The sequence below is a fragment of the Photobacterium nomapromontoriensis genome (genome assembly GCF_050336815.1).
GTDB lineage: Bacteria > Pseudomonadota > Gammaproteobacteria > Enterobacterales > Vibrionaceae > Photobacterium > Photobacterium nomapromontoriensis.
In genome coordinates, this window is sequence record NZ_JAKJSL010000017.1 from 57,672 (window position 1) to 115,342 (window position 57,671).

A 57,671-nucleotide genomic window follows, 5' to 3' on the forward strand; every position below is an offset into this window, starting at 1 on the left:
CAATGAAAAATTTGATTTTTCACAAACTGTTTGTGAAAAGCAGAGCCTCAAGCTCAGACGTAAAGTGGGGATGGTATTTCAACAATATAACCTCTGGCCTCATCTAACCGTGATGGAAAACTTAATTGAAGCCCCTGTAAAAGTCGCGGGCATTAATAAAGAAGAAGCGAAAAGCGAAGCATTAAAAATACTAACCACATTACAGCTTGCAGATAAAGTCGATGCTTGGCCGCTACAACTTTCAGGTGGTCAACAACAACGGGTAGCTATCGCCAGAGCATTAATGATGAAACCAGAAATCTTGCTCTTTGACGAACCCACTGCAGCACTTGACCCTGAAATCACCAATCAGGTCGTCAACATTATTAAAGATTTGAGCGAAACCGGAATCACTCAAGTGGTTGTAACTCATGAAGTGGAATTCGCGAAGAAAATTGCCAGTCATGTCCTTTATCTCGAAAAAGGCCACATGGTTGAACATGGAACCAAAGAGGCATTTAGTCACCCAGCAACCGCTGAGTTTGCCAAATACCTTAAGCACTAAACGGGTACTAAACATACCCCTAATTTTTCTTTTAGCATCTGATCGAGTCTAAAGGTGCTGTAATAACGACGCATGGAGTATCGTGATGAAAAAAATTTTACTGGCTTCTCTTATCAGTTTGGCATCAATACAAGCGGCTGCACAGGAAGAGATTAAATTCGCAATGGAAGCAACATACGCACCTTTTGAATATGTTGATGAAAACAACCAAATTCAAGGTTTTGATGTCGATCTGGCTAATGCCCTTTGTGATGTGATTGAAGCGAAATGTACCTTTCACAATCAACCTTTTGATAGCTTGATCCCTGCATTAAAATTCCGTCGCTATGATGCTGCTATTTCAGGCATTGACATCACTGAGCAGCGTCAGAAAGTGGTTAATTTTACGGATGCTTATTACGATAACTCTGCCGCTTTTGTTTCAATTAAAGGCACCTTGGCAGATCAAGCAGCCCTTAAAGGTAAACGTGTAGGTGTACAAAATGGTTCTACACACCAAAGCTATCTGACTGAGCAACTTGAAGGTGTAACAGCTGTCCCTTATGCCAGCTATCAAGACGCTTTCATCGACATGCAAAATGGCCGTATCGATTCTGTTTTTGGTGACACCGCTGTCGTGGCTGAATGGTTTAAGAAGAATGACAACCTAACGTATGTGGGTGATCAAGTCACGAATGCAAAATACTTTGGTAACGGCTTTGGTATTGCTCTTAACAAAGACAATCAAGCGCTACTGGAGAAACTAAACGCTGCACTGAAAACGGTAAAACAAAACGGTCAGTACCAGCAAATTTTTGACAAGTACTTCGGAAAGTAAGTTATGGCGTTATCAGGTTATGCACTGACGCTACTTGAGGCGAGCTGGGTAACTATCCAGCTCAGTCTAGCAAGCGTTGCGGTCGGTTTGGTGTTAGCAGTTATTTTCACCGGTGGTGAAATGTCACGTTACCGTGTCATTTCATGGCCAACGACAGCCCTTGTGACCGTGCTTCGTGGTTTACCTGAGCTGCTCGTTGTCTTATTCATTTTTTTCGGTTCTACTCAAATATTGTTCCTCATCACCGGTGAGTTCATTGAAATCAGCCCGTTTTTTTCCGGTGTTATTGCCCTTTCGTTGATCTTTGCCGCTTATGCTGCGCAAACATTACGGGGGGCATTAAAAGCGGTGCCGAATGGCCAACGTGAAGCGGCCAACGCGCTGGGGATCAGTAAAAGCCGAGCGTTTTTGCGTATTGTTCTGCCACAAGCGATCCGCCATGCATTACCTGGCCTCACCAACCAATGGCTGGTGCTGCTAAAAGATACCGCACTCGTTTCATTGATTGGGGTAACAGATTTACTCAAGCAGGCTCAGCTTACCGCCGCCGCCACACATGAAAGTTTCACCTGGTATGCCTGCGCTGCTGCCGTGTATCTCATTATTACATTGATCACTCAGCGCTTTGTTAAAGTACTGGATAATAAATACAACACCCAAGATGGTGGGCAAACGAAAGGAGCGGCTGCATGAGTGAACAAGATATATGGCTGTTAATGAAGGGGTTACATACCAGCCTTGAACTCACAATTGCCTCGTTACTGGTTGGCTGTTTACTCGCACTAGCAATGACACTGACCTTAATCGTAAGAACACCAGGTCTACACTGGCTTAGTCGTGGCGTTGTGACTCTGTTCACGGGGACACCGCTCTTAGTCCAGATATTTTTGATCTATTATGGGCCAGGGCAATTCGACATCGTGCGCAACAGTATTGCCTGGGATTGGTTGAGTCAACCGTGGTTCTGCGCCATGCTCGCACTAGCTCTTAATACTGCAGCCTATAGTACACAACTTTTTAAAGGGGCATTCAACGCCATACCGTCAGGGCAATGGCAAGCATGCCGGGCTTTGGGGATGGACACTAAAGCGACATTAGGCGTACTTTTACCCTATGCGATTCGTCGTGCGATCCCGGCTTATTCCAATGAGGTGATCCTTGTTTTCAAGGGAACGTCACTGGCCAGCACAATCACCATCATGGATATCATGGGCTATGCCCAACGTATAAATGCTCAAACATACGATACGCTGGTTGTCTTCAGTGTGGCTGGTGCCTTTTATCTCGCGGTAAATGGTTGCCTGACTCTACTCTTCCGTCAGGTAGAGAAAAAAGCCTTGGCTTTTGAGACTATTCACTGATTCATGTAATGATGCCCGTTTTCACGGGCATCATTTTACTATTCCCTCCCCTTACATCTCGTAATGAATTAACTATCGGCAAAACTCACATTCACAGGGAAAACAATGCAAAAAGCAGACATAAAAACATCCCTATTTCAGCTGATTTCAAATGGGTTATCTAACTTGTTAGCGGCTGTGCTTTATCCTTGCACTATTTCCATCTCCATAGTCTAATGCCATTCTCACTTATCGTGAGACTGCCTGACTGCAATGAGGACGCAATGAACAATCTCAACCAACAGCTTTCTTTCATCTTAGAACTTGACCGCCTAAAAGCGATTTATCGCCAGACAACAGTAAAAGCCGATAACAACCGACAAGAAAATAGTGCCGAACACAGCTGGCACATTGCGTTAATGGCGCAAGTCCTAAAAGACTATATTGAGGAAAGTGTCGATATTAACCGTGCGGTTATGATGCTACTCATTCATGACATTGTGGAAATTGATGCGGGTGATACATTTGCTTTCGCCGCCCAACACGAACTCGATGGACAAGAAGGAAAAGAAATCGAAGCCGCCAATCGCCTTTTCGGATTATTACCTGCTGATCAATTCCAGCAAATGAAAGCGCTATGGATGGAATTCGAACTAGCGGAAACCGCTGATGCACGTTTTGCGAAAGGCATGGATCGCATCCTACCCTTGTTACAAAACATGGCTAACGAAGGTGGCAGTTGGGTTCGCCATAAAGTCACAAAACAGCAAGTACTTAAACGGAATGAATACCTTGCAACCGTGACCCCTGCTCTTTGGAACTATGCATGCCAACAAATTGACTTAGCCGTTGAGAATGGCTGGTTAATTAACGCGTAAGCGTCCTCACCATCCCTTTGGCCCGTTTATCAGTCCGGGCCTATTGCTACCCTCAGCAACACCGCATCAATACGCACTATTTAGTATATTTTTCACTTCCTGATGTGACTAAATAGACTAAACCAGAAAAAACATATGCATCAGCACACAGATCATCGCTATACTCATACTGTACAAGGGGCCTCATGGAAGATACATGAAAGATGAAAGTTGCAATATTTCGATTTTTGATGCTGCTCATTCCACTGCTTTCTATCACAGCAGCAGCAACTTACTACATATACAAAGACGATATGGATCAGCTTAGACAGCGAGTCCAAGAACGGGAGCTTAGTCGTCACCAATCATCTCTTCATATTACTCGCCTCCATTTTGCCCCTATTATCGAAGATCTCCGCTATCTAACAGAAAAAGCCAAAGAAGTTGCGCACCAGAACTACTCACGAGAAGAAAAAAATCAAATTTTGAGCGCAACATTCAAGCGTCTCTCTTCAACCAGAAGCTACTATGATCAGATCCGCCTTCTCGATCAGAATGGTATGGAGATCATCAGAGTCAACAAAGACGGTAATGATGCAGCCGTTGTCAGTCAAGATCGACTCCAAAACAAAAATCACAGATCATATATACAAAAAGCCCTCCAAACACCTTCTGGTGGATTTTATACCTCTCAGTTCGATCTCAATATGGAAAATGGTCAACTTGAAGTGCCATCAAAACCGATGTTGCGTTTTATTAGCCACTACAAAGTTAACGGTGAAAGCTGGCTACTCAGTCTAAATTACCTCGGAAAAGACTATTTAGATGAACTAACCCTTCAGTATGGATGGAACGACGTTCAAAATTGGCTTATCAATAATGAGGGTCAGTGGCTACTGGGGCCAGACAACAACAGCTCTTGGTTATTCATGCCCTCAGTCTTAAATCCAGAACAGCTCGATTTTCACCAAGCTCATAGCACACTATGGGAGCAAATTCTCAAGCATGATAATGGCCAAACGCTTATTGATGATCAGCTTTATACCTACACTCGATTTTTTTCTGGTGTTTCTTTTTCAGGTGAAGAGCAATTTACTCTCCCTTTTATGGGCACAGATCTACCCTGGACCATCATATCCAGAGTCAACATGCAAGATGCCGTTAAAGAACTTGCCTACTCCCAACAACGTATTCTTAAGTTCATTATCTTCAGTATTCTCGTCCTGTCCCTTGCCTCCGGGTGTATTGTTTTGGCCTGGCATTTATCACAAATGCTCAACGCTCAGCGAAAACTTAACCTTGAAGTGAAAGACACTGCACTCAAATATGCAACGGTGCTTAAACATGCCCCTGATGGCCTGCTGACTATTGATGAGTATATGAACATCATTACAATTAACACCGCGGCGAGTGAGATCTTGATGTTACAAGATGATACGCAGCAAGGGGAAAATTTGCTTGATCAGTTGACAGGAGATAACGCTCGGAAACAAATTAAAGAGCTGGTTGAACAAATCCATAGCCATCAAGCACAACATAAGCGTGTCATTAAGACACAAATACAAATCAATAATGTAAAAAACAAGCACATTGAAGTGATTGCCACCGAGACATCTTATAGCTCAAGTCGTGAAATACTATTGAATTTACGCGACATCACAGAGTGGATCGAACGGGAAGAAAAGCTAAAAAGCATGTCGCGAGCGTTAGAACAAAGTAACGACTCAATTATCATTACTGATAGTAAAGGTATTGTTGAATACGTTAATCCGTCATTTGAGAAAAATAATGACGTTGAAGCTAAGGATATTATTGGTACGCAATCAACGAAATTACTCAGACGCAACCTTCCTAACAAACATGAAATACAGCATCTTCAGGAGCAGCTTAAACAGGGACAAACCATTCAACGTGTCATTGCCCAGCGACAATCCAATGATGGCATCATCTACGAAGAGAAAACCATTTCCCCAATCCGTAATCATCATGGCAACATCAGTCACTATATATCTACCGGTAAAGATATCACCGAACGGATGTTGTTTGAGGACCGATTACACAAACTGGCTCACTATGATCAACTGACAGGACTGGCAAATCGAACCTTACTACAACAAAATATCGATGCTGCCGTTACTTATAACCGTGAAACAGGAAACAGCATTGCTCTACTCTCGCTCGATCTTGATAATTTCAAACGCGTTAATGATTCATTTGGCCATGAGCTTGGCAATAAAGTCATTCAAGCAATATCTGAACGAATTAAACATTCGCTACGTGACACCGACTTTCCGGCCCGACTAGGTGGTGATGAGTTCGCCATTCTAGTCACTTATCATGCCACTCCCGAGAATATTTCACATTTGGCAAACCGGATCATCAACCAAATTTCAGCACCATTGACCATTGATAGTAAAGAGTTATGCCTAACAGCCAGCGTAGGGATCAGTCTGTTACCTAATGATGCAATTAGCACAGAAGATCTCAATAAGCATGCAGATATCGCCTTATACCGCGCTAAGGACCAAGGACGTAATACATTCTGCTTTTATACCCGCGAGATGGGAATTGAAACGGTCAAACGACTTCACCTTGAATCTGATCTCAGAAAAAGCCTCGGTACTGATCGTTACGAACTCTACTATCAACCTAAAGTTGATGCCATCTCGCATAATATTTGCGGTATTGAAGCATTACTTCGATGGCGCGATAATATGGGTGAAATCCAACCTCCATTTGAGATTATACCTATCCTCGAACGCTCTGGGCTCATCATTGATGTCGGTGAAACGATGATCCAGCAGGCATGTCATCAACTGACTGAATGGCAAAGCAGAGGCATTTATCTTAACTATGCATTGAATATCTCTGCTCGTCAGTTGCTAAACTCAAACTTGGTTGAATCTGTACAAAAAGCCATTCTCGAATCAGGCTGTAACCCGACATATCTCGAATTAGAGATTACTGAAAGTGTCATAATGTCCGATGTAAAAACAGCTCTCGACAAATTAATGAGACTCGAATCACTGGGTGTCAAAATTGCCGTTGACGACTTTGGAACCGGTTACTCATCATTGGCTTACTTGAGCCGCTTCCCAATCCACATCCTAAAAGTTGACCGTGAATTTGTGAAAGACCTGCCTTGGAACAAAGATAATATTACGATTACCCGATCAATTGTTGAACTTGCCCATAACCTGAAAATGCGTGTTGTTGCAGAAGGTGTGGAAACCGATTCACAGGAAGCATTCTTGTCCAGCATCGGTGTCGAAGAATTTCAGGGCTTCTTCTTTGGTCGTCCAATGCCAATTAAGACATTTGAACAACAATATTTAAATGTCAGTCCAGAGATAGTGATATAGCTGTCCAGTCTACTAACTCGACGTCTTTTACATACTGCCCTTCGCTATATCCAAAGATCGAGTTATCTTTAATAGCTTGGCGGGTTACACTAGGGAATATATTCGTTGATTTTCTCTTACTGTGACTATAACGTTAAGAGAGTACGTAAGCGCTAGCAGGTAAACCATGAGCTTTAGTGAACATCTAGACAATTTCATTAAACAACGCGATCAACAGTCGTCAGGTAAAGGACAAGGGCAAACATTTCAGCGTAAGCACGTTGTACTAGACCCAACCAACCAAAGCTTGGCCAGAGAAGCAATGGCGAAAGCCCAAGAAGATGCATCCCAGCAGGCAACGCTTGACACCAAGCAGCCTCATTACCGCATCAATGGACGCTGTGTAACAGAAAATGAAGCACAGACATTGCATCAACTTGAATACGATAGTGAGCCAGCCAACCCTGATCGTGTTGAATATATCAATGAATTACGAAAAAAGTTAAAACTAAAAAAACGTAGTTAGATAACATTGATATGATTTATTCCCAAGTTACCTCAAGGCTACTGTCATTTTGACGGTATTTTGAGGTCATTTGGGTATGTTTTATGGCGTTTTCGTTTAACCTAACAATTACCAAAGCAAAACAAATCGCATATTGTTGCATATAATAATATGCCAATTTCTCAAAAAAAAACTTTTTTCAACGGTGTTTTATTCAACAAAACAAGCAATATTGATAAAACCCTTGGTACATTCATGCCTTTCTGTATTATTTTTCAAAAAAAATAGCGGTCAATATACATTCAATACGGTTGCAATATGACCACTTTTATCGTGATGATTGTTTTTTGTACTCCTATCCTTTTATATTAACATTCTTATCACATGGAATATTCTGATTAATATGCACTAATAGTACGACTCCTATTCAGTTATATGCTACTAGCATGCTGATTTTTATACGTTGAGCGTGATTTATTTACGATTCTGTTAGTCATTCATGACTTTATCAAACTAAATTCTCGCGCACTTTTACTACAACATCCTTTCAACATTTGTCCTAACTAAATTTTCAAACTATAAAAATAGACGCTAATCATCTAACAGAGACAACAAACAACAGTACGAAGCACTACACTACTACCGAATAAATGGCAATATAGRCAGGTGTCTTTTTAGAGAGTAAGATTACCTTCTGAAAAAACAATGAAAAGACATAATCATGAACACTATTATACAAATTAACGAACTTGATTCGTTTCTCATTGCGATTATTGTGCTTTTTCTTGGCTACTTCATTAATAGCAAAGTTAAGGTATTGCGAAAGTACAATATTCCTGAGCCTATCGTCGGTGGGTTAATCGTCGCTGCAGTTATTGCCATCACGCACACACAAGGTTATGACATTACGTTCAAGCTCGGCTTGAAAGACACCTTAATGCAGATGTTTTTTGCCACCGTTGGCCTAGCCGCGAGCTTTAAATTACTACTCAAAGGTGGATCGCGCGTCTTCCTATTTTTGGGCGTTGCGACACTCTTTATTATCATTCAGAACATCGTTGGTGTAAGTCTGAGTAAGCTGCTTGGCCTCGATCCTTTACTTGGCTTAATGGTTGGCTCTATTACATTATCAGGTGGCCACGGTACGGGTGCTGCTTGGTCGCAAACCTTTGCAGAAAACTACGGGCTGCACACACTAGAGCTTTCAATGGCAGCAGCCACGTTTGGCTTGGTCATGGGGGGGATTATCGGCGGTCCCGTTGCTCAGCGTTTGATCAACAAGTTCAACCTTAAATCTGAATTTGGTCCAGGTGAAAACCACCATATCAACCACCCGGATCTTGTAACTTACAGTGATTCAGAAGAAGATCGCATCACAGCCAAAAACACCATTGAAGTCCTCTTTATTCTCTTGGTTTGTGTTGCAGGCGCTGCTCATGTTAAAGAAATTGTAGACAGTTTTGGCATTAGTTGGTTACGGATCCCTGATTTTGTCTATGCTTTATTTATTGGCGTTTTCATCACTAACCTGTGTGAAAGCACAAAGATCTATACCATCAATAATGAAACCGTGGATGCACTTGGCACAATCTCGTTATCGTTGTTCCTTGCGATGGCGCTAATGAGCCTGCAGCTTTGGGAGCTACTTGGTCTTGCGCTACCCATGCTACTTATTCTTGCAGTTCAAACGCTCATACTCGCACTATTTGCCTACTTTGTAACATTCCGCATGATGGGTAAGACATACGACGCTGCCATTATCGCAGGTGGCCACTGTGGATTTGGGATGGGAGCTACCCCTACGGCTGTCATGAATATGGGTTCTCTGGTTTCACGCAATGGACCATCGCCACAGGCATTTATGGTCGTACCTATCGTTGGTGCTTTCTTCATTGATATTGCCAACTTGGTTGTGCTACAAACATTTATTAGCTTCATGCAATAATTAAACAGACCTAACCGACTCAAAACCTGCGTTTCAGCCAAGATAAACTTAGCGCTGAAATAACGAGGGATAAAGGCCAGATCAGTGATCTGGCCTTTTCTGTTTCTGCTATCTCCAGCTATGATTAGTATGCACAACATATCAAACATACGGGGTATACACGATGTTAGATGAAAATCACGCGCTCGTTATTGAGTTTCCAGATTTACACGAAAAAATTAACAAACTGAAAAGTACCGATGAACACTTTAAGCACATGTCAGACAGGTACCATCAACTCGATCACAAAATTCGTGGCTTAGAAAACAGTAAAATCCCTACCGACGATACACATTTCACTCAACTCAAACTTGAACGTGTCCAGCTTAAAGACAAAATATTCAGCATAATCTCAAACTAACCCGCCCTGCCCCCATCAATAAACACTCTCACCCTACAGTTTCAATATGACTGCAGGGTGAGTATTCAATCGTGATAAAGATGCCAGTTATGAACAGCTCAAGAACCAACTAAAACAATTGTAACTGAAGATGTATAACGGTTTTATATTAAAGAAATGTTGATAGAATCCGCGCTCCTTTGGCAACAATACAATTTTTGTTGATAAAGACTAAAAAAATTTAGAATTTATGCAGCGGTTTACCATCTAGCTGCTTCTATCGTGTAACTGAGAACAAGATGAAAAAAATTGATAAAGCTATGCAGATCCTACTAGCCGGATTCTGTATCAATCTGTGTATGGGAATTTTGTACGCGTGGAGTGTATTCAAACAAGCTCTAGTGGTTGATCTAGGCTGGTCAAACGCTGACGCATCAATGCCATATACTGTTGCCGTGATCACGTTCGCAGTTTCACTATTGATTGCAGGTGTACTTCAAGACCGTATGGGCCCTCGCCGTATTCTAATCTTAGGTACCGTGATGGTTGGCCTAGGCATGATTATCTCAAGCTTTGCTACAACCCCACTTATGCTTATCATTACTTTTGGTCTGCTTACAGGTTGTGGTATCGGCTTTGGTTACGCTTGTCTTGCTCCATCTGCAATGAAGTGGTTCCACCCGTCTAAAAAAGGTATGGTTAACGGTCTAATCGCAGCTGGATTCGGTCTTGCAGCGGTATACCTTGCGCCGTTAACATCAACGCTAATTAGCACGTATGGCATCAACACCAGTTTCTTGATCCTAGGCTGTGCGGTACTGGTTATTGCTGTGCCTCTCGCTTGCACCATTAATAACCCACCCGCTGATTACACCCCGGTTGCTCCAGCAGGTGCAGCATATAAAGGTTCCACCAAACCTGTTGATATCAACTGGCGTGCAATGATTAAAACACCACAGTTCTACTCGCTATGGCTAATGTTTGCACTGGCATCGTCTGCCGGCCTAATGGTAATTGGTAATATTACTTCGATGGCGGCCCAACAAGCGAATATTACCCAAGCGGCTTACCTTGTCGTTATCCTGTCAATCTTTAACTCTGGTGGCCGTATTGCTGCTGGCATGCTGTCTGATAAGATTGGTGGTGTGAAAACACTCATGATTGCCTTCATTATGCAAGGCATCAACATGGCGCTATTCGCAAGTTTCAATACTGACTTCACCCTCATGATCGGTGCAGCTCTGGCCGGTGTAGGTTACGGCACTCTGCTTGCGGTATTCCCGTCAATCATTGCTGATTACTATGGTCTAAAAAACTACGGTGCTAACTACGGTGTACTTTATACTGCTTGGGGTATCAGTGGTTTTATCGGCCCAGTTGTTGCTGCTGTTGCGGTTGATACAACGGGTACTTACACACTGGCGTACACTATCTGTGCCGTGATGATGGCTGTCGCGATATTCTTGTCGTTTATCACCAAGCCTGTAGATGCCGAAGCGCTGGAAAAGAAACTGGCTAACGCTTAATTCTTCGCTTCGATATTAATATTTATCAAGCACAGCTAACGCTGTGCTTTTTATTATCTAATGTCTTCTTTCTAACACTACTGACAAAATATTATAAAAGAATTGATGTCTTATTTTAAATAAGTCGCTATTACAATTATCAGAAAAAAAACACCAGAGTTTGGCTTGTTTTTTATCAAAAAAATACGCTTAAATATCACTCAGTTAGCATATGAAGATTGAATAAATCATGATTTAAATGGGAATAACATCAACATTATCGATATGGTAAAACAACCAAATCATAAACAATATTCTCACTTTCTTTCTCAGTATTATATCTGTAACAAATTATCATTCATTATATTTACGTGATAACTGGTTGATAGCCATCTTTTCACAAAAATGATAATCGAGAATACTGATTTCGCCCATCTTTAATGTCACGAGATAAAACTCGTTATCGATAAGCAAACATTTATATCAGTAAATGGAAGTCAGGGGTGAGCAATGAATTACGAAAAATTCCACAAACGCCGTCGGCTATATGCCTTAATTGCGGCAGGTATACTAGGCGTCTCAACAACCGTTCTTGCCGTTGAGGCTGTTGAAGAATCAGAGCCCGTTGATCTATCAGGCATTGGATCCTTAAAGGGTATCCAACCGGCAGCTGTATCTGGTCTCTACGACTATGTTAAAGACAAAGATGCAGCCATTAAACTCGGTAAAGCTTTCTTTTGGGATATGCAGGCAGGCAGTCGAGGACAGAGCTGTGCAAGCTGTCACTTCAGCGCAGGTGCGGATAACCGGTCAAAAAACCAAATCAGTCCAGGGTTAAGGCATACTGATCCGGCGAAAAGAGAAATATTCGACCCAACACTTTCAGGTGGCAAAGGCGGTCCAAACTATTCTCTTGTCCCTTCTGACTTCCCTTTCCGTCTCTATGCCAATCCAGACGATCGCCACTCAGCGGTTCTATTTGATAGCGATGATGTTGTCTCTTCTCAAGGGATTCATTCCGCAGTATTCAATGATCTTTTCACAACAAGCTACGATCCACAGTTTGGTGACCGACGGGAAGATTGTACCAACGTGAAAGATATCTTCCATGTCAATGACATTGGTGTTCGCCGGGTTGAACCTAGAAATACCCCAACCGTTATAAATGCCATTTTTAACTTCCGCAACTTCTGGGATGGCCGAGCAAACAATAATTTTAACGGTGTTGACCCCTTTGGCCCACGTAATAAAGATGCACGCATCATGCACTTTGACCGAGGCACAGGAAAAATTAGCTTAAAAGAAGTTAATCTTAAAAATTCGAGTGCTGCATCTCAAGCTGTTGGACCTCCGGGCAGTGATTTTGAGATGACATGTTCGACAAAAGCATTCCAGACTATGGGGAAAAAACTTCTCAGATTAGTACCACTTGGATTACAACAAGTTGATCATACCGACAGTGAACTTGGCGCATTAACGGCTAGCCCATCAAAAGGCTTAAGAACCAGCTATCGCAAAATGATCCAGGAGGCATTCCATGATGATCTCTGGTCTTATGGCCGTAAAGTCGATGGTTACGAGCAGATAGAACATAATTTTAGCCTCTTCTGGGGCTTAGCTATCCAGCTCTATGAGGCAACCTTGATCTCTGACGACTCCCGCTTTGACCGCTATATGGATGGTGATCATGAAGCTCTTACCGAGCAAGAAATCTACGGTATGGAGCTATTTGTGACCAAAGGCAAATGTGTAAACTGCCATAATGGTCCTGAATTTTCAGCAGCAGCAACGCACTTAATCGCTGAAGATGAAGAGGAAGGTCTGGTAGAACGTATGCTAATGGGTGACAACAAAGTCGCTTTATATGATAACGGTTTTTATAACATTGGTGTACGCCCAACCAAAGAGGACATACTTGTTGGTGGCGTCGACCCATGGGGAAATCCACTATCCCATACTCGTCAAGAGCAACAGCGCGCGGCAGGACAGGATGTACATGATCACTTCGAAGTTGATCCTAACACCTTTGAAGAAGATCCCGGCGTGCCAGTTAGCCCAACTGAACGTAACGCAGTTGATGGTGCAGCGAAAACATCCATTCTTCGTAATGTTGAGTTAACAGCACCTTATATGCATAACGGTAGTATGAAGAGCCTAGAAGAAGTCATTAACTTCTATAACCGCGGCGGGAACCGAACGGGTGATCATAGCCTAGATTCAACAGGCTTTGGTGATAATACATCCAACCTTGATCCTGATATTCGTTCTCTTGGACTTGATGAAGAAGAAAAAGCCGCATTGGTGGCCTTCTTGAAATCACTAACAGATGAGCGAGTACGCTGGGAACAAGCACCGTTCGATCATCCTCAACTGTTTGTGCCCAATGGCGCAACAGGTGATGAATACGCGGTTATTGATAGCGGCACAGGAATTGCCGAAGAAGAATGGCTTGAAGTTCCCGCTGTTGGTGCAGCAGGTCGTGCTGCAAAAGGGTTGGGTCCTATTGATTTGTTTCTCGAAGATGCCAATGTCTCTACAGTAGAAGCAAATGACGATGACACTTCTGTGAAATACCGCGCATCAGTGGTTATCAATGTTGTTGCCAATGACGATGCTGGTGCCTCATCAATTGATGCTGCAACCGTTGAAGTCGTGAGTGGTCCTGATTCACGCATTGGTCGCTTAATCAACAACGGTGACGGTACATTAACTTACACTGCGATTCGTAATACCGACGCTTCGTTCACCTACCAAGTGAAAGACAGCGAGGGTAACCCGTCGAATGTTGCTACCGTTAATATCGATGTATTCCGTTAATTAGACGTTAATACGATAAAGAACTAAGCCCCACTTCGGTGGGGCTTTTGATTGGATTTTACTCTTTGTAATAAAGTTGAAGATTATCTAACTCGCTAAATCAAGAGAGCCACGCTAACATCTGCTCTGTTACGTCCGGAGAGCTGAGTAATTCCATATGGTTCATTTGATAAAAAATACGCTGAGAAGTCTCATCAAAAGCTAACATATACTCTTCATTATCATGTACACCTAATGCACTTCTGAGAGGCACTAACCCATCACCAATTACATTCTCCGCCAACCAACTTTGTTCTGTGGTCGTCGCCGCAATCGCGTAGCAATGAATATTAACAGGTAAGGGAACCACCTTGCGTGCATCTGGCCGGTCTTCAAAACGGTTAATACCCTGCCAGTCTTCATCAATAACATGACCGTAGCGTAAATCCGTAATCCCTGAACTTCGCAGGTTGCTTAATAGTAAAAATGGCGCGGTATAAGGCGTCGTGCCTAGCACCACATCAAGTTTACTACCCATACGCTCCAACGGTGCGCCATGATGCGGTGTACCAAGAAAAATAATATTTTTAACTAACGTTGGCCAGAGTAATGCGTCCGATTCAGCGTAGTAAACGGCACTGCGAGAAAGCAATCCTCCCATGCTATGCGCAACAATCGTGATCTCTTCAACAGGTACAGGCCAGTTTTTCGCAAGAAGCTCAAGATGCGTAGCAAGCTCCCGGCCATTAGCAGAAATATGTAATCCAGAATTATAACGAAGATAGACTGCCGTATACCCCAATGCCGATGACAGATCTTGCCCATGATCAACGGTAATATCACCATGTGAACTGCACCACAACGTGTCATTCATACACAAGCCATGAACCATAATCAGCACCTTGCCCGTCACTGAAGGCATAGCTGTCAAGCTCGACCAATCTAGGGCCGCCTGCTGATAATACAGCGCCATAGGTGTCGCCAGTGGGTTATGGCTTGCGACAAGCTGATCCCCTACCACCCCATTAAGTGCTGACAAAACCGCCTGACGCTCCACAGTATCGATTTTCATCTCATCGAGGAATGCTAATCGGGGAAGTTGTTTTTCCAGTACCTTATCTGTCCCCGTACCGATCAATTGAGTAATCGTATATATGCTTTTATAAACAAGCCCCGTCAATCCTCTTGTTTGGCTAGGATCATCGCCTTTAGGCATACCTAAGGTCCGCCAAACTGATTGATGGACACCCTCAGCAATTTTAGTCACGCCGATCGTTGCTTGCGTGGTAAGTTGGACGACACCACGAATATCTGAGACCCGCAGATGCTTCAGTCCGTTGAGTCCTTTTACCGATGACCACTTAATCATACTGAAGGCTCCATCTTCATCTTTCATTGAAAAGAATATACGGCTTCAAAAGCCACTAGTTGCATAATGCGCTTCTGCATTATGCTTGTGAAGCTATTCTTTTTCAGAATATGGATAAATATGCCCAGGAATAAATCGATGGTATAGCACTGCAAGCGCGACTATTGCTAACGTACCGATTAAGATGGGGTGCAGTAAGAAGGTCCAACTTGAGTGCCCGCCAATCATGATCAATAAGGGGTTACCACCAGCAGGGGGATGAGTCACATCAAAGAGCAGCATAAAAAATAGCCCAAGACCAACGGCTACCCCCAATGTTAATGGCGTAACAGGCAGATAATTAATAAAAACAAGACCAACAAATGCCGTAATAAGATGACCTAAAATAACATTTTTAGGCTGAGCGAGTGGGCTTCGGTGCACCCCAAAAATAAGCACCATGGTGGCACCAAAAGGCGCAATCAGAACATAAGGCGTTTCAATGCTGCTATCAATTGCAGCAAGCGTCCATATGCACAACGCTGCACCAATTGCAGAAACAATCGCCGTAAGTAACCGATTTTCACGAAATAAAGTAATAACATGTTCTTTCATGATGAAAACAGTCCAGTTAAACAAAATTGGTCTCTAAAGCTTAACTCAATGATTCACGACAGCAGAAATATTACTGACTCACAATAAGATCAGCTCGATATGAAAAGTACAATAATTAAACATGCAGCATCAAATACGACCAATATGATCGCAAACCACACTAATATAAAGGTGTTTCCATCAAAAATGAAAACATAGTATTCAATAAAAAATATTACATTTGTGATCATATAGCTATTTATAAAAAAGCTATTTAAAACTAAGAATTTTTCCTAATACCATATTAATTATGTATGCATAATTATCACAACGATTTAATCATAACGTTGTATATTAAGAGATATTAGACATATGGAATTATCAATACTGAAAAGAGTACGAAAGCCTACTCTTAACATTTCACGTGCTGAAAGACAAAAATTATGGTTAACCCCATTTTTAAAATCATACTTAGTTATTTTTGTTTCTTATATGGTCATGTATTTAGTTCGTAAGAACTTTAATATTGCCCAAAATGATATGATTTCAGATTATGGTATGAGTTTAACTCAACTCGGTACTATTGGTCTTGGATTTTCTATTACCTATGGTGTTGGTAAAACCGCACTCAATTACTGGTCTGGTGGTAAAAACTCCAAGAATATCCTTCCTCTTGGTTTGCTTCTTTCTGGTTTTTGTATTCTGGGTATGGGACTCGTCATGGGACCTAGCGCAGGTCAATTCTATATTATGACAGCCTTGTACGCCGCCTCTGGTTTTTTCCAATCAGGTGGTGGTTCAAACTCTGTTGTAACGATTACGAACTGGACGCCTCGTAACCGACGTGGACTGGGTGTGGGCTTTTGGAATATCTCGCATAACGCGGGTGGTGCTTTAGCAGCCGCAGTTGCTATGTTTGGTGCCGATTATTTCTTTGGCGGTGATGTTCGAGGAATGTTCATATTTCCTGCAGTCATTGCTATCATAATTGGTTTCATTGGCTTTTTCATGGGTAATGATAGCCCTGAAGCATACGGTTTAGGTACTGTTGAAGATATTTTTGACGAACCTATCTCTGATGAAGATAATGCGGTTATAGAAGAGAAATTAACAAAGCTTCAAATCTTTAAAAAATATGTATTATTTAATAAAGTAATATGGATTTTATGCTTTGCTAATGTGTTCTTATATATTGTACGTAGTGGTATCGACCAATGGTCTACTGTTTATGCGCACCAAATTTTAGGCTTTACTAAAGATGTGGCGAACTCAGGCTTTACCATGTTCGAAATTGGCGCCTTAGTCGGTACTTGTCTATGGGGATTATTATCAGATTTATTTAATGGTCGCCGTGGCGCAGTCTCTTGCTTTGCTCTGCTTGGTATTGTCTTTACTCTTGGTTTCTACCAACACGCTAATACCATTTTCATGTATAAAGCATCACTGTTTGCACTGGGCTTTTTAGTCTTTGCACCTCAATTATTAATTGGTGTTGCTGCTATTGGTTTTGTGCCTAAACAAGGTCTAGCCGCAGCGGATGGTGTCAAAGGTACATTTGCCTATTTGATTGGTGATTCTTTCGCAAAAATTGGTCTAGGTTACATTGCTGAAGGTAATCCATTCTTTGGTCTTGAAGGCTGGGCTGGTACATTTGCAGCGATTGATTCTGCAGCGATTGCATGTTGTGTATTAATGGCGATAGTTGCAATATTCGAAGAAATTAAAATCAGAAAACTAGCAAAGCAAGCCGCTCCATTATCTTGCTAAGGCTATAAATAATAAGAAATCCCCATAATGATTTATGGGGATTTTCAATTTTAGGAACATACTATCTCTACTCTACATTACAACCGCTATCAGGCTGTAAATACCTCTGTAGAGGTTAAAGATATATTGTATTTAGAAAGATCACCGAAGTAATCTTTTACATTATTTTTTCCCGTGAGGAATACTACAGGTATGATAGTCAATCATTTAAGTCATGCTCAATTAACCATTCTGACCATGATGTTATTTTTAATTTCTTTGAGTAATACCATACTTCTAAACTTACCCATAAACCAGAGAGAAACCCAAACATTAACGATGCGTATAAATTATTAATATTTTGCTCTTGAAACTGCCATACAAACAACCACATAAATCCCCCCCAAGTAAGCGAACCTAAAATCAACTCAAAAATAAAAAGCTTCAACGGTGATTCAAACAAGCAAGGTTTTTTATTCAATTTAAGCAGATAGCACCATAGAAAAGGATAAGGTTTTACAACTATTTTGCTCGCGCCTTTTTAGCGTAAATAAACCTCTATAAATTCTTTCTTATTCATCATGAGTAATATTTTATTTGATAATGCGTAAGCTAATCACATTAGATTTACACAAAATGTGATCCACCAACAACACATTAAAATAACCTCATAAAAATAATTTTTCGCTAGCCATAACATTGTATTCAACAAACCCAGCTTTTGGGTATGCTAAGTGATTTGAGGGCGTTTAATTTCGAAGTGCATTGCCACTTTTTTTATACCAATGAATCACGGTCGGCTGACCATTCACGGCGATACCCTCCCCTTGTTGCCATGATGGGATCCCCGACACAATGTTCTTCAGTGCCCGCAACCATTCCCCATGGCTGATCACCAATACCGTTTTTCCTCGGTAAACATCCGGAATCGCGTCTAGCCACTGACGGATCCGATTCTCCAGCTGCGTGTCAGTCTCTGCACCAGGTATAGCGACAATGGGTGTCAGGTATCGCTGATGATAGGCCTGCCAATGACAATTCCCGTTCGAATGAGGAACTATCATTTGGCCATCCAAGTCGCCAAAACAACGCTCACGCAGTCGGCAATCAGTTACAATGTAACTTCCTGTCGTATTGGCCACAATACGAGCAGTCGCCTGAGCCCGACCTAAATCACTAGTATAAATGACGCTATTTTGCAGTAATGTTCTCGGCAAAGACATCAACTGACGCCGAGCTTGCGGTGTTAAGGAACTATCTCTCCACCCTTGCAGTTTTCCCGCCATATTCCATTGCGTCTGCCCATGACGTAATAATACCAACCTCAACATTGGTGTACTTCACCCTTGAAGATCTTCGCCACCAGCGCCGGATTAGAAGGAAAATACCAATGAATATAGGATGCAATTAGATTATTTTTGTACCAGACGGGATCCATCTTTCGTCCACGTTGAGATAATGGCTGAGTCAATACGGCTTCTTCTGAATGAGTCGTTGAATAGTGAAAAGTGTGGCCTCTGAGTGTTTCTCCACCTTGTTGAAACGAAAAATCGGCTTCGACCATGCCTAGCGCTGCAAGCTTGGGCTGCATAACAGATTCAGCATTGAGTACACCGCATAGCTCGGCGGTTATTCCATCATGAGTTGAGAGTGAACGGTTGAGGTACAGCATCCCGCCGCACTCGGCCAGACACGGTTTACCCTGCGCGACATGCTGCTGGATTTGGCTTATTAAGTGAGTATTTTCTGCCAATGACGAGAGTGATAATTCGGGATACCCGCCGGGTAAATACAATGCATCACACAACGGTAGCCGCTCACCACTCACCGGAGAGAAATACTGAACAACGGCTCCCATTGCATTTAAGAGATCGATATTGGCACGATAAATAAAGCTAAATGCACGGTCTCGGGCAATCGCAATTGTCATTCCTTTCAGCAAGGGAGACACCGTCTCAGAGCATGTCGAGGTGAATTCCACGGATTCAGGCAGTGCTACCTCTCCCGATTGTGCTATCAATTCTGCTGCTCTATCTAAACGTAGATCGAGATCATTTAACTCATCGGCCTGAACCAGTCCTAAATGACGTTCCGGTAAGGTCATTGAGGTATCTTTGGGCAACCAGCCACAAAATGCCAGCGCGTCAGGTAAACTTTCCCTTAGCATCTGTGCATGGGCTTCGGATCCCACGCGATTAGCAAAAACGCCAAACATCTCGATGTCGTCGCGATAATTAGCGAGTCCATAAGCTAATGCTCCGAACGTCTGAGCCATCGCACCCGCATCAATCACGGCCAGGACAGGGATCCCTAATTTAGCGGCTATATCCGCACTGGAGCAGTGACCATCAAACATCCCCATCACCCCCTCAATCAGGATTAAATCGGCATCTTTGGCGGCCTCAGCGATCAGTGCTTTACAATGCTGTTCACCACACATCCAAAAATCGAGCTGATAAACGGGTTGCTGAGAAGCAAACTCCAGAAAACGGGGATCAATAAAATCAGGGCCGGTTTTAAATACCCTGACTTTTTTGCCCTGAAGATAAAAATGCCTAGCGAGAGCGGCAACAACCGTGGTTTTTCCGCTTCCTGATGAAGGTGCTGACACCACAAGTGCTGGGCAATAAAGGGAATCTTGTTTCATTTCATTTCTACCTTTTACTCAAGCCAAGGCTTTACGGCGGCATCCAGACCACTCATTATTTGCGATTGTGACAGGCCTAATTGCTCAGCCATCACCAAACAACCACCCAAGCCACATCCTTCTACCACAAAACCTTGTTCGTACAGATGCAATGCTCGGTAGGCCGACTGATTAAAGTCAGTCACAGAAGAGTACACATCATATTGGCGAGGTAAATTAGCAAGTACCGTCTGAGCATTACGCCCTTCAAGTACCCAGCGCGTGGTGGCAATACGTAATTGATGTTTAATCTTATCCGGGGTGATAGCCAACAAAGGAACAGCAAACATCATTCCCCCCGCTAAATTGATATTCAATGTTGTAGGAAGTGGCGATGTCAGCAAGGCATGCAACGCTCGCTGCACTGGATCAGAGCCATAATCGCTATCAATAAATGACTGTACCTCGCGAGGGAAAGCCGCGGTACTCTCCATAAGCTGGGTCAGAATCTGTTCTTTCACCGCCAATTTTTCAGGATCATTGGTACTGCCCGCTAAACTCATGGTGCGATCAAGCCAATGTCTCAGCCATAAGGTTGCAAAAGTGGTTCCGCCAACGCCACATTCCGCAATAACATGCGCTTCATTATTATTGGCCTGACGTTCTAGCTCAGGCAGTAATTGCGTGCGTATAAGTTCACCTTCTTCTGCGGCTAAACAATGGTGACAAACGACATCATCAAGCAAACTACCACTAAAATCTGGCTGCTGCACCAAACCGAGCTGATAACAATGCAAGCGAATTTTATAGCCTTGATGCTGTAGTGCGCGTAATACGCCATGTACTAAAATTGCCGGCGTCACCGACTGGGAGCTCACCACGGGTGACGGACTATACAATCCGTTCAATGATGTATTTGCTCGACCGCAGGCAATCAGTTCCGTATCTCGGGTTGGGGTTAACTGCATCGAGTTTTTCCCCGCTCCCGCATCACTGATCTGGTGCAGTTCTGGTAAAGGAGCCACCGCATTGAAAATAATGATGTTAATCCAGCGCATTGATGAACCCTTGTACATCCACCATTTCTGGCAATGTTGCTGTCGACAAAACCTGCTCCAGTCGTTGCCAGCCCGATTCACTGGCTGGTATGCCAAAACGTAACGCGTTTTGCTCATCACACAAGCGAGTTAAAATCGCCTGCTGACATAACCAGTGATGGATCCGTGGTGCATCGTCCAACAACACCGTCTGAAACAACGCCGTCCCTGTGGTATTACAACAGAAAGACTGCTCCAACAACGCTTTCAATCGTATGCCGTCAGCAATCAACTGTTCGCGCATAGATGTTTGCCAACAACGATCCTGTAACGCTTCAGTAGTAATAAATCGGCTAGGCCCGGGAATCGTCCATGGTCCCAACAGCGATGCCATGGCATCAAGCAACGGGGGGGATGCGAACACAAATCCGACGCGTGCACCGGCAAGACCAAAAAATTTACCGACTGAACGCAGTACGATCACATTGGCAGGTAATACCTGCTGACTCAGCAGTGATTGCTCAGGATGGCAATCGGCAAAGGCCTCATCAACGATCAGTACCCCCCCCTTCAGGCCTCCCTGACGGTGTTGTAATGTTTCTTGCCACTGGTTTAATACCTCAAGAGGTATTTGCTTACCTGTTGGGTTATTGGGATTAATCACCACAACAACATCTGCACGCGCTAAGAGAGAGGTACTTGGCGTCCCCTCATAGCATTCAACGGCCCATTGTCGGTTATCCGTATCTCGATAGTACTGCCAGGCATGTTGATGTTCTTTGTAACCCACTGACGGCAGGGCAACGATACCCAATCGACCACGCTGTTGTGCAACAACCTCAGGTAACGCCATGATGGCAGCCTGAGATCCCGCGACAGCAAGTAAGTTATTGCAGCCATAATAATCAGCGGCTGCCGCCTCCAAGCCATCATCCAACTCAGGTAGACGATTCCAAGCCTCAGCAGGGATCGGCGATCCTGGGTAGGAAAAAGGGCTGACTCCCGTTGACAGATCCAACCACTGCGCAACAGGGATCTGATACTGCCGAGCAAAGCTCAAAAGTTTTCCACCGTGATTCAACATTTATCTATCCCTCGACTATTCACACTCTGCTTCAGAGCAACTACATAATCCCAATCAAAAAGATAACCAGAACCCAATACACGACACCACGACTCACCAACTGATTAGCCAACGGTATAACAGGGTGTTCGGCCAATGATCCCGATCCCATATAAATCTTGTTATGCCGTTTGCCATGATAAACCGCTGGTCCGCCGATACGGGTATTCAATGCCCCTGCCCCAGCAGACATAACTACTCCACCATTGGGGCTGGCACACTGCGGTGCCTGCTCTTTCCAACACTGCATGGCTTGCTGGAAATTTCCCTGAATGGCATAGGTAAAGGCTGTCAGACGTGCAGGAATCCATCCCAGTAGATCATCTAATTTAGCGGCGGCAAAACCGAATGCATGGTAACGTTCGGTTTTGTATCCCCACATTGCATCAAGGGTATTGGCTAAACGAAATATCAATGCACCGGGCGCTCCCGCAACAGCAAACCAGAACAAGGCGCCGAAAACCGCATCATTACCATTTTCCAATACCGATTCAACGGCTGCAGAGGTAATCTCCCGCTCATCCATTGTTGCCGTTTCTCGGCTAACAATTAGCCCGACTTTTTCACGTGCCAAGGTTAAATCACCCTGCTGCAACGGGTGATATATTTGCTCTGCGTGAAAGACTAAGCTGTTGCCTCCAATCGTAAAATACAAGATCACAACATTAGCAACAAACCACAGCCAAAAAGCTACATCTGATAGGTATATCAACAGCAAGCCGCATAGAACAGCTAACGGCAATACAGCAATAACCCATGCCATCGCGCCCGCTATTTTGGTTAACATCCGCGGTGGCTGAATATCAGATTTATCCTCGTTGACTCCCGCGTAGTTTGATAGTGAGAGAACGGCTGACAATCCACGTCGGCATATTTTCTCTACCCAATTCACCCAGCGGCCAAAGCCCACCAACGGGTGAAAACGTTGAGGCTCACCGAGAAAATGATCCATCACCAAGGCACACATCGCCGCAGCACCGACCCCAACATAGCCCGTAGTCAACGGTAAGATGGACTCACTAAGCGACATTGTTTACCTCATGGGACAGACAAAAGGCAGCTTCAAATATCTGGCGATCTTGCTGGTGATAACCATGCTGTTCAGCCCACTCCTGGGCGATATCATTCAGCGCAACAATCGTGGCTTGCTTTAAGCCTTCATACTGACTGATCAGATAGTCAGCTTGTGCTGTATCATCGACTAATAGCCATTGAATATCAGGTAACGGGAACCGCAATGGTTGCATACGACGTACACCTATAGCGTACTGTGCCGCTGAATTTGACGCGGTTCGAACTACCTCCCTCTCAGAAGCTAATTTTACAATATTGCCGTTGTGTTCAGTCAGTTCTGAATCAACGATGACTGACAGTTTAGGCGTGTTTTTAGGGACATCTGCAACAATGATCCCACGTTCTTTCAGCGCCAAAGTCACCGCAGTATGGCTCGCGCCAATAGGCATCATAAAACGGCGTAAATCCCACTGACATGCGATCAAACCTTGCCACCACAATTTCACCGCTGCCACATCAGTAAATTGTAATGCTGGTAATTGACTCAATGTTGTAAGTAAGTCTGTAGATGCCCAGCTTTCCAACCGCGCTTCTGGAGCCTGATAGACTTCAACGCCAACCTCTTTCAACTGACGATCACTCGTATACTGACCACACACCAGAGCACGTTGACCCACTAGTGGCAATCGATGTCGCCAGCCCAGTGTTTCTGCCTGTAACACCACATCACCCATGATCACGAGCGCAGGGTCATGATTGTCCAATGCCATGACCTTCTCGCCGATGGTCGCTAGCGTTCCAGTGGTCACAGTATGATTTGCACAGGTCGCAGAAGAAATATGAGCCACAGGAGTGGTATAACAACGCCCTTGCTCGATCAATTTACTGGCATGTTGCGCCAGTTTTTTTGCCCCCATATACAGCACAAGCGTACCGCTTGACTGACCTAGAGCCGCCCACGACGACAAGGTTTTAGAGCTTTGATGACCGCTAACAAATGTGACGTCAGAGGCAACACCCGCACTGGTCAGTGGAAAGCCAGAATAAGCAGCAGCACCTAACGCTGCGGTAATTCCCGGAATAATTTCATATTCAATGCCCAGCTCTCTCAAGTTGGTACACTCTTCGGTCGTACGACCAAAAATACAGGGATCGCCCGCCTTTAAGCGCAATACCTGCTTACCTTGCAACGCAAAGTCAATCACATCAGGGTGCATACCATAGTCGATATGGCAGTTTTTATACCCACGATACCCCACTTCATAAAGCTGGACGTGCTCTGGCACACAAGCAAGGATGGCGGGGCTCACTAACTTGTCATAGCACACCACATCACAACACTGCATCAATTCATAAGCACGACGTGTCAATAAATCCGGGTCACCCGGTCCTGCGCCAACTAAAAAAACCTTACCCGCGCTCATGGCAAGTCTCCTCGTTAGTCATTACTGTTTCATCAACGATTCGTGCCTGACGGCAAGCATGTGAAAAAGTTGGGTCATAAAGCTTTGAATCGACAAAGTCATCAATGGCAAACACTTTACTAATGATGATCATCGCCGTTGAACGGATCTTCGCCTCATGCATTTTATCGGCGATATCCGCTAACGTGCCACGGATAATGCGTTGCTCAGGGTGCGACGCTTTTTCTACCACCACCACTGGCCACGTCGGTGGATATACATCTTCAAGCTCGCGTACCACTTTACGGATCAAAGTGGCGCTCAAAAACAGACACAACGTTGCCTCATGAGCGGCTAATGATTTCAGGTTTTCTTTCTCTGGCACAGGTGTACGCCCTGACGCGCGACTGAGTATGATGGTCTGACATTGCTCGGGCAGTGTCAGCTCCTGACTTAATGCTGCCGCAGCCGCCTGAAACGAGGACACGCCCGGTACTACCTGCCAATCAAGCCCTAGTGCTTTCAATCGACGAGTCTGTTCCGCTAAAGACGAATAGATGGATAGATCGCCCGTTTGCACCCGAGCGACATCATGACCCTGCTGCGCGGCGTCGAGATAGACCTGAGTGATCGCATCCAGATCCATATCGGCAGAATTTAACACCAGTGCATCGGGACGAGCTCGGTCAATGACCGCTTTCGGCACTAAGCTGCCGGTGTACAAAACAACAGGGCATGATTCAACCAACTTCGCCCCTTTTACCGTAATCAAATCAGGGTCGCCCGGACCCGCACCAATAAAATAAACAGTCATTACATTATTCCATTAAAGTTTTATCAGAGGCGTCAACGGCGAGAGAATGGCCGCGCTTTTGCCCCGGTAGCGTCACACCATCATCAAATTGGTACTTATTCCGATAGCCTCGGGGGGTGACGATGAGATCGTGATATTGAAAACTGCTGCTATTGCCCACAATAACCGCTGCATTCATGCCAAATTCTAATGCGGTAAATTGCGCCAGTGTCGTTAAGCTGACATGTTGCTCATCGCGATACGCCGCATTCACCACCGCAACAGGGGTATGCGGATCGCGGTATTGCAGCAAGATCTTCTGGGCATTTTCGATATGGCTTTTACGCTTTCTTGAACGCGGGTTATAAAATGTAATCGCGAAATCAGCATCTGCTGCCGCATGTATGCGCTTTTCAATGACAGACCATGGTGTCAATAAATCAGACAGCGAAATCGTACAGCTGTCATGACCTAAAGGCGCGCCGACCAAGGAGGCACAAGCATTGGCCGCCGTGATCCCAGGAACAATCTCGACTTGAATCCCGGATTCAGGATCCCACTGCTGATCGGCCAGTAACTCATACACGAGGGGAGCCATGGCATACATTCCGGCATCGCCAGAACAGACCAAAACAACGTCTCGACCAAGGGTTGCCTGCTCAATCGCCGCGACAACACGTTCCCACTCGCGTGTCATGCCGTTTTGGATCACCTCTTGCTGATCAATAAGTTCGGCAATTAAATCCACATAGGCTCGATAACCCGCCACAACATCAGCATTGACAATCGCCTCTCTGGCACGCAAGGACATCAAGTCCAAACTGCCAGGACCCAATCCTACAAGCGTTAATTTAGCCACAAGTCACCTCTGATGCAGATGCCTGCAGTCGTGTTAACCCTTCGGCAATTTGCTGGTCAATAACCGCCTGAAGTTCCGGTAAGTCGAGCAGACAAAATTTATCGCCATACACTGGTTCAGCAACAGACACATCAAACACCTCATCAAATCGCTCTTTGATTTGAGCCAGATCGTTGACAAAGTGATTACCCGAAACCAGTAACAGCGGTATTAGCCGCAGTGTAGGCCGTGCGTTTTCATCTAAAGGAGAACACGCCAGCATGTTCTGCTGTAGCGAATTTGCCACAAGATGGAATGGCCATGCCCCTTCTAGCGAACAAGAAAAATGCCGCTCAGACAAGCGAGCCAGCAAGCTATCGCAATAATGAATAGCTTGGTGACCGGGGTTATCCAACAATGGTGCGCCATGATGAACGAACAAGTTGACATCACTACCATCGCTAAAGCGCTGATCTAAGGCCGCCATGATATTACTGGCATGGCGGGTATGATGAAGAATGGCGGGGGTATGCTCAATGCTAGCCAATGAAAACTGACGAAAACCCTTTACCATGTTACATAATTGAAGATGTTCGTCGGTCGGAAATAAATAACAAGAGACGACAAGAATGCGCTGGAAACCGGCCATATCCAGATCGGCCATCACCTGAGGTAAGTTTTGATAACACTCGCCCTGCTTGGCTAATTTCTTCACCACCATCTTTGAACTGAGGGCCAGTTTGACTTCACAATTTGGGTATTGGCTGGCAATACGCTGCTGCAAGCTCAGATAACGCGCCTGCTCAACGACCGAACCAAAGCAACTCAACACAATCGCAGTGCCTTCGGTATGGTGTCGTAATCGTTTCATGATTGTTGTATTCCTTTTAATTCATCATGTTTCTTGTCGGTTGAGTCCCCTTGCTGGCCATCTATGTCAGCAAAATATGCTGATGGCAGCACCGAGCGAAGGGGTTGCCGCAACGCTAAAGCATTAAATAGCATGTGCCATTGAGTGCGAGATAAGTCTTCAATATGACGTAACCAGATAGCGTTATTCACTGGAAGCTCATTCACGTCGAGGCGTTCATAAATAACCATCGTGGCACGGTTACGGCAAGCTCCGGCACACATTGTCCGGCTGATTTTGATTCGTTCATCACCGCTTGCCAGCCCCATTTCTTTTAATACTGTGCGTAGATCATGGGTCAGGTTTTTGCTGCCTTCTTTGCTACAACGCGCACCTTCACACAGCAATATATGATGACGGTAATGCAACATCGGACGATTCAAATCAACGTGCCTAGGCTTACATTGATACCCTTTCACCACCTCACTGCCATGTGCATTAATCTGTATTGAGCCCGCAATTGAGTCAGCTAACCAGTTCTTCCAACTATGTTTGGCCAGCCCTTCTTCATTATTGATTCGACAACAAGCCAGCGTCATATTGAATCCGGCCTGTTTGAATTTCCATTTGGGCGCAATTAACTTATCGGTGCCGCTTTGCTTTAATGCCGCCGCTTCTGCGACCGATGAAACACCGGTGATTTTTTCAACATAAGCGGATGGATTTTCGATACCAGTGACAACGCGCAGTTGATCCGCTGAATAGGTAATAAACGGTAATTGATGCTGTAGGGAATAGGCTATCAAACCGCACTCATCGGCTTTAAGATCAATGCTGGCCATGGCCGCGACGCTGTCTGCAGCCAGATTATTTTCAGCGAGAAAAGCGGAGATCCCGGCCTGAATAACCGCTTGCGGGGTATTACGATCGCATCCAATACCCAACACCAATGACTTTGGTCGCCATAACACCGCTTTGTGTTGCCAAGCGGCATAACCGTCAGGCTCTGCTTGGTCCGTGATCAAAACGAGACCCTGCCACTGATCGATATCCAGATCAGGAAGCTGATGATGACACCATATCGATTTAGGCATAGTCCGTTTATACGGCCACCAGTTTCGTTCACCCGCTTGCTGGACAACCACCACTGACTGCTCATTAACAACCGCAGCCGAGACCGCCGTAATAGCCTGTTCGCAAGCCGAATCCAATGACCAGCCAAACGGTGCTCCCAACATGTCAACCGACAGAGTATTAGCCGCGTCAGAGGCGGTAGTCACGACGGATTGCGCTTTTAAGATCTGAGCAATGCGCTGCGCCTGTGCATTGGCACCACCGCGGTGACCTGATAGCAACGGAATAGCAAACTGACCTTGATCATCAACGCAAATAACCGCTGGATCGCAACGTTTGTCGTTCAGTAATGGGGCAATCGTGCGCGTTACAATACCTGCAGCAAAAATACAGACATGACAGTCATATTGAGTAAATTTATCAGCCACAAATGTGACTAACGGCAAATTCAATAACGCTGCAGAATGACAGTGCTCTTGACCCACCTCGGTCACAAACACATCGGCAAACGGTAATTCACGCTGTAACCGCTGCGCCTGTTTTGCGCCATTGACGGTAATCGCATAAATGGCGATTTTCATGCAGCACCTGCATCAATCACATTGCCGCGCAACACGCCACGTCGCTTTCGGATCGAGAGCTGGACCATTGAAAAATAGCGATGCCCTTCCGGCACGTCACGCAGATCGCGGTATATTTCTTGCTGGTCCGTCGTGGCATGCGAGACATAGGTCGCGCACTCTAAAAGATCCATCTTCTCTAACATGGCGGTAAGTGCCGGGATCACCCGCCCAGCCTTGATCAACATAATGGTGTCAAATTCTTCAATCAAACGTGGAAGACACTCCATGCCATAGGTCGCAGGCACAACACAAAAACGCTCCTGACCATCAGCAAGCGGTATTTTTGTCTGCGACGGAATCGCGGTGATCGAGGTAATGCCCGGAATAATTTCAGGTTCCAGCTGTGGCATAATTTCCCGCAGCTCTTCTTGTACATACGCCCAGGTACTGAACACTGATGGATCGCCTTCTGTCACAAAAACAACGCGCTTACCGTCAGCAACAAATTGAGCTATTTGCATCGCGGCCTGACGCCATGCTGGTACATTAAGCGACGCATCGCGGGTCATAGGAAAATGCAAGAAACACATCTCCGCACTCAGCGATTCCTCTGGTACTGCTCCTGTCACTATCTGCCAGGCAAACGAATCTGCCTGTCCTTTATTTTTTTCAGGTATCGCAATAACATCCGCTTCTTGCAATAAACGTACTGCCTTCAGTGTCAATAATTCACTGTCGCCTGTACCCACACCAACCGCAAATAACTGCCCGGTGGCTTGATGACTATTCATTACTATTTCCTTATTGAATCACTGGCTTTTCGATCAAAAGTGGTTTTTCAAAGATAAAAAGATGGATAGGGTTATCCGCCTGATATCGAGTGTATTGTGCAAGAGGCACACCGTGTGATATCGAAGCCAATTGCACTTTTGGATCCAACGAATGCTGTTTGCTCCATTGGTAAATCGCGGCCACTGAATCTAATGTGACGGCGGTTGCGATCAATACACCACCCGGCTTTAACTGCTGCCACGCTATTGCCAAAATGGTGTCTATTGCACCCCGTGACCCCCCAACGAAAACAGCATCTGGGGGCGGTAACTTAGCCATGGCTTCTGGGGCCTTCCCCTTCACTAGGGTGACATTATCAGTAGCGTGAGTGATGAAATTTGCTTCTATTGCCGAGTAACACGCTTCATTGCATTCAACCGTGAATACCTTACCCTGCCAACACTGCTTTGCCGATTCGATAGCAATAGAGCCCGATCCGGTCCCGATATCCCACACCGTGTCTGTCGGGCGAAGTTTCAATGCCGCCAGCGCCAAATGCCGGATCGGTTGTTTGGTGATCAAGCCACGCTGCGGCATCCTTTTTTCAAAAGCCTCATCGTCAGCATACTGACCCATGCCGCCCCAGAATCGATGTTGCAACCGTTTAAGGACAACCACATTAAGAGGGTCAAAATCATCATTGTTCATACCGGCCAACTGGCTGACATCAAATTGGCGGACAGTCTCACCGGCGGCTCCCAGTTGCTCACAGACACTCACCTGCCAACTGGTTTCACCAAATGCGAGTAAATGACGGGCAATGGTTACAGGCGTATTCAAACTGTCTGTCAGCACGGTGAATAAATCACCCTGTTGCAATCTCGCCACCAAACCACGCAAGACACGACCATGCAGCGAAATACAACGTGCATCAGCCCATGGTTCCGCTAAGCGCGCAAATGCCAACTGCATGGATGACAATGACGGAATGAATCGCAATGACTGCGGTTCAAGGTGCTTAATGAGCGCATTGCCGATGCCGTAAAACAGCGGATCGCCAGAAGCCAGCACCACCACATCGCCTTCTTCACTCTCGTCAATCACCTGGTTGAACCAAGATTGATAGCCTTGTTCCATGGTTAATCGACGCCCATTAAACTGCGGAAACCATTGCAACAAACGAGTATGACCAGCAAGCACTCTAGCCTGTGATACCGCATTGATGGCACGGCTGGTCAGGCTCATACAGCCATCTTCAGGCACCCCAACAACAGTGATTACAGGGGCAATTACTGTTGATTCATTCATACCGACTCCGTCAACAACGCATGAAGCGTTGATACCACTAATGGACTGCCACCTTTGCGCCCGACACTGGCAATAAAAGGCACGCGATTTTGATCAATCAATGCCTGTTTAGATTCTTCTGCTTTCACGAAACCAACCGGAATACCAACAATCAATGCAGGACGAGCTTCATTCTCTGCCACCATGCGCAGCACTTCGTATAAGGCTGTTGGCGCATTACCGATACCAATGATGGCACCATCCAACATGCCCAAATCACGTGCATGACGCATCGCCCATATCGCTCGGGTATCGCCTGTTTGCTTGGCGATCTCAATCACCTTGGGATCGCTGATAAAGCAATGTGGCTGATTGTGGTAAACCGATAACCGCTGCTTACTCAGACCGCTGGTGATCATCGTTACATCAGTAATGATTGGCGCACCAGCTTTGAGCGCATTAATGCCTGCTGTCGTTGCCTGTTCGCTGAAACGAAATAAATCCGCAAATTCAAAATCACCCGTGGTGTGTATTGCTCGACGGACAACCGCCCATTGCGCCGGACTAAAAGAATGTCCACCATGAAACTGTTCCATTTCACGGTCAATAATGGCAAAAGAGCCTTCTTCAATCTGACGACCTTGCTCGGTAAGTTGTTGCATGTTTTTCATTGCTGCGATCCTTGCTTATGATCAGTCAATTGTTCTGTCGTGAATTGTTCGACCAGTGATTCTTGAGATGGCGATTCATTTTCATTTGGGTAACAGGCGAGCAAACGGCCGTCGAAATCAATCAACCGAACATCGACGCTAACCTGTTCGGCAATATAGGCGCTCGCATGTAGAGCAGCTTGTTGACACAGTGCCTGCAAATAGGCATCACACTGTTGCTGATCATCTTGCTCTCGCACTATCTCCAGTACATGTCGCCCGGTATTGGCACTCGCAATGCGCTGACATAACAACGGGTCGGCCCCTAATGTGGCGGCAATATCCGCTAATTGTTTAAAGTGAATCTCATGGCCTGAAACGTGTGTCATCATATGGCCAGCCACCAACTTTCCCAGCTTGCCGATCATCGCAACCACCGTGATACGCTCAATGCCATACCGTTTCGCCGCGCGCAAACCAACACCGACAAAATCCCCGGCCTGAATAAAAGCCATCGGACCTAACGAGGTCATCATGCTCATCGCGGCTCGCTCTGAACGACTGCCTGTTGTCAGAACCACATGGTTAAGTTGATTCGCTCTTGCAACCTGTACTGATTGACGAACCGATGCTGAAAATGCAGACGTTGAATACGGCTTAACCGTGCCCCGCGTACCGAGAATCGATATCCCGCCGATTAACCCCAAACGTTCACTGATGGTTTGCTTAGCACAGGTTTCGCCTTCTGGTACGCGAATTTCAAGCCTCAATCCGCGTTGATCGCATTTTGTCGAGGCGTATGCTATCGTTGCGTGTTGCTGCCACTCGTCCCATGCCATTTCATGAATGTTTTTCCGTGGGACAGGATTAATTGCAGCCATACCCACTGGTAATTCGAGGCCAGGTAAGGTGACTTTTGCCACTCCGACGCCACCATCAATATGAATACCCGCAGAACGGCTCCATGACGCGAAGCACTGTATTTCGATACCATGAGTACAATCAGGATCATCCCCGCCATCTTTAATTACCCCTGCCAGTACACCCTCTGAGTGATGTTCAAGTCGGCAAAGCTGAAAACTCGCCTCTTCCTGATTGGGCAAGATGATAGAAATCATGGAGACACTTTGCCCCGTCAACAGGGCGCGTACAGCGGCACGGCTCGCAGCAGCGGCACAAGCGCCTGTGGTATAACCGGTGCGCAATTCTTCGCGGTGTTTGGATCGCTTAACCTGAGTGATCACTGGCGGGCTCCAGTTATCGATATATCTGTGACTGTCTCGGTTTCGATTTCAGTTGCAATATCACAGTGCCGTCTTTCACAATCCGCTGACTCAGTCGATACGGAAATATCCGTCAACGTGCCATCTTGCAGGCAATATTGACGCTGTGTTAATTGGTTACGGAATGCCGCATCATGACTAACTAAAATAAGGGGCAATTGGCACTGCTGCAGAATATCAATCAAGCGTTGTTGATTGTCCGGGTCCAAATCATTGGTTGGCTCATCAAGGATCAATACCTCAGGATCCATCGCTAATACTGTCGCTAATGCCACTAAGCGTTTCTGGCCACCAGACAGCTGATAACTAACTCGATCAGCCAAGTCCGCAATACCCAGTTGAGTCAGTGTCTGCATCGCTTTTTGACGGGCAGTCTTCGCACTCAACCCTTGGTTTAATGGCCCAAAACTGACGTCATCTATCACCGTAGGGCAAAACAGTTGATCATCTGGATCCTGAAAAACTAACCCAATACGGGGACGATGTCGCCGGAAAAGGGCTTCACTAAAACGCTTATTTTGATAACAAGACTCACCAAACAACCTCACTTCACCTTGCTGAGCAGGCAACAATCCCATCATCAGTAAAAGTAATGTACTTTTTCCGCTGCCATTACTGCCCGTAATCGCCACTTGCTCACCAGCGAATAAGCTAAAACTAAGATCATCGGCACAATACTGACCATTGGGCCGGTAATAACTCAGATTTTCCACTGCAATAAGTTCACTCATATCACCCCCAGCGTTGTCATTGTGATAGCAAACCAGTGCACAATCATCGTAATGTTAAAAATGATCGAGATAACAATGAAATAACCGACAAAATACCAGCGGTCACTAGCCGTTAACGGCACTGTTCCCGCCGTAGGGAAACGACCATTAAAACCCCGACACTTCATTGCCAGCCAAATACGATCTGCTCGCTCCATCGCTCGAACCAGCATCATTCCAAATAGATACCCATAGCTACGCCATGTGTGTAATGAACTATTCGGTTGAAAACCTCGGGCTTTCATTGCACAGCGTAAGCGTGCAAACTCCTGCTGCATCACACTGATATAGCGAATACTTAATTGCATCATTAACACCAGCTGATGTGGCATTTTCAGTTCAGCTAAAGCCTGGCTTAACGTCAGGGCATTCAATCCTGCGCACAGTGACATTACCGTCATGAGAATGATGTTTGCCTTTAACAAAATCATCGCGGCTAATATTAATCCCGCCTGACTAATCTCAAGACCCGCGAATACAAACGCTGTCTCTCCGGGCTCGGTAAACGGCAATAACACAACAGTTAACAGGATTACACCATCAACGGCAGCAAGACGTTTCAACCCCGCTTTTATTTTCACAGGGCTCTTTTGCCAGAAATGTACCGCCAGTACCGTATAACCAAACAATGGTAACCACTGCTCACTGAATACCACCGCGCAGGCAACAACCAATACCAGCAATAAGCGTACCCGAGGGGCTGCATTCACTGAGCGGGTCGATAACGTTGTGGTCGTAAGCAGTGCTTCAATCATTGTCGACGTGCCCGAAACCAGACAAACAACCCGAACACCCCAAAGATGTAGCCCACGCCGCCCAGAATATCGTGCATTCTGACCTTCGCTTCATATTGATCAATCTGCTCGCGTAAAGGACGAATGGCTTTGGCTATTGCCTGCTCTAGCTGAGCGGTATTCACAGAAGCTGAAACAGGTGGAGCTGCATTTGCAGCAGAAGCATCAGCCTGCGAACTCGTGGCAACCGCAGGCGCATCAACCGTAAATTCTGACGCAGACACCGTATAGGATGCGACATGACCTTGCCCCGCATCCGCCCTCACGTCATAATCAAGTACCGCTAAATTCTCGAAACGGAATACGCCCTCTGCATTGGTTTTTGTATTGGCAATAACATTCTGATTAGCAATAATTTCTACCGTTGAATCCGTCGCCATCTGACCACCGGAAAAGTAGACTTCGCCTTCAATAGCTTGCCCGTCAACCCAGGCAAAAACTTTCATTCTGTGTGCATAAGCCTGCGGTGAACTGATTACCGTTATCCCTAATGCAAGCGCAAGCACGCTACAGGCATAGGTTGCACGACGACAGACGGTACGAAAATTAATCATGACATTTTCCTTTGGCATCACAGAAACAACGATTTGCAATGGATGGGCGTACTTTGCACAACAACTTAAATGCAAATGCAGAAACGATGCCTTCAATTAACGCAACGGGCAAATGCCCTAACACGACAAGCTTGGCGCTGGTCATAAAACCATCTCCCGATAGTGACAATGACAATGCCACCTGCAAAGCGGTGAGTATTACTGCAAAAAAACCGGCTAAAAATCCGATAGCAACATCAGGTAAACGGCCTATAAATGGCTTCAGGGCAAAGCCCACGATGACAGCAGGCAACGCAATATTGGCGCAATTGGTACCCAAAACCACGACGCCACCGAAACCAAAAAAGACCGCTTGTAAAATCAACCCTATTAAGACAACAGGAAATGCCGCCCAGCCAAGGAGTAATCCAATTAACCCATTGAAAATAAGATGAACACTGGAAGGACCAAGCGGTATATGAATAAGTGACGCGACAAAAAAACAAGCGGAAAGCACTGCCGCTTGGGGTAGCTTTTCATCCGATAGCCCTCGCAACCCCAAGACAGTGCCAACCACGGTTATTACCGCCCCCACCGCAAGAACTGGCGTCGCCAAGACGCCGTCAACAATATGCATGGTACAAGTCCTTAATTAATACCCAAACATCCTCAAGATGCTTGTTTCAGTGAAAAGTTATTGGCATCTAAACAAGGCGTAAATTTACAAACTTAATGGCTCTACATTAAAAATCTACAACACCGAATTGACGCCAATAACACTCCCTTTAAGAGAATAAGTCAGTACGCCTAGAGGGAGCTTGGGGCGATATCTTTAACTTGCAGCCACATTACGCCAGCACGCTCGTGAGGGTATGCTTTGCCATTAATAGAAATAGGTTGATCGTCTTCAACCAAAGCAGCGATTCCCCACCAGCCTTGTTTAGGTAGCGCCACAGTAAATTCACCGGCTGTATTGGTCACGGCTTGCTGGGTCAGGTAAGCATCACTCGGCACGGGTATTCCCTGCTTGTTGTAATACTCCACTTCGATGTCAACACCCGCAGCTGACTTGCCATTAACCAGCACTTTCCCGGTAAAAATACTATTGGTCCACAGCGCATATGGTCGAGTAAGAGGCATAATTTCAACTGGAGTATTGAGCTGAACTTGCCAGTTTCCACCAGCAGCAAAGGCATCAACAACCACTTTGGCCGATTGCGAGATAGCTACATTTTCTGTTTCATCGATATAAGGTTGCTGCTCCGCAAAAAACGTATAAGTGCCTGGTCGGCGTAAAGGATAATTTAGCGCCCAGCCTGTTGCAGCCCCGTAGGGTGTGGATATCAACGAATCCGTTAAGTCGGTCAGCTTGTTATTCATAACAACACCAACGGTTGGCTTAACAATATCCATTGTCGGCCCCATTGACATGGGATGAGTAAAGTAAACCGGGAAATGTAATTTTTTACTGTCACCTTTGTCGATGACTTGTTGCTCGGGGAACATGGTTAAAAAATGAGCCTGTACCACAGCAGGAGACAATACCGCGGAGACGATCAGAGGGATATACAAAAAATTCCGTTTCATATCTAATCACAAAGTTAATTTTTTAAAATATGTGCTAGATACAGATGCGAGAAATAGCTGAACGCTACCATTGATAGCCGATCACCTTCACCACTGAGTTTTCCCGCTCAGCATCCAGAAGCGTTGTGTGATAGCAGGTTTCCTGACTGACGACTAAAACGCATTTCCCTCCTTCCCGATTGCTCAGTGGTTTGGGTAATACTCATCGCTTACAGTTGCGGGTACAGTTCAGGATTTTAACCTGATTCCCTCTTAGCCGTGATGGCACTATCGTTGTTGCACGTTAATTAGAGCACTAATAACCAACTAACTAATTGATTGAAATCAATTTTCAACGAGCCTGATATTGAGCAATATCACATTAAGGCAATTACATCGAAGGATCTAAGCTGAAATGGGATAATAATTGCCCTTATCTCTTATTTATACATAGTGGGCATTTTTTGAGCACAAGCAAATAGTTGAGCGCTTTATACTCTCTTCTCTACCCTCTCATTATGTTGTGCTGAATTTTGCTGATATATACACCAATAAGCTATCAGCTGCATACTCTCTATGTCATTGCTTGCTTCCAATTTGTAAACCATAGAATAACAAGGCAATTTTGATATTATCCAAAGGGGACCCGGCGAATTGATACCAAGTTGATACTGTTTTATTTTCTTTAAATTATAAGATAGACAAACAGGATCTATAAAACGTATGCAATGCGGTCATACCCGCAGTGGGTTCATTTCATAATGGAAAAAATATTTAGTTTACGGAAATAACAATAAAAAGGAATATATGGGTGAAAAGGAAGGATTCTCAATCAATGCGAGGGAAAGTGAATACTCAAGCGCTCGCTATTTTAAAACGCACAAGAGATAATTTTCTTGTGCGATATAGTCAATCTAAATAGTCTATTTATAATAAATACACAGGTTCTTAACTTATTGAACGCGCGATAAGTAGACAAATTAATAATGTAATGGCCGATTCAAAATCGACCATTACATTTTTACTATGACGATAACGAGTCACATAACTGTGGTTAGCTGTCATCACCTACTTAATCCAAATTTGCTTTGCGTTAATAAACGCCTTTATCCCCTGCTCACCGAGCTCTCGGCCAAATCCGGATTTTTTTATCCCGCCACTGGGCAAGCGAGGGTCGGTTTTTACAATACCGTTAATCGCCACTTGTCCTGTTTCTAGTCGCTCAGCCAACGCTAATGCTTTCGCACTGTCGCAGCTCCATACACCTGCGCCCAATCCGTATTCACTGGCGTTAGCCACCTGTAGCGCTTCATCGGTATCACGGACAGGGCAAACCACCATTACCGGACCAAACACTTCTTCTTGCATGGCACACATGTCAGCATGGGCATCAGTCAACAAGGTCACAGGATAAAAATAACCGTCACCTTCTGGTAATTCGCCTCCGAGTAAACAATTTGCACCTTGAGCGATGCTACCCATCACTTGGCGATGTAAATTAGCACGCAAATCCTCGCGGGCAATAGGCCCAACATCCGTGACGGGATCATTGGGATCCCCCACGATCAACATTTCAAGTCGTTGCTTTAACCTTCCAACAAATTCATCATAAATACTTTGCTCAACCAAAATCCGTTTGGCCGCAATGCAAGATTGTCCGGCATTGATAATACGTGAAAGTACCGCAATATCGGCTGCTGCATCTTGATCGGCATCTTCAAGCACAATAAAAGGATCGGACCCACCCAGTTCCAACACTGCATGTTTAATCTCTGCCGCCGCCGTCGCAGCAACAATACCACCAGCTTGAGCAGATCCAGTAAACGATACCGCTTGGATGTGTGGATGACGAATCGCATCAGCAACATCTTCGTTCGCAATTGGTAAATTCACCACAAGCCCCTCGGGGGCACCGGCATCTCTGAACACCTGCTCGATGGCCTCAGCACAGCCCGGAACATGGGGATCATGCTTCATGACACAGCTGTTACCCGCCATGAGCGCGGGGGCCAAAAACCGAAACGCAATCCAGAGCGGCGCATTCCACGGTAAGACGCCCAGCAAGGCACCGATGGGCTGATAATGCACATAGCTCTGAGAGGCATCGCTATTGATAACATCATCTTGCAAATACGTCGCGGCATGCTCGGCATAGTGATCGCAACACCAAGCCGCTTTGTCCACTTCCGCCCCTGCTTCCTTGACTGGCTTGCCCATTTCATCGGTCATTAACTGAGCGAGCTTGGTTTTATCTTGGCGAAGCTGGGCTGCGACCCGTTTTAGCATGCTGGCACGTTGCTCCAAGCTGCATTCACGCCAACTCAGATACCCCTGCTGCGCGTAAGCTATCTTTTGCTGCGTCTGCTCGGATGCCAATGTGGCGTAGCGTTGAATCAACTTACCCGTTGCGGGATTAATCACATTAAACATCTTTGGCCTCCTGCACATTGACGATATTACGATCAGCGGGTTGCTCCTTTGTCGGCTGAGATTTTCGGGACGGCTTACTGGTCAGTATCTCAGACGAATTGGCGGCTGACGGGTGCACAACAAAGTCCTTATCTAAAGTGAAAAAGGACTCAATACCCGTATCGGTGACATAAATCGTATCGGAAATGCCACAGGTTTTATTACCATCCACCCCCCACATCCAAGGGATAATATGAAAGGTCATCCCTTTTCTTAAAACGGTCGAGTCCCCTTGTTTTAAGCTACAGATGTAACCTTCATCCCAACTGGGTGGAAATGCAATACCAATGGAATAACCCGAACGGGTGATCAGCCGTGCACCCACATCGTTATGAGAAATAATATTGCGTACCAAATTATCCACATCCGACACCGTCATACCTGGCTGGACATATCCATGCAAGGTCTCCAGCGCGACTTTCATTAGCTCTTGAGCTTTATACATAGAATCGTTCAATGGACCATTCACAACAGTACGCATCATGGCAGTGTGATAGCGTCGGAAACAGCCACTCATTTCAATAAACACATGCTCGTTCGGCCCGACAATACGCCCTTCCCACGTAGCATGGCCTATCATGGTTCTGGGACCGGAGGTCACATAAGGCATAACTGCCGGGGCTTCCCCACCCGCTCTAAACATCGCCGCACTAATAGCAGCACCAATCTCATTTTCACTCACCCCAGCAACGGCAGCTTCCAGTCCCGCTTTCATCCCCACCTCTGTGGCAAAGGCCGCTTTTTTCATCAACTCGATTTCAGCAGCTGATTTGCAAATTCGGCCTTCTTCCACAATGCCAAAGCAATCTAGTAGCTTGCCCTCGGTTAAAGTGGTGTGGATAAAATCTTGCTGATATGCCGGGAAAAAATAGCTATTACGCTCATAGCCAATCCGCTTATTACTCAGATTAAACTCACGCAGCGTTTCCACGAGCATCTGAATGGCATCCCCGGTATCAGGGTAAGGTCGGCTATGCTCCACCCAAGTACGCTCAATCACATTAGACTCTTCCAGCGCTCGGGTGATCATGATGGGCTCTTGATCCAACGGCACAATCAGCGCTTGAAAATAGGAATAGCCTGTCGTCTGGTAGTCAGTTAAATACATGATATTTTCAGGATCGGTGATCACCACCGCGTCCAAACAGCGTTCCGCAATGCGTACTCTCAGCGCAGCAAGGCGTTCTTGATACTCCTCTGGCGCAAACGTCATATCATCTCGGTTTTTCATTCAGCCTCCTGTATCCTTCAGACTTTATCGACGTTATTATTCTCATCAGCCGGTTTGACTATGCTCACTCTGTCGGTTAACGCTTTGTCTATTGCGTTGGAAACAATTCGCAGTCCTTTTTCAAGGTACTCATCTTCAATGGTCAATGGCGGGATCAACTTGATCACCTGCCCACCAGTTCCGCAGGCGCCTAACAACAAGCCATGGCTGAAACAGTCGCTGACCACCTGTTTCGCCGCCTCGCCGTCTTTCAGATCAATGCCAATCATCATGCCTTTTCCCCGAATCTGTACTTGCGAATGGCGATGTAAGTCAGCCAAGTGCTGATGCATCATGGCCGCTTTGCGTTTGACCTCATCCATGCATTGTTCATCTTCGAAGTAGCGCAATGCCTGTGCCCCGCCGATAAACGACAAGCTTTGGCCACGAAACGTCCCGGTATGCTCACCGGGATGCCAATGATCATCCCATTGGGGCTTCACTAGATTCATGGCGATCGGTGTACCAAGACCGCCTAAACCCTTGGCCAAACAGATGATATCGGGGTCGATGTCATAATCATCAAAACTAAAGAACGATCCCGTGCGTCCCATTCCCGCCTGGATGTCATCGACAATCAGCAGCGCATCAATCTCTTTCGCTAAGGCCGCGAGGTTTTTCAGCCAGGTTTTATCGGCCACATGCACCCCGCCTTCGGCTTGCACAACCTCCACCAAAAAAGCCGCAGGCAACTCTAATCCTGAGGATGAATCGTGATACTGCGCGGCCAGCTGCGACAGGGCGACATGGCCATCAATATACCCCTCATCGGCATTACCGCTTTCTTGTACGCCACCAAAGGGATAATGTTGAACATGATTTAGTGGCACCCCCGCTGCCCCACGAAAGTAGCTATTGGCGGTAGCAGCGAGCGAACCTAACGTCATGCCATGAAAAGCATGATTAAACGCAACCACAGTCTGTCGCCCTGTTACCCGCCTAGCCAGCTTTAAAGCCGCTTCCACCGCATTAGTACCCGTGGGGCCGACAAATTGCATTTTGTGCATCATATTCCGTGGTTTTAACACCACATCGACGAATTTCTCCATAAATTCACGCTTAATCCGCGTACTCATATCCAGACTATGCAAGACGCCGTTTTGCTGAATGTACTTGATGACAGCTTCGGTCATATGTTTGTTGTTATGACCGAAATTCAGCACCCCGGCACCGGCAAAAAAATCGATATATTCTCGGCCTTTCTCATCAATTTGAATGGCGTTATAAGCCGTATCAAATACCGTTGGGTAGATGCGGCAATAGCCGCGTAAATTGGATTCGCGTTGATCGAAGATGCTCATAATCCGACTCCTAGGCTATCGGTTAGATACTTTGTTTACGTAATCAATACGCTAAGGCCAAAAACAGTTTCGGCCATTGCAAAACTAACAATGTAAATAGAAAGACAAGGCGGCAAGCCCTTACTCGGTATTACGGAAAGGAGGGGGAGATTAACAGTGCGGAGACATAAAGGTCGGGTTACAACCCGTGACAAGACCGGAGTGCGGTTTGAGATAAATAATCTGCATCAGTTTCATGCTGCTCCTCCGTTTGCTGCAAACTGTTACTTGCTTGAAAACACCTTCATTATGATAAGGCAACACAGAAGAAATGATGACTTGGTATAACACTTGTAATAGTAAAGTTGGCACAGGGTCATGGGCTTTGCAACTTTGCGCTTAGGTTATAAACAACTCATCCGAAATGTATCGTCCAAATCAAGGGGTAAAATTAAAGTGCTAAACTGCATTTCCCTTGATTTTGTACACATCGCCTCTCTATCTTCCTTATTGTTGATATATTTCTTATCATATTCAGCATTCAGTACTGCTTTCCCTTTATCAATAAAAGGCGTGAGCATCTGACATTCTTGATATTCAAAACATTGTTCATTCACAGCAAAATCATAGTAATCAACTAACTCATTCACTTGATCAAGATTATTTTTCAATCCAACAGACAAGTTTCTGGCATGAGCTTCATTGGCGATCAAACGGTTAAACGTCAATTGATCATTCGCGGTAAGATCAAAACCGGTTTTATTGGTATACCCATCCACATTATCAGGCTCTACCCCGTCACACCCTTTTTGAACAGCTAGGTCGAGTCTATCTTTCATAATTAACAATACATTAGACGAACGGATATCTAGCCAGCGCTCTCCCGGCCAGCCATCCAGTGCATGACCTAATTCTGCCTGCTCAAACGCTTTTGCATCATCACGCCACTCCTCATAAGATCCGGCAGAGAAATAACAAATCACCTTAATATTCTTCGCCTGAAGTTGCTGAATAAGCGCTTCTGATGCATCAAATAAATCAATATCATAGATATCGACATCATAAGAGGTATTCATATTGCCATTCAGTTGCCATTGCCATGTCGATAAAACGGCTGGCTGATACCAACTCCCTCCCGTAACGGGGGCGATGGTTGCGGGATCAATACTGATGGGATCGATCCCAGCAGAGGCCTGCGCATCAGGAAGATCAGAGGCAATCGCCTCCTCATTGTTTGATGAGGCCGTATCACAGCCTAATAGCCCAACCAGAGCGCAAGCTTGTACGGCTAAAATGAGTTTGAATTTTCGCATACCTTACAGTTTATGTGCTGTATGGCAATAACGCGAATTCCTCAGATTGAGTAAAGTATGGCAGATTCAACCAGCCATAAAAATAGACTGATTTATCACTGAGGCGTACGCTTTGATGATAAAGTAAGACCTATTCAACACATACAAAAAAGCCCCGTCATTACTGACGAGGCTTCGTTGTGTTGGCGGAGCGGACGGGACTCGAACCCGCGACCCCCGGCGTGACAGGCCGGTATTCTAACCAACTGAACTACCGCTCCAATTCTGTATRAAACCCGGTAAACCCGATTTCTAGAATGTGGCGGAGAGATAGGGATTTGAACCCTAGGTGGGCTATAAACCCACGCCGGTTTTCAAGACCGGTGCTTTAAACCACTCAGCCATCTCTCCATGCGGCGAATAATACGAGTTTCACTTTTCGCTGTAAAGCCTTTTTTGATAAAAAAATCGCAACAGCGCACTTTTTCATCAAAGCATTCTTAATCCACTCTTATTAGTAAATAATGTTTTGCTTTCAGCTTACTTAGCCTAAGCATTTGTGTACCTTACCTACATACAATTTTTGTGACAAAACGCTACAGACTTTCCCTCTCTTTTAGCCTATTTTGTGATCTCATAATAGCTATGCACATAGTGCTGGGTCCCCTATTAATGTTCCACAAGTCCCGTTATATCGTATTCATTGGCCTACTCGCGAGTAGTGTATCTCCTTTCACTACCGCAGCGACTGATACCTCTTCATGCCATACCACTGAGCACTCATCAGGCTGGCTCATGCTTAGTGCACAATGTGATATAGGTACAGGACTCTGGGGAAAGGAACCAACAACAACCACTGGACATTTTTGGGTTCAATGTAATTACAGTAAAGCGATTCCGGCAAAATCCTTCTCTGACAATATTATCCAGCACTTTCCACAACAGAGTTTTCTGATTTACGATAAAGCGCGGTATCGTTGCCTTATCGGGCCATTGGCATCATTTAGCCAAGCCAAACGTACTCAGCAAGCACTTAATCAACTTGGGGTGACTCAATCCTTTATCCGTCACGCGACTTCCCCCCAACATATCGTTCAACTTAGACAATCCCCCTCCGCGCAAGCTAATCCAACGACTCAACCCGTAGCAACCCAAGTGGATCAGGATAGTCAGCCACCACAGCAACAGTCACAGACTTTGGTCGAAAATCGTGTGGTTCTTAATGCCGCCCTCTATTCATTTACTTTTAAGAATCTCAATTACTACCAACCACGAAACATTCAGTCATCACAAGAAATGCCCCCTGCATTCGTTAAAGAAAATGCACAATACTGGTCTCGGATCAATATCACGGACGCAGGCAAATGGTGTGAACGTTATGGATTACGCTTGCCTTCTTTTGAGGAGCTCAGCCAACTGCAAACTTATGGGCAACGCTTTTTACTCCGCAACCATTGGCCCATTGAAATGAACTATTGGAGCAATACCGTTAGCAGCTATTCAGGGGAGATTAAAACACTTAATTTACGCAGCGGTCGAGCGGATGAATACCGCCCTCTGGCGCTGCTTTACACCACTTGCGTTAATGATGCCAATTAGATTAATGCGAGCAGAACGTAACGACTTTGAATGCTGCATCACGCTGGTGTTCCGTATTATCACACCACATGGTTATTATATCTTTTGCCTCATATTTCGTCCTTCTCTGTCAAAAGCATTCTGTCTAATTTTGTGACTAACTAGCAGTTTTTCAATGTGTTCCTATACTCAATAATGACAGAAAACAAACAATTAATTTTTTCCTTTTCAATTGACGTCGATTCTCGTCAGTTGCTTTTCTCAATTAGGAATGACAGGACGTAACTATGACTCAAACCATAACCTATTCCCTTGCCATTTCATGGCTCGCCATATTACTAACGGGCTGCGATGACGGTAGTAGTAGTCAGGATAAGGCATTGATCCAATCACTTCAGTCTAAAGTGGATTCGCTTGAGCAGCAATTAGCCAGTACGGCAACGAGCGATGCTCAGGTTGTGTCCGGTGATGCGAAAGCGCTTGAAGCTAAAATTATGGAATTGGAGAAACAACTCGCTAATAACGCGAAATCCAACACTACTGCGAGTGCGGGCTCTTCTGACACGCTGTCTAAAGTGCAAAAGCAGGGTTATGTGCAGTGTGGTGTAAGTACGGGATTACCAGGGTTCTCTAATCCAAATGAAAAAGGAACATGGGAAGGCTTGGATGTCGAGTTCTGCCAAGCAGTTGCTGCGGCTACGCTGGGTGATAAAACGAAAGTCAAATATATCCCACTGACAGCGAAAGAACGCTTTACTGCACTGCAATCAGGTGAAATTGACGTACTTTCACGAAACACGACCTGGACATTACACCGTGATACCGCATTAGGGCTCAATTTTACCGCTATCAACTATTACGACGGTCAAGGTTTTATGATCAATAAATCACTTGAAATTGATAGCGCAACTGAATTAGACGGAGCCGCGGTCTGTGTTCAGTCGGGGACCACCACGGAACTGAACCTTGCTGACTATTTCCGTTTCCGTGAAATGAAATACACGCCAGTGGTGTTTGATACCGCCGCTCAAACCGTTAAAGGGTTCGAAGCAGGACGTTGTGATGTATTAACCACCGACCAATCTGGTTTGTATGCGCTACGGCTCAATTTGAAAGACCCTAGCTCAGCAGTTGTTTTACCTGAGATTATTTCAAAAGAGCCCTTGGGGCCGGTGGTCCGTCAAGGGGATGACCAGTGGTTTAACATTATAAGATGGACCCACTTTGTCATGGTCAATGCTGAGGGACTCGGTGTATCAACCATCAATGTCGACGACATGAAAAAGTCCAATGATCCTAATATCCGTCGCTTGATCGGTATTGAGAACCAGAAAGGTAAAGGGCTCGGACTCAATGATGATTGGAGCTACCAAATTATTAAGCAAGTCGGTAACTATGGTGAGAGTTTTGAGCGAACTGTTGGCATGGGATCACCGCTAAAAATCAAACGTGGCCTCAATGCACTCTGGCTTGATGGTGGCCTGCAGTACGCACCACCACTTCGCTAACTCCTCTCTTACCGGGAGTGAGCAAAAATCACTCCCGGCAACCTTCTTACACGCACTCAACACAGGATGGATGTTTTGCCTGTAAAAAGAGCAAGCTTATTTTACAACCCAACTTTCCGCTCTGTTATCTTTCAGATTATCGCCATCGCTGCGTTGGGCTTCTTTGTCTATTCCATGATCAACAACGCACTGGTGAACCTAGAACAGCGAGGGATCACCACTGGATTTGATTTCCTACAGCAAGAAGCAGGCTTTGGTATTGGGTTGACCCTGATAGACTATGATGAAACCTACAGTTACGGCAGAACCTTTTTTGTCGGCCTGCTCAATACGGCTCTGGTGTCGGTGTTGGGCATTATCATTGCAACAATCATTGGTTTTATCATTGGTATCGCCCGCTTATCATCAAACTGGTTAGTCAGCCGTTTTGCCGCGATTTATATTGAGACATTCCGCAATATTCCGCTGCTGCTGCAAATCTTCTTTTGGTACTTTGCGGTGCTACAAGCCTTGCCTTCACCACGCAACAGCATCAGCCTTGGTGAAAGTGTTTATCTTAACGTTAGAGGCCTCTACCTCGCGGCTCCTGTCTTTGAAACTGGCGCGATATGGATTGGATTATCCGTGATCGCAGCCGTTATCCTCAGCCTGCTATACGTTTTTTTTTCCAAACGAAAACAGAAAACAACCGGGCAACAATCGCACGTTTTTCTGGTATCCCTGCTGTTAATAATAGGCCTTCCCGTATTGAGTTATTTTCTCAGCGGGCAACCCATCAGCCTGGAATACCCCCAGTTCAAAGGGTTTAACTTCAGGGGCGGCATTACGATTATTCCGGAGCTTGCTGCCCTACTCTTAGCGCTGAGCATTTACACGGCATCATTCATTGCCGAAATCGTCCGTTCGGGCATTAATGCGGTGAGTCACGGCCAAACAGAAGCGGCGCTGGCGCTGGGACTTTCGTCCCGTAAAACCTTACGGTTAGTTGTGATCCCGCAAGCTTTGCGGATCATCATTCCTCCTTTAACCAGCCAGTATTTGAATTTAACCAAAAACTCCTCTCTCGCGATGGCCATCGGCTATCCGGATCTGGTTTCTATTTTTGCAGGCACGACACTCAACCAGACGGGGCAAGCTATTGAAATCATTGCAATGACCATGGCGGTATACCTCACTCTCAGCTTACTGACGTCACTACTGATGAATATTTACAACAAAAAAGTCGCCTTAGTCGAACAGTAGAAGGATACCACCATGCCTAAACATGAATTCCAACCCAGCTTACCGCCGCCCTCTCACTCTGTTGGGTTGCTAAGTTGGCTTCGTGTCCATCTGTTTTCAAATACTATCAATACGCTATTAACCCTCCTGTTAGGTTACTTCGCTATTCTCGGCCTTTGGTCTGTCATTGAGTGGGCATTCATCAATGCTGACTGGATCGGTTCAGACCGCAGTGACTGTCGCAGAGAGGGCGCATGCTGGGTGTTTATCAATGTCCGTTTTGAACAATTTATGTTTGGTTTTTATCCGCCAGAGCAGCTTTGGCGTCCGCAGCTTTTTTATCTTTCGCTGGCTATCCTGATCACACTCCTTGCCATTGAAAAAACACCCGGCCGTATCTGGATCTGGCTGTTCTTCGTTAATATTTATCCGTTTTTGATCGCAGGGTTGCTGTATGGCGGTATTTTCGGCCTGCCCGTCGTCGAAACTCATCTCTGGGGGGGATTGCTCATCACCCTGATCATTGCGATCGTTGGCATTGTAGTTTCACTGCCAATCGGCATTGTTCTTGCGCTAGGACGCCGTTCTAACATGCCGATCATACGCAGCCTGTGTACTGTATATATTGAAGTCTGGCGCGGGGTACCGTTGATCACCATCCTGTTCATGGCGTCTGTTATGCTGCCTCTTTTTCTCGATGCAGAAACCGAAACCAATAAGCTATTTCGTGCCTTAACCGGTGTGGTGTTATTCAGTGCTGCGTACATGGCTGAAGTAGTACGCGGGGGCCTGCAAGCAATTCCCTCCGGACAGTATGAAGCCGCCGATGCGCTAGGCCTTAACTACTGGAAAAAAATGGGCCTGATCATCCTCCCTCAGGCGCTGAAAATCAGTATCCCCTCTATCGTCAACACCTTTATCGGGCTATTTAAAGATACCAGTCTGGTTTTAATCATTGGTATGTTCGACGTGCTTGGCATTGGCCAAGCCGCTAACACGGACCCTAAATGGCTGGGTTTTGCGACGGAAAGCTATGTCTTTGTCGCACTCGTGTTCTGGGTTTTCTGCTTTAGCATGTCACGTTATAGCCTTTATCTCGAAAACAAATTACATACCGGACATAAACGCTGAATATCAAAGGGAAGGAGTGAACAATGCCAAATCATAATGATCCCCCACACATGATCACGATGGAGAGTGTCAATAAATGGTATGGCCAATTCCATGTCTTAAAAAATATCAACTTAACGGTCAAAAAGGGGGAGAAAATCGTCATTTGCGGCCCGTCAGGATCAGGAAAATCAACTTTGATCCGTTGCATAAATCGACTGGAAGAACATCAGCAAGGCCGTATTGTTGTCGCCGGTAATGAGCTAACCGACGATCTGAAAAATATCGAATTAGTGCGACGAGAAGTGGGGATGTGTTTTCAGCACTTCAACCTCTTCCCTCACCTGACAGTACTTGAAAACTGTACTCTCGCGCCTATATGGGTAAAGAAGCTGCCGCAAAAAGAAGCGGATACCGTCGCTATGCAGTATTTAGAGCGGGTTAAAATTCCGGAACAAGCACACAAATACCCGGGTCAACTATCTGGTGGTCAACAACAGCGTGTTGCGATTGCACGTTCTCTCTGTATGACGCCACAAGTCATGCTATTTGATGAGCCCACTTCAGCACTTGATCCGGAAATGGTCAGAGAGGTGCTCGATGTGATGGTGGAGCTAGCCAACGAGGGAATGACAATGATTTGTGTCTCTCATGAAATGGGCTTTGCTCGACAAGTCGCTGACCGGGTCATATTCATGGATCAAGGTGAAATTATCGAGGAAAACATTCCGTCCGAATTTTTTGACAATCCCCAATCAGACCGTACCCAGCTGTTTTTAAGACAGATACTGCATTAACCACCATCATGACTATGGACACAGAGAAAACACTGATTGAAACACAACCATTATGTGCTGTAACATTCGTTTACAACTTTGAGCGCAAAGATAACGAATTGTTAAGTATCATTCAGGTCTTACAGTTACACTGAATAATTATTAGTGGGGATATTTAGCAATTTATCCATTGTTAACTTGCATTTATGATGAAATGCCCCAATATATCCTTCAATAGTAATCAACATATCTAACCCCAAGGGGACTGTTTATGAACGATCGTATGTTCAATCGAGAGTCGGCTTACGAAAGCGCACTTTCAACCAATAAGGTTTTACGCAACACTTATTTTCTTCTTTCACTGACACTTGTCTGGTCAGCTGTCGTTGCTGGCGTTGCTATGGCAATGAACATGCCTCACCCTGGCTTGATCATTACACTCGTTGGTTTCTATGGTCTGATGTTCCTGACTGAGAAAAATCGCGACAGCAGCCTTGGCTTAGTCTTTACCTTTGCACTGACTGGTTTCATGGGTTACACCCTGGGGCCAATTCTGAACATGTACATTGGCGCAGGCATGGGCCATGCCATTGTACTGGCTCTCGGTGGTACAGCCCTGACCTTCATGTCATGTTCAGCGTATGCCCTAACAACTAAGCGCGATCTGTCGTTCTTAAACGGCATGCTTATGGCGGGTTTCATCGCGATTATCGTAGCTGTTGTAGCGAACATTTTCCTACAACTACCAATGCTATCACTCGCTATCAGTGGTATGTTTGTTCTGTTCTCAACAGCCGCTATCCTGCTAACCACACAGAGCATTATCCGTGGTGGTGAGACTAATTACATCTCAGCAACTGTAACGCTGTATGTTTCTATCTATAACCTATTCCTGAGCTTACTTCAGATCCTAGGTATCATGGGTAGTGACGATTAATATCAGTCCCTCCTCTAGATAGACAATAAGCGCCTGCGGGCGCTTTTTTATTTCTGAATTTCCTTGTTTATTTGGCGCTCACTGCCTCGCCTTAGGCTTGCAGCGACCAAGGTTTATCACTATGCTTTGCGCGATCCATATATGAGGCACATCATGCTTGAATTTGAAGGTAAACATATCGAAACCGATGCTCATGGCTATCTGAAGAATACTGAAGATTGGTCAGAAGCACTTGTCCCCCTATTGGCTAACGAGGAAGGGCTCACCCTGACCGAGGCTCATTGGGAAGTTGTCCGCTTCGTACGTGAATTCTATCAAGAGTTCAATACGTCGCCAGCCATCAGAATGCTGGTAAAAGCCATGGCGAAAAAATACGGCGAAGAAAAAGGTAGCTCACGTTATCTCTATCGCCTATTCCCCAAGGGCCCGGCAAAGCAAGCCACAAAATTGGCAGGTCTGCCTAAACCCGTTAAGTGTATATAACGGCTTATAGTCACTAAGAGCGAATGCGTGCACTCGCTCTTGTTCTAACTTTATTACATGATTTCAAAACCGTCTATGTGACGCCAATTCACCTCAAGAACATTAATACTATCAACTCTTGAGGTATTAGGCCCCTTTTCCAACCAACGCAGCAGTTGTGCAACATGTTCTTCATGGCCACAGGCCATTACCTCAACCGTACCGTCAGGTAAATTCTTCGCATAGCCTGTCAATCCACATCTCAACCCCTCATGAGCCGTATGAAATCGGAATCCGACCCCTTGGACAATACCGCTTACACTAACTTTTACACAAATCTGTGACACCCATCACCTCAAGAATTGTATCTATTTATTGATAACGGATTAAAATCTACCGTACGAATGCTTGCTAAGCACATGTTTTTTTAGGATATAAAATGAAAGAAGTCGCTTTTAGATGGATAGATAAATACCTAATTCACATATCCATACAAGAAAAACTCTATCTCCTGCTTCTGCTTCCTATGATTGCTGTTATTAGCACTGGAACTATTCTAGTGGATACAGCAAATGAGCAGCGTATTGAAATTACGACTCAACAACTTAATAGCACGGCCAGTCTACTCTCACAGCAAAAAATCAGCCAATCGGATGCCTATACTTTACTGGCTAATTCAAACATTCAGGTAGGACAAGGCGAGCTATCATCACCTGTCTCTGGAATGAATTATTCGATCAGTGCCGCCGATGTACCTAGTATTCTGAGCGATTTAAGCGCTACGCAGATCGGGGCAGGAATCATCATTTTATTCGTGCTAATGACAACAATTTATTATGTCATGACCTTTATTAGCGGTGCCATGTATACCACCCACCGCGCTCTGGATGCATTGGCGAATGGTGATCTCACTAACCGCCTCAACTTTTTCAAAGTACGCGATGAATTCAGCATCATTGCAATCACCGTTGATCGCGTTGCCGAACGCGAGCATCAGCTTGTGAAAGCAACTCGACAAGCAACAGAGCTAATGCAACAAATTAGTACTGACTTACGCCAGCGAAGCCAGCAAAGTGAGCAACTGTCATCATCGCAGCAACACCATCTTGATTCATTGGCCAGTGCCACTGAAGAGATGGCAAGCTCTATTCGCGAAGTCGCCACGCATGCTCACGAAACATCAGAACAAACCCGTGAGGCGCAGCAAGTCTCTGAGCAAGGACGAAATCAAGTAGGCCAAACGCGCTCCGCGATCTCAGTACTGAGTGGAGAAATTAATTCAGCAGCCCAAGCCGTAACGGAGCTGGATAACAACGCAGCAAAAATTGATGATGTCGTTACAACCATTAATGGAATATCAGAACAAACCAACTTGCTCGCACTTAACGCAGCCATCGAAGCAGCACGTGCTGGTGAGCAAGGCCGTGGTTTTGCCGTTGTTGCTGATGAAGTGCGTACCCTTGCAGGGCGCACACAAGGTGCAACGGTTGAAATTCAGCGCATGATTGAGTCTCTGCAACAAAATAGCCAACAGCTCATGGCCGTCATGAATAATACGGTCAACAATGCTCAAAACAGCGAAGCGCTGATGGACTCGGTTGATCGCGATATCACTCAGATCACCGATCGCAACCAGCAGATCTCTGATCGCAGTACTGAAATTGCTGCAGCCGCAGAACAACAAGGTGCCGTTGCTGATAATATTGCCTCCAACGTCGAACAAATACGCCTGCAATCTCAACAGATAAGCAGTGTGATCACTGAGTCTTCGGTGGAAATTGAACAGCTCACTCAACAATCCAAGATTCTTGAATCATTAATGAGTGGCTTAAAAATCTAATATTACAGACAACACCAAAAGTCATATAACAGATTCAGTAACAGGGACGGCAATGCCGTCCCTGTTTTTCTTTACGCTAAATTTGCTTTTCCGCTGTTTCAACAACATAATACGCGACCATTCCTACATCCATACCGGGCATGTCATGACAGCTTCAATTTATCTGGTAAAAGGCCGTGAAAAATCACTGCGCCGCCGCCACCCTTGGGTTTTTTCTCGTGGTATTCAGCGTATTGAGGGCAAGCCTTCTCTCGGTGAAACCGTTGATATTTTTGATCACAACGGTGAATGGTTAGCTCGAGGTGCGTTTTCTCCACAATCACAGATCCGTGTTCGAGTATGGACCTTTGACCGCAAAGAAAAAATCGACGTTAACTTTTTTGTTAACCGACTACAAACTGCGCAAGGTCTTCGTGACATTCTAGCCGCACGTGATGGCCTGACTGGCTATCGTTTAATCGCTGCGGAATCGGATGGTCTACCGGGTATCACCATTGACCGTTATCAGGATTTCTTAGTCTGCCAACTACTCAGTGCAGGTGCTGAAGCACAAAAAGACGCGCTTATTGAAGCTTTGAATATTTGCTACCCAGAATGCAGCATCTACGAACGCTCTGATGTATCAGTGCGTAAGAAAGAAGGGTTAAAACCGCGCACTGGCGTACTGTCCGGTGAAGAACCGCCGAAGTTTGTTACCATCGAAGAAAATGGCGTAAAAATTAATGTTGATATCGTCGGCGGCCATAAAACAGGCTTCTACTTAGATCAACGTGATAGCCGTGAAGCCGCAGTAAAATATGTGAATGGCAAGCGTGTACTGAACTGCTTCTGCTACACTGGTGGTTTCGGGTTATATGCCCTTAAGGGCGGTGCAAGCCAAGTGGTCAATGTCGATGTATCACAGCCAGCCCTTGATACCGCACTATTGAATGCCCAAATGAATGGCTATCCGGTAGAAAATGCTGAATTTCTCAATGCAGATGTATTCAAGCTGCTTCGCGAATACCGCGATCGTGGTGAGCTGTTTGACGTTGTTATTATGGATCCACCGAAGTTTGCTGAATCCAAGTCACAACTTGTTGGTGCTTGCCGTGGCTATAAAGACATCAATATGCTTGCCATGCAAATCATTAAACCCGGTGGTACTTTGTTGACTTACTCTTGCTCAGGCCTGATGGACAACAATCTATTCCAAAAAATCATTGCCGATGCCGCACTGGATGCACATCGTGATGTGCAGTTTATTGAACGCTTCAGCCAAGCTGCGGACCATCCATTAGACAGCGCTTACCCGGAAGGATTCTACCTCAAAGGGTTTGCTTGCTACGTAAAGTAAGCTCGTTATCACGATACCAATGAGCCAGCAGATGCTGGCTCTTTTTTTCTCGACGTCTCATCATTTGCCTGACTGTCAATCTAGACACAATGCCGACCCATCTTCTTTGTGCAAATAAACGGAACATTCTCACGTAAACAAGCATCTTAGGGTAGCTTGGGTCTGGTAACAGCGCTATCATTCAATCTATATTCAGTGATCTAGCTACAGACTACTAGAATCACACCAATGAACAGTTTATTGTTCTGGGATTTGACATTTTTCAAGGAATATCGATGAAATTTCGTACCGCACTTATCACTATCGCAGCATGCGGCCTCAGCTTTCCTTCTCTGGCTAATGTAACACTTGAGCTGCCTTATCAAGCTGAACTTGTTCTGGTAAATGGCGTCGAAAAAAGTGGTAATACACCACTAAATCTGCCAAATGGTATCAACCAGATCGCATTCACCTATCAGGACTCACTACGTGAAAATGGCGATGATCACCTCTTTAAGTCAGATGTGATCATCGTGAAATTTGCAGCGAAAGATACCACTGTGGCTTTGGACCTACCTAAATTTCGCTCCAGCCAAGAAGCCAAAAAATTCAATAAATCGCCAAAATTCACACTGGTTGAAAATGACAACAATAAACTCTCTTTCAAGCAAGACAAGTTAATAAAAACCGGTTTACAGCTTGGTCGTAATTATGAAGAAGAGATCGCTGCCTATAATATGACAGGCAAAATAGCAGCCGTTGCCCCTGTTGTCGCAGTGACACTGCCAGAAGGTATTTCACCAAACGCTAAATCTGGTGAAACTCAGGTCCGAAATGTCGCTGAAAACATGCTGAACTACTGGTATGCACAGGCCGATGAAGCGACTCGCGCCCGCTTTAAAGCCAAAATCACCCAACAATAATAAATGTGAAAGAAAGAGCTATTGATAGCTCTTTCTCTTATATTCCCAAGCAAACTCCCTTTACCTCACTCGCAACATCTACGAATTAGCCAATTCTCTCGTCCCCAATATGCCCACCATAGCCTTTTCGACACGCTAGCTGCGGGTATTTGTATGATAAATAAAATCTATTCTTCTGCTTGTTTGTCATACTATTTACGCCGTATTTTTCTATGAAATTACGTAAAATTATGATTATTGGAACAAATTAACCACGTTCTCGTTACACAAAACAAACATAGCTTTGCGAGCAATTTAGGATATTTGGATAATTTTCAGTGCTTCCTTTGACTCGGTCTCTATAGTTATTTCACGACGCAACAAAAGAACAACCATGTCGTGACTTTTATTACAAAACAATATTATCAATAACTTAAGGATGACAAAATGAAACACCTGAAACAAGGAAAGGTGATAACGCGGGCATTTCAGCTTAGCGCTATCGCTGTTTCGTGCCTTACCGCACTGAATGCCCAGGCTGCAATGGAATGTAGCACAATCGAACAATGGAATAGCACCACAGCCTACAGCGGTGGCACGCAGGTACAAGAAAGTAACAAGGTGTATCAGGCTAACTGGTGGAGCCAAGGAAGCACCCCATCAACCCATTCAGGACCGAGCCAAGAATGGACATATGTCGATGATTGTGGCGGTGTCACCCCTCCCCCCAATGAAGCCCCGACAGTAACCATTTCATCTCCAACGGGTAGTGATAAAATCACGACTGGCGATGTAGTAACAATTACAGCTAATGCCAATGATACCGATGGCATCGTTGTTAAAGTCGAATTTTATGCTGGCAGCACGTTGATCGCAACGCTAGATAAAGCCCCTTATGCGGCTAACTGGGTTGCAACCAAAGGTAACCATACCCTGAAAGCCGTTGTCACTGACGACCAGGGGGCGACAGCCGAAACAAGCGTCAATATTTCGGTCAACGATGGAGTGATTGGCAATGAACCGCCAACAGTTGATCTTGCCCTTTCGGTCACAACGGTAAACCTGGGTGACATTGTTACCTTCACATCAAACGCTGCAGATACTGATGGCACAATTGATAACGTTGATTTCTTCGTAAATGGTAAATTAGTGGGTACTTCTGCTAACGCCCCATACAAACTTGACTACACAACGCTAGAAGCAGGAAAACTCACTGTTTTTGCACGCGCGACCGATAATCAAGGGGCAACGGCGGACTCTGCACTCACGACGCTGACCGTCAATAGCGATCTCCCCATTGTTAAGACATGCCGTCCAGATGGCCTGTACCAGACTGATGGGGTCAATGTTCCTTACTGTACGACTTACGATGACCAAGGCCGTGAAATCATGGGCGCCGATCACCCTCGACGTGTTATTGGTTACTTCACCAGCTGGCGTGCCGGGGATGATCCTCAAGCGCAATATCTGGTTAAAGACATCCCGTGGGAGCAGTTAACGCATATTAACTACGCGTTTGTCAGCATCGGCTCTGACGGAAAAGTCAATGTCGGCGATGTTACTGATCCGAACAATGCAGCAACAGGAAAAGAATGGCCAGGTGTCGAAATTGATCCGACTCTTGGTTTTAAAGGTCACTTCGGTGCCCTTGCAACTTACAAGAAAAAATATGATGTTAAAACGCTGATCTCTATCGGTGGCTGGGCTGAAACCGGCGGTCATTTCGGTGCTGATGGCAACCGTGTTGCTGACGGTGGTTTCTATACCATGACAACCAATGCCGATGGTTCAATCAACCATGCAGGTATCGAAAAATTTGCAACGTCTGCGGTTGAAATGCTACGTAAGTACCAATTTGATGGCCTTGATATCGATTACGAATACCCAACATCAATGGCAGGTGCTGGTAATCCATACGATAAGGATTTTATGGAGCCACGTCGACAATACTTATGGGCCTCTTACCAAGCACTGATGAAAGTACTGCGTGAGAAACTGGATGTCGCCTCTGCACAAGATGGCATTCACTACATGCTAACCATCGCAGCGCCATCATCAGGCTATCTACTCCGCGGTATGGAAACATTCGATGTCACTCAGTATCTAGACTATGTAAACATCATGTCTTACGACTTGCACGGTGCATGGAATGACCACGTTGGCCACAACGCGGCACTTTACGATACAGGTAAAGATTCAGAATTAGCCGCTTGGAATGTGTATGGTACAGCCGCTTATGGTGGCATTGGCTACCTAAATACTGACTGGGCATATCACTATTTCCGAGGTTCTATGCCTGCTGGCCGTATTAACATCGGTGTTCCGTATTATACCCGTGGTTGGCAAGGCGTAACGGGCGGAGAGAATGGCCTATGGGGTAAAGCGGCGCTTCCAAACCAATCATTATGTGAGCCAGGCACAGGCGAAGGTGAGAAGAACAACTGTGGTAACGGCGCAGTGGGAATCGACAACCTATGGCATGATAAAAACACTAAAGGGGCTGAAATGGGCGCAGGCTCTAACCCAATGTGGCATGCAAAAAACCTCGCTGAAGGTATCTTTGGCAGCTACTCAACCGCTTATGCACTAGACCCAGCCAATAATCCTGAACACCAGCTAACGGGTAGCTATACACGTCATTATGACAGTGTTGCCGTTGCTCCGTGGCTATGGAATGCAGAGAAAAAAGTCTTCCTATCGACTGAAGATAAAGCGTCTATCAACGTAAAAGCTGACTACGTTATCGATCAAGAAATCGGCGGTATCATGTTCTGGGAACTGGCAGGCGACTATAACTGTTATGTGCTCGATGCAAATGGTAACCGGACCACTGTTGATACCACTGAGAATGCTTGTAAAACTGGCAACGGTGAGTACCACATGGGTAACACCATGACCAAGGCTATCTACGATAAATTCAAAGCTGCAACACCTTATGGTAACAAGGTAGCGACTGGCGCTATCCCAACTGAAACGGTCGATATTGCGGTTTCTGTTGGTGGCTTCAAAGTCGGTGACC

General features: G+C 45.4%; 50 protein-coding genes, 2 tRNA genes and 1 riboswitch (2 of these 53 cut by a window edge). Of the genes, 23 read left to right on the top strand and 29 right to left on the bottom strand.

Annotated features, from left to right (window positions below; translation table 11 throughout):
* The 11 genes from artP to L4D12_RS03430 form a co-directional block, all read left to right on the top strand.
* Window positions 1–544, top strand: the 3' portion of a protein-coding gene (gene artP / locus L4D12_RS03380) for an arginine ABC transporter ATP-binding protein ArtP (RefSeq protein ID WP_428446420.1). Its footprint begins 185 nt before the window's first position; 544 of the gene's 729 nt are visible here — the last part of the coding sequence; the start codon falls outside the window, past its left edge; its stop codon occupies window positions 542–544.
* Window positions 545–629: 85 nt separating this feature from the next.
* Window positions 630–1,361 carry an arginine ABC transporter substrate-binding protein gene (locus tag L4D12_RS03385; RefSeq protein WP_428446421.1) on the top strand — a complete coding sequence of 244 codons (732 nt, stop codon included), beginning with the start codon at window positions 630–632 and terminating at the stop codon, window positions 1,359–1,361.
* Between the two features lie 3 nt (window positions 1,362–1,364).
* Entirely contained in the window at window positions 1,365–2,054 is a 690-nt protein-coding gene (gene artQ, locus L4D12_RS03390; protein WP_428446422.1) for an arginine ABC transporter permease ArtQ, read from the top strand.
* The gene (gene artM, locus L4D12_RS03395; RefSeq protein ID WP_428446423.1) at window positions 2,051–2,722 is read left to right on the top strand and encodes an arginine ABC transporter permease ArtM; all 672 of its coding nucleotides are present in this window, start codon (window positions 2,051–2,053) and stop codon (window positions 2,720–2,722) included. The genes artQ and artM overlap by 4 nt, the downstream gene beginning before the upstream one ends.
* 263 nt (window positions 2,723–2,985) lie before the next feature.
* Window positions 2,986–3,579: an HD domain-containing protein gene (locus L4D12_RS03400; protein ID WP_428446424.1), complete on the top strand. Its 594-nt coding sequence runs from the start codon at window positions 2,986–2,988 to the stop codon at window positions 3,577–3,579.
* A gap of 203 nt (window positions 3,580–3,782) precedes the next feature.
* The gene (locus tag L4D12_RS03405; protein WP_428446425.1) at window positions 3,783–6,920 is read left to right on the top strand and encodes a putative bifunctional diguanylate cyclase/phosphodiesterase; all 3,138 of its coding nucleotides are present in this window, start codon (window positions 3,783–3,785) and stop codon (window positions 6,918–6,920) included.
* A 166-nt stretch (window positions 6,921–7,086) separates the two neighbouring features.
* Entirely contained in the window at window positions 7,087–7,425 is a 339-nt protein-coding gene (locus tag L4D12_RS03410) for a hypothetical protein (RefSeq protein ID WP_428446426.1), read from the top strand.
* A gap of 700 nt (window positions 7,426–8,125) precedes the next feature.
* Window positions 8,126–9,349 carry a sodium/glutamate symporter gene (gene gltS, locus L4D12_RS03415; protein WP_428446427.1) on the top strand — a complete coding sequence of 408 codons (1,224 nt, stop codon included), beginning with the start codon at window positions 8,126–8,128 and terminating at the stop codon, window positions 9,347–9,349.
* A 256-nt stretch (window positions 9,350–9,605) separates the two neighbouring features.
* Window positions 9,606–9,749, top strand: coding sequence for an HP1242/YdcH family protein (locus L4D12_RS03420; RefSeq protein WP_428446568.1), 144 nt, complete (start codon window positions 9,606–9,608; stop codon window positions 9,747–9,749).
* Window positions 9,750–10,027: 278 nt separating this feature from the next.
* Window positions 10,028–11,254 (top strand): L-lactate MFS transporter, encoded by a 1,227-nt coding sequence (locus L4D12_RS03425; RefSeq protein ID WP_428446428.1) that lies wholly within the window; start codon window positions 10,028–10,030, stop codon window positions 11,252–11,254.
* 489 nt (window positions 11,255–11,743) lie between these two features.
* Window positions 11,744–14,050 carry a cytochrome c peroxidase gene (locus L4D12_RS03430; RefSeq protein ID WP_428446429.1) on the top strand — a complete coding sequence of 769 codons (2,307 nt, stop codon included), beginning with the start codon at window positions 11,744–11,746 and terminating at the stop codon, window positions 14,048–14,050.
* Between the two features lie 100 nt (window positions 14,051–14,150).
* Here the strand turns inward: L4D12_RS03430 and L4D12_RS03435 are convergent, their stop codons facing one another.
* Together L4D12_RS03435 and L4D12_RS03440 are read right to left on the bottom strand one after the other, a co-directional pair.
* Window positions 14,151–15,398, bottom strand: coding sequence for an esterase/lipase family protein (locus tag L4D12_RS03435; protein ID WP_428446430.1), 1,248 nt, complete (start codon window positions 15,396–15,398; stop codon window positions 14,151–14,153).
* A gap of 93 nt (window positions 15,399–15,491) precedes the next feature.
* Complete coding sequence (locus L4D12_RS03440; RefSeq protein WP_428446431.1) at window positions 15,492–15,992, bottom strand: HPP family protein; 501 nt, start codon at window positions 15,990–15,992, stop codon at window positions 15,492–15,494.
* Window positions 15,993–16,343: 351 nt separating this feature from the next.
* Here L4D12_RS03440 and uhpT point away from each other — a divergent pair, with 351 nt between their 5' ends.
* Complete coding sequence (gene uhpT, locus L4D12_RS03445) at window positions 16,344–17,738, top strand: hexose-6-phosphate:phosphate antiporter UhpT (RefSeq protein WP_428446432.1); 1,395 nt, start codon at window positions 16,344–16,346, stop codon at window positions 17,736–17,738.
* 199 nt (window positions 17,739–17,937) lie between these two features.
* Here the strand turns inward: uhpT and L4D12_RS03450 are convergent, their stop codons facing one another.
* The 26 genes from L4D12_RS03450 to L4D12_RS03575 form a co-directional block, all read right to left on the bottom strand.
* A complete protein-coding gene (locus tag L4D12_RS03450; RefSeq protein WP_428446569.1) occupies window positions 17,938–18,243 on the bottom strand; it encodes a DUF6404 family protein in 306 nt (101 codons plus the stop codon).
* A gap of 223 nt (window positions 18,244–18,466) precedes the next feature.
* The gene (locus tag L4D12_RS03455; RefSeq protein ID WP_428446433.1) at window positions 18,467–19,048 is read right to left on the bottom strand and encodes a histidine phosphatase family protein; all 582 of its coding nucleotides are present in this window, start codon (window positions 19,046–19,048) and stop codon (window positions 18,467–18,469) included.
* Window positions 19,042–20,364 (bottom strand): cobyrinic acid a,c-diamide synthase CobB, encoded by a 1,323-nt coding sequence (locus L4D12_RS03460; RefSeq protein WP_428446434.1) that lies wholly within the window; start codon window positions 20,362–20,364, stop codon window positions 19,042–19,044. The genes L4D12_RS03455 and L4D12_RS03460 overlap by 7 nt, the downstream gene beginning before the upstream one ends.
* Before the next feature lie 14 nt (window positions 20,365–20,378).
* Window positions 20,379–21,401 carry a nicotinate-nucleotide--dimethylbenzimidazole phosphoribosyltransferase family protein gene (locus L4D12_RS03465; protein WP_428446435.1) on the bottom strand — a complete coding sequence of 341 codons (1,023 nt, stop codon included), beginning with the start codon at window positions 21,399–21,401 and terminating at the stop codon, window positions 20,379–20,381.
* Window positions 21,388–22,464 (bottom strand): threonine-phosphate decarboxylase CobD, encoded by a 1,077-nt coding sequence (gene cobD / locus L4D12_RS03470; protein WP_428446436.1) that lies wholly within the window; start codon window positions 22,462–22,464, stop codon window positions 21,388–21,390. The genes L4D12_RS03465 and cobD overlap by 14 nt, the downstream gene beginning before the upstream one ends.
* Window positions 22,465–22,504: 40 nt before the next feature.
* A complete protein-coding gene (cbiB, locus tag L4D12_RS03475) occupies window positions 22,505–23,533 on the bottom strand; it encodes an adenosylcobinamide-phosphate synthase CbiB (protein WP_428446437.1) in 1,029 nt (342 codons plus the stop codon).
* Entirely contained in the window at window positions 23,523–24,941 is a 1,419-nt protein-coding gene (gene cobA, locus L4D12_RS03480; protein WP_428446438.1) for a uroporphyrinogen-III C-methyltransferase, read from the bottom strand. Before cobA ends, cbiB begins: the two co-directional genes overlap by 11 nt.
* Window positions 24,928–25,734, bottom strand: coding sequence for a precorrin-4 C(11)-methyltransferase (cobM, locus tag L4D12_RS03485; protein WP_428446439.1), 807 nt, complete (start codon window positions 25,732–25,734; stop codon window positions 24,928–24,930). The genes cobA and cobM overlap by 14 nt, the downstream gene beginning before the upstream one ends.
* Before the next feature lie 4 nt (window positions 25,735–25,738).
* A complete protein-coding gene (cobJ, locus tag L4D12_RS03490; protein WP_428446440.1) occupies window positions 25,739–26,572 on the bottom strand; it encodes a precorrin-3B C(17)-methyltransferase in 834 nt (277 codons plus the stop codon).
* A complete protein-coding gene (locus L4D12_RS03495; RefSeq protein WP_428446441.1) occupies window positions 26,565–27,422 on the bottom strand; it encodes a sirohydrochlorin cobaltochelatase in 858 nt (285 codons plus the stop codon). Before L4D12_RS03495 ends, cobJ begins: the two co-directional genes overlap by 8 nt.
* The gene (locus L4D12_RS03500) at window positions 27,419–29,056 is read right to left on the bottom strand and encodes a cobalamin biosynthesis protein (protein WP_428446442.1); all 1,638 of its coding nucleotides are present in this window, start codon (window positions 29,054–29,056) and stop codon (window positions 27,419–27,421) included. The genes L4D12_RS03495 and L4D12_RS03500 overlap by 4 nt, the downstream gene beginning before the upstream one ends.
* Window positions 29,053–29,829, bottom strand: a complete 777-nt coding sequence (cobI, locus tag L4D12_RS03505) for a precorrin-2 C(20)-methyltransferase (RefSeq protein ID WP_428446443.1) — start codon at window positions 29,827–29,829, stop codon at window positions 29,053–29,055. The genes L4D12_RS03500 and cobI overlap by 4 nt, the downstream gene beginning before the upstream one ends.
* 10 nt (window positions 29,830–29,839) lie before the next feature.
* Complete coding sequence (gene cbiE / locus L4D12_RS03510) at window positions 29,840–31,117, bottom strand: precorrin-6y C5,15-methyltransferase (decarboxylating) subunit CbiE (protein ID WP_428446444.1); 1,278 nt, start codon at window positions 31,115–31,117, stop codon at window positions 29,840–29,842.
* A complete protein-coding gene (locus tag L4D12_RS03515; protein WP_428446445.1) occupies window positions 31,114–31,767 on the bottom strand; it encodes a precorrin-8X methylmutase in 654 nt (217 codons plus the stop codon). Before L4D12_RS03515 ends, cbiE begins: the two co-directional genes overlap by 4 nt.
* Window positions 31,764–32,990, bottom strand: coding sequence for a cobalt-precorrin-5B (C(1))-methyltransferase (locus L4D12_RS03520; RefSeq protein ID WP_428446446.1), 1,227 nt, complete (start codon window positions 32,988–32,990; stop codon window positions 31,764–31,766). Before L4D12_RS03520 ends, L4D12_RS03515 begins: the two co-directional genes overlap by 4 nt.
* Window positions 32,987–33,760, bottom strand: a complete 774-nt coding sequence (locus L4D12_RS03525; protein WP_428446447.1) for an energy-coupling factor ABC transporter ATP-binding protein — start codon at window positions 33,758–33,760, stop codon at window positions 32,987–32,989. The genes L4D12_RS03520 and L4D12_RS03525 overlap by 4 nt, the downstream gene beginning before the upstream one ends.
* A complete protein-coding gene (cbiQ, locus tag L4D12_RS03530; RefSeq protein ID WP_428446448.1) occupies window positions 33,757–34,554 on the bottom strand; it encodes a cobalt ECF transporter T component CbiQ in 798 nt (265 codons plus the stop codon). The genes L4D12_RS03525 and cbiQ overlap by 4 nt, the downstream gene beginning before the upstream one ends.
* On the bottom strand, window positions 34,551–35,147 hold the full coding sequence (locus L4D12_RS03535) for a hypothetical protein (protein ID WP_428446449.1): 597 nt from the start codon (window positions 35,145–35,147) through the stop codon (window positions 34,551–34,553). Before L4D12_RS03535 ends, cbiQ begins: the two co-directional genes overlap by 4 nt.
* Window positions 35,140–35,763, bottom strand: a complete 624-nt coding sequence (gene cbiM, locus L4D12_RS03540) for a cobalt transporter CbiM (protein ID WP_428446450.1) — start codon at window positions 35,761–35,763, stop codon at window positions 35,140–35,142. Before cbiM ends, L4D12_RS03535 begins: the two co-directional genes overlap by 8 nt.
* Window positions 35,764–35,933: 170 nt before the next feature.
* Window positions 35,934–36,713 carry a DUF4198 domain-containing protein gene (locus tag L4D12_RS03545; RefSeq protein WP_428446451.1) on the bottom strand — a complete coding sequence of 260 codons (780 nt, stop codon included), beginning with the start codon at window positions 36,711–36,713 and terminating at the stop codon, window positions 35,934–35,936.
* Window positions 36,714–36,828: 115 nt separating this feature from the next.
* Window positions 36,829–37,028, bottom strand: a riboswitch (cobalamin riboswitch).
* Window positions 37,029–37,760: 732 nt separating this feature from the next.
* A complete protein-coding gene (locus L4D12_RS03550; protein ID WP_428446452.1) occupies window positions 37,761–39,122 on the bottom strand; it encodes an NAD-dependent succinate-semialdehyde dehydrogenase in 1,362 nt (453 codons plus the stop codon).
* Window positions 39,115–40,392: an ectoine hydrolase gene (doeA, locus tag L4D12_RS03555; RefSeq protein ID WP_428446453.1), complete on the bottom strand. Its 1,278-nt coding sequence runs from the start codon at window positions 40,390–40,392 to the stop codon at window positions 39,115–39,117. The genes L4D12_RS03550 and doeA overlap by 8 nt, the downstream gene beginning before the upstream one ends.
* A 17-nt stretch (window positions 40,393–40,409) precedes the next feature.
* Window positions 40,410–41,732 carry a diaminobutyrate--2-oxoglutarate transaminase gene (locus L4D12_RS03560; RefSeq protein WP_428446454.1) on the bottom strand — a complete coding sequence of 441 codons (1,323 nt, stop codon included), beginning with the start codon at window positions 41,730–41,732 and terminating at the stop codon, window positions 40,410–40,412.
* A gap of 383 nt (window positions 41,733–42,115) precedes the next feature.
* Window positions 42,116–43,024, bottom strand: coding sequence for an endo alpha-1,4 polygalactosaminidase (locus tag L4D12_RS03565; RefSeq protein ID WP_428446455.1), 909 nt, complete (start codon window positions 43,022–43,024; stop codon window positions 42,116–42,118).
* Window positions 43,025–43,207: 183 nt separating this feature from the next.
* Window positions 43,208–43,284 (bottom strand) — tRNA-Asp (locus L4D12_RS03570).
* A gap of 39 nt (window positions 43,285–43,323) precedes the next feature.
* Window positions 43,324–43,414 (bottom strand) — tRNA-Ser (locus L4D12_RS03575).
* A gap of 261 nt (window positions 43,415–43,675) precedes the next feature.
* On the opposite strand from L4D12_RS03575, the gene L4D12_RS03580 reads away from it, so the two are divergent.
* The 7 genes from L4D12_RS03580 (at window position 43,676) to tusE (ending at window position 50,616) form a co-directional block, all read left to right on the top strand.
* Window positions 43,676–44,602, top strand: a complete 927-nt coding sequence (locus tag L4D12_RS03580; protein ID WP_428446456.1) for an SPOR domain-containing protein — start codon at window positions 43,676–43,678, stop codon at window positions 44,600–44,602.
* A 473-nt stretch (window positions 44,603–45,075) separates the two neighbouring features.
* On the top strand, window positions 45,076–46,089 hold the full coding sequence (locus L4D12_RS03585; RefSeq protein ID WP_428446570.1) for an amino acid ABC transporter substrate-binding protein: 1,014 nt from the start codon (window positions 45,076–45,078) through the stop codon (window positions 46,087–46,089).
* 66 nt (window positions 46,090–46,155) lie between these two features.
* Window positions 46,156–47,331: an amino acid ABC transporter permease gene (locus L4D12_RS03590; protein ID WP_428446457.1), complete on the top strand. Its 1,176-nt coding sequence runs from the start codon at window positions 46,156–46,158 to the stop codon at window positions 47,329–47,331.
* A gap of 12 nt (window positions 47,332–47,343) precedes the next feature.
* A complete protein-coding gene (locus L4D12_RS03595) occupies window positions 47,344–48,441 on the top strand; it encodes an amino acid ABC transporter permease (RefSeq protein WP_428446458.1) in 1,098 nt (365 codons plus the stop codon).
* A gap of 50 nt (window positions 48,442–48,491) precedes the next feature.
* Entirely contained in the window at window positions 48,492–49,217 is a 726-nt protein-coding gene (locus tag L4D12_RS03600; protein ID WP_428446571.1) for an amino acid ABC transporter ATP-binding protein, read from the top strand.
* A 250-nt stretch (window positions 49,218–49,467) separates the two neighbouring features.
* Entirely contained in the window at window positions 49,468–50,133 is a 666-nt protein-coding gene (locus tag L4D12_RS03605) for a Bax inhibitor-1/YccA family protein (RefSeq protein WP_428446459.1), read from the top strand.
* A gap of 153 nt (window positions 50,134–50,286) precedes the next feature.
* Window positions 50,287–50,616: a sulfurtransferase TusE gene (gene tusE, locus L4D12_RS03610; RefSeq protein WP_428446460.1), complete on the top strand. Its 330-nt coding sequence runs from the start codon at window positions 50,287–50,289 to the stop codon at window positions 50,614–50,616.
* Window positions 50,617–50,669: 53 nt separating this feature from the next.
* Here the strand turns inward: tusE and yccX are convergent, their stop codons facing one another.
* On the bottom strand, window positions 50,670–50,942 hold the full coding sequence (yccX, locus tag L4D12_RS03615; RefSeq protein WP_428446461.1) for an acylphosphatase: 273 nt from the start codon (window positions 50,940–50,942) through the stop codon (window positions 50,670–50,672).
* A gap of 92 nt (window positions 50,943–51,034) precedes the next feature.
* On the opposite strand from yccX, the gene L4D12_RS03620 reads away from it, so the two are divergent.
* From L4D12_RS03620 to L4D12_RS03635, 4 genes are all read left to right on the top strand, one after another.
* Window positions 51,035–52,435: a methyl-accepting chemotaxis protein gene (locus L4D12_RS03620; RefSeq protein ID WP_428446462.1), complete on the top strand. Its 1,401-nt coding sequence runs from the start codon at window positions 51,035–51,037 to the stop codon at window positions 52,433–52,435.
* Between the two features lie 145 nt (window positions 52,436–52,580).
* Window positions 52,581–53,771 carry a class I SAM-dependent methyltransferase gene (locus L4D12_RS03625; RefSeq protein WP_428446463.1) on the top strand — a complete coding sequence of 397 codons (1,191 nt, stop codon included), beginning with the start codon at window positions 52,581–52,583 and terminating at the stop codon, window positions 53,769–53,771.
* A 275-nt stretch (window positions 53,772–54,046) separates the two neighbouring features.
* Window positions 54,047–54,673: a YccT family protein gene (locus tag L4D12_RS03630; protein ID WP_428446464.1), complete on the top strand. Its 627-nt coding sequence runs from the start codon at window positions 54,047–54,049 to the stop codon at window positions 54,671–54,673.
* A 426-nt stretch (window positions 54,674–55,099) separates the two neighbouring features.
* Window positions 55,100–57,671, top strand: partial view of a chitinase C-terminal domain-containing protein gene (locus tag L4D12_RS03635; protein ID WP_428446465.1) — the 5' portion only. The gene runs 584 nt beyond the window's last position; the window shows 2,572 of its 3,156 coding nt (coding positions 1–2,572); it begins with the start codon at window positions 55,100–55,102; its stop codon lies off the right edge, out of view.

Bases quoted from the DNA above. Each gene is read 5' to 3' on its own strand.
- L4D12_RS03385 (WP_428446421.1), top strand. From the start codon at position 630: ATGAAAAAAATTTTACTGGCTTCTCTTATCAGTTTGGCATCAATACAA.
- artQ (WP_428446422.1), top strand. From the start codon at position 1,365: ATGGCGTTATCAGGTTATGCACTGACGCTACTTGAGGCGAGCTGGGTA.
- artM (WP_428446423.1), top strand. From the start codon at position 2,051: ATGAGTGAACAAGATATATGGCTGTTAATGAAGGGGTTACATACCAGC.
- L4D12_RS03400 (WP_428446424.1), top strand. From the start codon at position 2,986: ATGAACAATCTCAACCAACAGCTTTCTTTCATCTTAGAACTTGACCGC.
- L4D12_RS03405 (WP_428446425.1), top strand. From the start codon at position 3,783: ATGAAAGTTGCAATATTTCGATTTTTGATGCTGCTCATTCCACTGCTT.
- L4D12_RS03410 (WP_428446426.1), top strand. From the start codon at position 7,087: ATGAGCTTTAGTGAACATCTAGACAATTTCATTAAACAACGCGATCAA.
- gltS (WP_428446427.1), top strand. From the start codon at position 8,126: ATGAACACTATTATACAAATTAACGAACTTGATTCGTTTCTCATTGCG.
- L4D12_RS03420 (WP_428446568.1), top strand. From the start codon at position 9,606: ATGTCAGACAGGTACCATCAACTCGATCACAAAATTCGTGGCTTAGAA.
- L4D12_RS03425 (WP_428446428.1), top strand. From the start codon at position 10,028: ATGAAAAAAATTGATAAAGCTATGCAGATCCTACTAGCCGGATTCTGT.
- L4D12_RS03430 (WP_428446429.1), top strand. From the start codon at position 11,744: ATGAATTACGAAAAATTCCACAAACGCCGTCGGCTATATGCCTTAATT.
- L4D12_RS03435 (WP_428446430.1), bottom strand. From the start codon at position 15,398: ATGATTAAGTGGTCATCGGTAAAAGGACTCAACGGACTGAAGCATCTG.
- L4D12_RS03440 (WP_428446431.1), bottom strand. From the start codon at position 15,992: ATGAAAGAACATGTTATTACTTTATTTCGTGAAAATCGGTTACTTACG.
- uhpT (WP_428446432.1), top strand. From the start codon at position 16,344: ATGGAATTATCAATACTGAAAAGAGTACGAAAGCCTACTCTTAACATT.
- L4D12_RS03455 (WP_428446433.1), bottom strand. From the start codon at position 19,048: ATGTTGAGGTTGGTATTATTACGTCATGGGCAGACGCAATGGAATATG.
- L4D12_RS03460 (WP_428446434.1), bottom strand. From the start codon at position 20,364: ATGAAACAAGATTCCCTTTATTGCCCAGCACTTGTGGTGTCAGCACCT.
- L4D12_RS03465 (WP_428446435.1), bottom strand. From the start codon at position 21,401: ATGCGCTGGATTAACATCATTATTTTCAATGCGGTGGCTCCTTTACCA.
- cobD (WP_428446436.1), bottom strand. From the start codon at position 22,464: ATGTTGAATCACGGTGGAAAACTTTTGAGCTTTGCTCGGCAGTATCAG.
- cbiB (WP_428446437.1), bottom strand. From the start codon at position 23,533: ATGTCGCTTAGTGAGTCCATCTTACCGTTGACTACGGGCTATGTTGGG.
- cobA (WP_428446438.1), bottom strand. From the start codon at position 24,941: ATGAGCGCGGGTAAGGTTTTTTTAGTTGGCGCAGGACCGGGTGACCCG.
- cobM (WP_428446439.1), bottom strand. From the start codon at position 25,734: ATGACTGTTTATTTTATTGGTGCGGGTCCGGGCGACCCTGATTTGATT.
- L4D12_RS03495 (WP_428446441.1), bottom strand. From the start codon at position 27,422: ATGAAACGATTACGACACCATACCGAAGGCACTGCGATTGTGTTGAGT.
- L4D12_RS03500 (WP_428446442.1), bottom strand. From the start codon at position 29,056: ATGAAAATCGCCATTTATGCGATTACCGTCAATGGCGCAAAACAGGCG.
- cobI (WP_428446443.1), bottom strand. From the start codon at position 29,829: ATGAATAGTCATCAAGCCACCGGGCAGTTATTTGCGGTTGGTGTGGGT.
- cbiE (WP_428446444.1), bottom strand. From the start codon at position 31,117: ATGAATGAATCAACAGTAATTGCCCCTGTAATCACTGTTGTTGGGGTG.
- L4D12_RS03515 (WP_428446445.1), bottom strand. From the start codon at position 31,767: ATGAAAAACATGCAACAACTTACCGAGCAAGGTCGTCAGATTGAAGAA.
- L4D12_RS03525 (WP_428446447.1), bottom strand. From the start codon at position 33,760: ATGAGTGAACTTATTGCAGTGGAAAATCTGAGTTATTACCGGCCCAAT.
- cbiQ (WP_428446448.1), bottom strand. From the start codon at position 34,554: ATGATTGAAGCACTGCTTACGACCACAACGTTATCGACCCGCTCAGTG.
- L4D12_RS03535 (WP_428446449.1), bottom strand. From the start codon at position 35,147: ATGATTAATTTTCGTACCGTCTGTCGTCGTGCAACCTATGCCTGTAGC.
- cbiM (WP_428446450.1), bottom strand. From the start codon at position 35,763: ATGCATATTGTTGACGGCGTCTTGGCGACGCCAGTTCTTGCGGTGGGG.
- L4D12_RS03545 (WP_428446451.1), bottom strand. From the start codon at position 36,713: ATGAAACGGAATTTTTTGTATATCCCTCTGATCGTCTCCGCGGTATTG.
- L4D12_RS03550 (WP_428446452.1), bottom strand. From the start codon at position 39,122: ATGTTTAATGTGATTAATCCCGCAACGGGTAAGTTGATTCAACGCTAC.
- doeA (WP_428446453.1), bottom strand. From the start codon at position 40,392: ATGAAAAACCGAGATGATATGACGTTTGCGCCAGAGGAGTATCAAGAA.
- L4D12_RS03560 (WP_428446454.1), bottom strand. From the start codon at position 41,732: ATGAGCATCTTCGATCAACGCGAATCCAATTTACGCGGCTATTGCCGC.
- L4D12_RS03565 (WP_428446455.1), bottom strand. From the start codon at position 43,024: ATGCGAAAATTCAAACTCATTTTAGCCGTACAAGCTTGCGCTCTGGTT.
- L4D12_RS03580 (WP_428446456.1), top strand. From the start codon at position 43,676: ATGTTCCACAAGTCCCGTTATATCGTATTCATTGGCCTACTCGCGAGT.
- L4D12_RS03585 (WP_428446570.1), top strand. From the start codon at position 45,076: ATGGAATTGGAGAAACAACTCGCTAATAACGCGAAATCCAACACTACT.
- L4D12_RS03590 (WP_428446457.1), top strand. From the start codon at position 46,156: ATGGATGTTTTGCCTGTAAAAAGAGCAAGCTTATTTTACAACCCAACT.
- L4D12_RS03595 (WP_428446458.1), top strand. From the start codon at position 47,344: ATGCCTAAACATGAATTCCAACCCAGCTTACCGCCGCCCTCTCACTCT.
- L4D12_RS03600 (WP_428446571.1), top strand. From the start codon at position 48,492: ATGATCACGATGGAGAGTGTCAATAAATGGTATGGCCAATTCCATGTC.
- L4D12_RS03605 (WP_428446459.1), top strand. From the start codon at position 49,468: ATGAACGATCGTATGTTCAATCGAGAGTCGGCTTACGAAAGCGCACTT.
- tusE (WP_428446460.1), top strand. From the start codon at position 50,287: ATGCTTGAATTTGAAGGTAAACATATCGAAACCGATGCTCATGGCTAT.
- L4D12_RS03620 (WP_428446462.1), top strand. From the start codon at position 51,035: ATGAAAGAAGTCGCTTTTAGATGGATAGATAAATACCTAATTCACATA.
- L4D12_RS03625 (WP_428446463.1), top strand. From the start codon at position 52,581: ATGACAGCTTCAATTTATCTGGTAAAAGGCCGTGAAAAATCACTGCGC.
- L4D12_RS03630 (WP_428446464.1), top strand. From the start codon at position 54,047: ATGAAATTTCGTACCGCACTTATCACTATCGCAGCATGCGGCCTCAGC.